This is a genomic window from Streptomyces sp. NPDC092370, from assembly GCF_044755265.1.
Taxonomy (GTDB): domain Bacteria; phylum Actinomycetota; class Actinomycetes; order Streptomycetales; family Streptomycetaceae; genus Streptomyces.
In genome coordinates this window covers 1-54,844 of record NZ_JBIVQO010000018.1, presented here as the reverse complement: position 1 = coordinate 54,844, position 54,844 = coordinate 1, and the positions used below count along the sequence as shown (strand labels likewise).

The window sequence follows — 54,844 nt, the reverse complement described above, 5'->3', positions numbered from 1 at the left end:
GCCGCGACGAGATCGTGCGCACCGTCCACGAGGAGCTCGCCGGATTCCCCGTGCACAGCGACCTCGTGGTCACCGAGGCGTCCTCCCCCGACCACGCGGAGGAACTCTCATGATCCGCATCGCAGCCGTCGGAGACATCCACATGGGGCCCGACAGCCAGGGCGTGCTCCGCCCCGCCTTCGAGACCCTGCCCGAGTGCGCCGACCTCCTGCTCCTGGCCGGGGACCTCACCCGGCACGGCACGCCCGAGGAAATGCGGGTGGTGGCCCAGGAGGTCGAGGGCCTCGCCGTTCCGGTCGTCGCCGTCCTGGGCAACCACGACCACCACGACGACCGCCCGGACGAGGTCTCGGCCATCCTCCGGGACGCGGGCGCCCATGTCCTGGAAGGGCAGGGCACGGTCGTCGAGAGCGGCGGGACCCGGATCGGCGTCGCCGGAACCAAGGGGTTCGGCGGTGGCTTCGTGGGCCGCTGCGCGGGGGAGTTCGGCGAGCCGGTCATGAAGGAGTTCGTCCGGCACTCGCGCCGGTGCGCCGACGGGCTGCGGACCGCCCTGGAGCAACTGGGCGAGGAGGACTGTGACGCGCGGATCGCGCTGACCCACTACTCCCCCGTCGCGGACACGCTGGCGGGGGAGCCGCTGGAGATTCACCCGTTCCTGGGCAGCTATCTGCTGGCCGAGGCGATCGACACCGCCGGTGCCGACCTCGCGGTGCACGGGCACGCGCACGCCGGCACGGAACACGGCATGACGAGCGGTGGCGTGCGCGTGCGCAACGTCGCCCAGCCCGTCATCGGACGGGCCTTCCACGTCTACCACCTTCCGGTCCGCGAGCGCGCCACGACCGGCGCCGCCGCACAACAGGCCCGCTGAGCCGCCCCTTCCCCTAGCGCCGCCGGCGAACGCCGGCGGCGCTTCGCGTTGTCCTCCCCCGGGGCGCGCCGAACCGCTCGTGTACCGCCTGTGGAGTGAACCCCCGCCCACACCCGGACTCCCCTTCTCCACGTCGACCGGACCGGCCCGATGGCGGCCACTGGCGTGGCCTTCGCCCCGAAGGGCGAACACCACACCGCAGGCGAGCGCGCGCAGCGCGTCAGAAGGACCTCCTCGGTCTCGACGTCGTCGGCGTGGGTGATCGAGGCACTCGTCCGGCAGGTGTCCGAGCCGCCGACGTCCACGTGGCGGTGGGTGCGCAGCCACTCCGCGGCCTGCATCCCGCTCAACCGAGCTTCCCCGGGCCCGCGAGGTGCTGCTCGCCGCGACCGAAACCCTCGCCTGCACCGCCACCGACGTCCTGCTGTCCGCAGAGCGGCGCGAGAAGGCGTGGGCGCGGCACCGGACGGGGTGAGTGGTTCGGCTCCGGCTGGGGAACCCGGCGAGCGCTGTACCCACCGACTCCCTGGAGAGGGCCATGAGTCTGTTGCGTGTGCTCGGCCGCCCCATGCTGGCCTCGATGTTCCTCGCGGGCGGCCTGAACTCCGTCCGCGACCCGAAACAGGTCGCCGACGCCGCCGAGCCTGTCGTCCAACCGATCACCGAGCGCGTCCCCGCGCTGCCGGACCGCACCGAGCAGATGGTGCGGCTGAGCGGCGCCGTGCAGGTCGCCGCGGGGCTGATGCTGGCCACGGGGCGCATGCCGCGTCCGGCCGCCCTGGCCATCGCGGCCACCCTGGTGCCCACCACGCTGGCGGGGCACCGCTTCTGGGAGGCGGAGGACCCCGAGGAGCGGGCACAGCAGCGCATCCACTTCCTGAAGAATCTGTCCATGCTGGGCGGACTGCTGATCGCCGCCGATGACACCGGCGCCCGCCCCTCCGTGGTGTGGCGCGGCACCCACGCCGCCCGCGGTCTGCGGCGGGACGCGGGTCTGGTGCGCCGCTCGGTGCGCGCCACCGCCCGCCCGGCCTCGGCGGTCGGGCGCGTCCGGGCCAAGCTGCCCGCCTGAGCCGCCGGCACGGCCGCGGCGGGACCGCACGTTATCCCCCTGAGGCCGGGGGGACCCGAGCTCTGGAGGTGAAGGACATGGGACACGGAGGAAACGTCATCGACGAGCTGGTGACCGATCACCGCGAGGTCGAGGAGATGTTCGGCAGGATCGAGGCGCTGCCGTCCGGTCACCAGGACCGCAAAGTGTACGCCGACCAGGTCACGATGGAGCTCGTGCGGCACTCGGTGGCCGAGGAGGCCTACCTCTACCCCGCCGTACGCGAGCACGTGGCGGGCGGGGACGCCCTCGCCGACCAGGAGCTGAAGGACCACGCCACGGCCGAGCAGATCATGAAGGATCTGGAGGGCTGTGACGCGGGCGACGCCGACTTCGACCGGCTGATGGGCATGCTGATGAGCGAGATCCGCTCGCACATCGCCGACGAGGAGGGCAACCTCTTCCCGCGGCTGCGACAGGCCTGTCCGATGGACACGCTCAACGAGCTGGGCGACAAGGTGCGCAAGGCGAAGAAGACCGCCCCGACCCGGCCGCACCCGGCCGCACCCGACAAGCCTCCGGCGAACAAGCTCCTGGCTCCGGGCGCCGGCATGGTGGACCGGCTGCGCGACGCGCTGAGCGGCCGCGGCAAGCGGGAGTAGGCACTCACCGCGCTGAGCGGGGCCCCTCGCCGAGGCGAGGGGCCCCGCTTTCCGTGTGCGTGTGATCAAACGCACTGTGGCCTCAAAGCCCTTGCGCGGCAGGGCGTTTGGAAGACGCGGGACGGCGGATCAGGGTGCGGTGGAACCGCTTCTCCGGTCCCCTCTGCCACGATGGTCGGCGCCGTACCCGTCGAGGGGGATCCACCGCGCAGCGCCGCCGGTGCGAGTCGCTCCCTCGTCCTCCTTCTGCTGGGTCCTCCGACTCGTCTCCGAGTACCGCACTGTGTCTTCTCCCTCACCCTCCCCTGCCCTGCCCGCCTCCCGCTCACCGTGGCGGTCGCTGCGGTACCGCAGCATGCGCTGGTGGTCCGTTGCGAACTTCGTGTCGAACGCCGGTACGTGGATGCAGCTCACGGTGCAGAACCTGCTGGTCCTGCAGATCACCGGGTCCGCCGCCGCGACGGGGCTGTCCATGTCCGTGCAGGCCGCTCCGGCGCTGCTGATCAGCGTGTTGGGCGGGGCTGCCGTCGACCGGTGGCCCCGCAAGCTCACGGCAGCCGTGAGCCAGGCGGCGCTCGGCGCGATCGCGTTCACCACGGCCGTCCTCGTGGCGCTGGACCGGATCGACATGACCTCGCTGTTGGTGCTGGCCGCCGTCACGGGCGTCGTCGCGACCGTCGACAACCCGGCGTGCGCCCTGCTGGGCAACGACCTCGTGCCGGCGCAGGACGTGCCCTCCGCCATCGGGGTCGGGGCGCTGGTGCACCAGGCGGGCCGGCTGGTGGGAGCCGCTCTGGCCGGTGTGGCGGTCGGATTCCTCGGCACGTCGGCGGCGTACTTCGGCAACGGACTGTCGTTCCTGTTCGTGGCCGGGGTCATCCCGTTCCTGCGCCCGGCGGCCGGAGCGGTGCGTCAGGACGCCCCGGCCCCGAAGGGCACCGGTCCGGACCTGACCGTGCGCGAGGGGCTGGCCTACTTCATGGGGCGGCCGCGCCTCGTCGCGCTGGCGGGTGTGACCGGGATCAGCTCCGTGTTCGGCCGCAACTACGGGCTCACCCTGGCCGTGCTCGTCACCGGGCCGCTCGCGGGAGGCGCCGGTTCCTTCGGCACGGTGTCGACGGTGCTGGCCGTCGGCGGCATCCTCGGCGCGGTGCTCGGCGCCCGGCTGCGCCGGCCGTCCGTTCGGCTCGTGGGCGCGCTGGCGGCCGCGGGGGCGCTGCTCCAGGTGGTGGCGGGGTTGTCGCCGTCGCTGGCGGTGCTGATCGCACTGGTGCTGCCGATGGCCGTGGTGGAGTCCGTCTCCGACACGGCCGGCACGGCCGTCCTGCAGACCGACCCGCCCGCGCATCTGCGGGGGCGGGTGCTGGGTGTGTGGGGCAGCATCGGCACGGTGTGGGGATTGGGCGGCCCGCCCGCGCTGGGCCTCCTCATGGAAGTGGCCGGACCCCGCGGCGCCCTCGTCACCGGCGGGCTGCTCATCGCCGGCGCGATCGGGGCGGGCGCCCTGCTGCGGCAGCGCCGGACCACGGCACCGGTGATGCTCCGCACGGAGGAGCACGACGTGCCGGGCCTGCCGGCGCTGAGCCCGGCGGCCTGAGCGGACTCCGTACGACGACAGGTCTCGACACCCGGTCCGCGCCGCCCCGGCTTCCATGCGGCCCGCTACGGCCGCAGCGCCTCCTCGGCCGCCTTGGCCGCCCTGCGGGCCAGCAGGGTCGTGGAGCGACCGTCGAGGTAGGGCAGGACCACGGCCTGGCCGCCCCAGGTGCGGAGCACCTCCGCCTCGGGCAGGTCCTGTACGGAGTAGTCGCCGCCCTTGACCCAGACGTCCGGCCGCAGCCGGGCCAGTACCGCCTCGGGGGTGTCCTCCTCGAAGACCACGACGGCGTCGACGCTGCCGAGCGCCGCCAGGACGCGGGCGCGGTCCGCCGCCGGGTTGAGCGGGCGGCCCGGACCCTTGCGGCGGGTGACGGACGCGTCGGAGTTCAGGCACACGATGAGGCAGTCGCCGATGCGCCGGGCGCTCTCCAGCAGGCCGACGTGACCGGCGTGCACCAGGTCGAAACAGCCACCCGTGGCGACGACGGTGCCACCGCGGGCCCGGACCCTCTCGGCGAGCCCGAACGCGTCGGTCGCGGGGTCGTCCTCGGGGCCGGGCACCGGCTCGGTCCGCCACAGGTCGGGGTTGCCCGCGCCGCCCGCCGCGACGAACGAGGCCGCCTCGGCGACCGCCCGCTGCAGCGCCTCCTCGGGGAGCAGTCCGTCGGCGAGGGCCGCCGCCGCCGTGGCGGCGAAGCAGTCACCCGCTCCGCAGGGATCCCCGACGGCCCGGTAGGGCACGGGCACGAGCATCGGGGTGCCGGAACCCGGCCGGGTCAGCAGCACCCCGCGCTCACCGAGGGTGACGGCGACACCGGCGGCCCGCCAGCGCTCGGCCAGTCGTGCCCCGCGTTCGGCGTAGGCGCCCAGGGTGGTGCCTCCTGAGCCGGGGTGCAGGGCCTGTGCCTCCGCCGCGTTGGGGGTGACGAGGCGGGCTCCGGGCACGGGCGGGTCGCCCTTGGGGTGCGGGTCCCACACCAGCGGGGTGCGGCGGGCGGCCTCCTCCAGGAGCGGCCGCAGGGCGCCCGCGGTGTGCCGGCCGTAGTCGGCGACCAGGACGGCGTGCGCGCCGGCCAGCGCTTCACGGACCGCGTCGCCGGGTTCGCCGGGGGTGCCGCCGCCCCGGTCGATGCGGACGACGGGCCGGCCGCCCGCGAGGACGCGCGTCTTGACCGGCAGGGTGCCGTTCAGCGGGAGCTCCAGCAGCCGGACCCGGTCGCGCAGATCGTGCCGTACCGCCTCGCTGGCGTCGTCGTCGCCGAGCGCGGTCACCAGGACGACGTCCCGGCCGCCCCGGGCGGCGAGGGCGGCGGCCAGGCCGGCACCGCCCGGGTGGCGGCGGTCGCCGGTGACGTCGACGACGGGGGCGGGGGCGTCCGGGGAGAGCCGGGTGGAGACGCCTTCGATGTCCTCGTCGAGGAGGACGTCCCCGACGACGGCCAGCGGGTGCGGCTCGGTCATGACGTGCTCCCGTGGGTGAGGACGGCGCGCCGGGCGAGGGGCGTGGCCACGGCCGTGTCGAAGCACTCGCAGAGCAGATGGACGGCGACCAGGTGCGTCTCCTGGACGTTCGCGGCGCTGCCGGCGTCGATGCACACGGCTTCGTGCGCGGCTTCCGCGAGGGGGTTGGGGCCGCGCCCGGTCAGGGCCCACACGCGCAGTCCCGTCTGCCGGGCGGTCACCGCGGCGGCGATGAGGTTGGGGCTGCGGCCGGAGGTGGAGAGCACCATCAGGATGTCGCCGGAACGGCCGTGGGCGGTGACCTGGCGGGCGTAGACGTGGTCGAAGCCGTAGTCGTTGCCGATGGCGGTCATGCTGGAGGTTTCGGCGTGCAGGGCGAGCGCGGAGTAGGCGCGGCGTTCCCGCCGGTAGCGGCCCACCAGTTCGGCGGTGAGGTGCTGTGCCTGGGCGGCGCTGCCGCCGTTGCCCGCGACGAGCAGCCGGCCGCCGCCGGTGAGGACGTCGGCGAGCCGGCCGCCCCAGTCCGCGACCCTGTCCAAGCCGTCGTCGCGGAACCGTGCGAGGGCTTCTTCCAAAGATCGGCAGTGCAGTCGCGCGGCTTCCAGGGCGTGGTGTGCGGAGGGTTCGCTCATGTCGGTCGGGCGTACCGCCGTGGGTGACGGCGGTGAACCCACACCTCCTTCGAACGTCGGACGTCGGCTGGCATCGGCTGTCGTCGGGGCGCGGGCGGGGCGGTCAGCCGGCGCCGGTCGCGGCGGTTTCGGTGTCGAGGACCTCGCAGTAGGCGGCCTCGGTCGCCGCGGCGATCCGGCCCCAGCCGTAGCGGCTCAGGACCCGGCGACGGCCGGCCGCCCCGCAGGCCGCGCGGGCCTCCGGATCGGCGAGCAGCCCGGCGACGGCGCCGGCCAGGGCCGCCGGATCGCGGGGCGGCACCAGCCGTCCGGTGCCGGGGTCGGCTACGGTGTCGAGCTGCCCGCCGACCGCGCTGGCCACCACGGGCACGCCGCAGGCCATGGCCTCCAGCGGGACGATGCCGAAGGGCTCGTAGTCGGCGGGGCACACCACCACGTCGGCGGAGCGCAGCAACGCCGGCACCTCCTCGCTGGGCAGGGCACCGGTGAAGCGGACCCGGTCGGCGACGCCGGCGTCCCGGGCGATGCCGCGCAGCCGCCGCACCTCCGAGTCGCCGTCGAGCCGGTCGGCGGGCGGCCCGCCGACCACGACCAGCTCCGTGCGGGGCAGCCGGGCCAGCGCGGCGATGGTCACCGCGGCGCCCTTGCGCGGTACCAGCCGGCCCAGCTGGAGGATCCGGTGCGGGTAGGGCCCGCGCGGAGCGGCCGGGCCCTTCGGCGTGAACCGGTCGGGGTCGACGCCGCACGGCACGATGCCCACCTGGTGCGGGGGGATGCCCATGCGGGCCAGTTCGTGGGCTTCGTCCCGGCAGGTGGCGATGACGCGGTCGCAGCCCAGCCCGACCTCGATCTCGCCCGGGATGCGTTCCGGCGGGCTGGTGTCGGCGAGCCGCTGGTGGCGCCGCTTCACCGTGCCGAGGGCGTGGTACGTGTGCAGCAGGGGCAGGCCGTGCTCGCGGGTGGCGCGCAGCGCGGCCAGGCCCGACATCCAGAAGTGGGAGTGCACGAGGTCGGGGGCCCGGGTGCGCCAGCTGCGGACGAGGTGGCGGCCGAACTCGTCCATGTGCGGCAGGAGCGCGTCCTTGGGGAGCGGTTCGGCCGGCCCGGCGGGCACGTGGTGGACCTCCACACCGTCGCGCAGCTCCACCCGGACGGGCAGGTCGGGCGCGTCGCGGCGGGTGTAGACGGTGACGCGGTGCCCCCGGTCGGCGAGTGCCCCTGCGAGGCAGGCGACATGGACGTTCTGTCCGCCGGCGTCGACTCCGCCGAGGGTGGCGAGGGGACTGGCGTGCTCGGAGACCAGCGCGATCGCGAGGACGCCGGGATCGCGCGGGTCGCCGCCGAAGGGTCCGGCGGGGAAGGGGCTGAGGGACGGCGTCATGAGCACACCTCCGTGATCAGGCGCTCCCAGTCGGTCAGGAAGCGCTTGAGCCCGTAGCGTTCGAGTGCCGCCTGGCGGGCGCGGGCTCCGTCGGCGGCCGCCGCCTCGGGTTCGTGGAGGTAGCGGCGGGCGGCGCGGGCCAGGACGTCGGGGCGGGTGGACAGGGCGCCCGCGCCGGGCGGGACGGCCTCCACCGCCTCGGTGGTGGCGAGCGCCAGGACGGGCATGCCCAGGTGCATGGCCTCCAGCAGCGACAGGCCGAGGGAGGTCCAGCGCACCGGGTGCAGGTACATGCGGCGTTCGGCCAGGGCGGTGTGCAGCTCGCTCTGCGGGAGGTCGGCGGTGCGGCACCGGCCGGGGGCCAGGCCGAGGTGCCCGGCCAGTCCCTCGGTTCCCATGCCGAAGACGTCGAGCGGGACATCCTGGGCGAGGGCGGGCAGCAGGTCCGTTCCGGTGTACCGGGCGCGCCGCACGGGTTCGTTGACCACGACGGCGGCGCGGGCGAGCCGGCCACTGTAGTGGTGGCCCGGGTCGACGATGCCGTGTTCGATCACCTCGGTGCGGGTGGTTCCGCTGTCCCAGAACAGCCGGTTGAAGTGCGTGACGTGCACGAGCGTCAGGTCGCCGCGGTCGGCGCACGGATGCCGGGTGTCGGGCACGTCCCGGTCGGGCGCGTTGTGCTCGAGGTACACCGCGGGCACGTCCCGGCCGGGGCGCCGCCCGCCGAGCCAGCGTTCGGCCAGCGCCGCCTCGTGCGGCCGCTGCAGAAGGACCAGGTCGACGGGCGTGTCGTGGAGTTCCTCGGGGGGGACCTCGCGTACCGACGCGGGCCAGGTGAAGGTGCGGGCCCGTCCCAGACCGTCCGGGCCGCGGTCGGGGGTGACGGGGACGAGGTAGGTGTGCGGGCCCTGGACGAAGGCGGTCGTCCAGGAGCCGTGCACGTGCCACAGCAGGATGTTCATACGGCCGCTCCTCGTTCGCTCTGTTCTCCCCGGTCCGCCGAGTGGTCCGTGAGGGCCGCCACGGCGTCGAGCACCTCGGCGTCGCCGACGCCGTCGAGGCAGGGGTGACCTGGCACCGGGCAGTGCCGTGCCCTGGTCCCCGCGCACGCGGCCCGCGGGTCGCCGAGCAGGACGTGCGGTACGCCGTAGGGGGCCCACCGCTCGGCCGGCACGACCGGCGCGAAGAGGCTGACGACGGGCGTTCCCACAGCGGCGGCGAGGTGCGCCGGGCCGGTGTTCCCGGCGATCAGGGCCCGGGCTCCGGCCAGGACCCCGGCCAGTTGGGGCAGGTCGGTGGCGCCGCCGAGGTCCAGGGCGTGCCGCCCGGCGACCCGTGCGGTCAGTTCGCGCTCGGCGCGCCCGCCCGTGACGACCACGCGGTGGCCCGCGGTGGACAGCGCGGCGACGGCCCGTGCCGCCCGCCCCGGGGTCCACGCCCGCGCGGGCACGGCCGCACCGGGGTGGAGGACGACGTAGGGCTCGGGGCCGGTGAGGTGGGTGGTGGCCGGCGGCGGCAGGACCCGCGGCCGGCCGTCGTCGCCGGGCGGCAGGGGGAAACCCGCCGCGGTCACCAGGTCGAGGGCGGCCAGTACCTCGTGCCGGTGCGGCATCCGGCGGTGCCTGAGGTCGAGGAGCGCGCCGGGGTAGTCCTCGCTGTCGGCCGCGGTCCATCCGATCCCGGCGAGCTTCAGCAGCAGGGCGATCGGCAGCGGGCTCTGGTGGTACGACACCAGCACCAGCGCCCGGTCGAAGCGGCCCGCGCTGAGCGTGCGCATCAGCTGCCGGGTGGCCGACCGCGTGACCGGCGGCGGATCCAGGCCGACCCACGGGGCGTCATGGATCAGCACGTCGTCGACGCCGGGCAGCATCCGCCCGGCCGCGGCGCCCTGGGGCCCGCAGAGCAGCGCGGTGTAGGAGGACCCGGCGGCCACGGCCCGTACGGCGGGCCCGGCCAGCAGGACGTCTCCGGAGCTGTCGAGGCGGACCACGAGGGTGCGGGGAGGGCGGGCACGGGACAACAGGGGGCTCATCGCGCCTCCCCCGTCGGCACGGCCGGGTCCAGGACGAGTCGTACGGCCTGCGGCAGGTCCGCCGCCGTGGCGTCGGCCGCCACGACCTCCTCGGCCCGGGTGACGTCCGTGGGCACCAACACCCCGCGGGCACCGGCCGCGCGCGCGGCTTCCATGTCCGCTCCGATGTCGCCGATCACCACGGTGCGGCCGGGCGGAACGGCGAGCCGGCGGCATGCCGCCAGGACCAGGCCGGGTGCCGGCTTGCGGCAGCCGCAGCCCTCCCCCGGGCCGTGCGGGCACACCGCCCAGACGGCGAACGGCCCGAGCAGTTCCTCCACGCGCAGCCGCACGTCCTCCACCTCACGGCGGGTCAGCAGGCCCCGGGCCACGCCCGACTGGTTGGTCACGACCCCGACGGGCACCCCGGCGGTGCGCACGGTGTCCACGGCCTCGCGGGCGCCCGGCATGAGCACGACGCGCGAGGGGTCGCCGTTGTAGGGCACGTCGGCGACGAGCGTGCCGTCGCGGTCGAAGAGGACGGCCGCGGGCAAGGGACTGTCCGGGGCGTGCGCGTGCTGCCGCACGTCCCCGGGGAGCAGCCAGGGGCCGAGGGGCGGCGTCATGACCGCAGCCGTTCCCGAACCGCCGGGCGGGGCGCGGTCGCCGGCTCGCCGTTGCCGGACGCGGTGAGCGGCCGGGCCCCCCGGTGCGCGAGCCGCCCGCGCAGCCAGTGCCAGGTCGCGGCGGGCGGGACGAGGGCGCTGGTCACCGTCATGGTGAGGATCTCGTCGCGAGTGCCCGGTCCGGGCAGGATCCGGGCGAGGGCGAACTCGGTGGTGCCGGCCAGCCATGCGGCGGCGCAGGCCGTGGCGGCCCGGGGCCGGCCCAGCAGAGCGCAGCCCAGCGCCGCCACACCCGCTCCGGTCACCGCCAGGTGCAGGGGCAGACGCCCGCGGGGTGCTTCCGCCCGGCGCCACCAGTGACGGCCGTGCAGCCGGGTCATCAGCACGTCGTCGGCGTTGCCCGCCTGGAGCCGGACGGAGACCCAGCGCCCGGCGGGCCGGACGGGGTGGGTGGTGGTGCGCCGGCCTCCGGAGAGCGTCCATCCGGCGTCGAGCATGCGCAGGGCGAGGTCGGCGTCCTCCCGGAAGGCCCGCCGGAACCGTTCGTCGAAGCCGCCCACGGCCGTCAGCGCGGCCCTGCGGTACGCCATGTCGGCGGTGATCCAGCGGGCGCCGGCGAGTCCGGCCGTGTTGCGCTCCCAGTCCGTGGGGCGCCAGCCTGCGGGCAGGGGCACCTCGATGCGGGCGGTGATCCCGGCGGTCCGCTCGGTCGCGGCGGCCAGGTCCAGGGTCAGGTCGTCGCCCCAGGTGGGCCCGGGGACGACGTCGTCGTCGAGGAAGACGATCCAGGGCACGTCACCGGCCGCCCGCCAGCCCAGGTTGCGTGCGGCGGCGGGCCCGCGCGCCCCGCCCGGCACGACCATGGTGCGCGCACGCAGGGACGGCGGGACGTGGGCGGTCAGCGGCACCCCGGCCGCGTCGGGCCGGTCGTCGACGAGGACCACGCGGACGGGTCCCGGCCCGGTCGCCTCGGCGAGGGCGTGCAGGCAGGCGCCCAGACTGGGCCGGCCGAGGGTGGGGATCACGACGGCGTACTCGGCGTCGCCCGCCGGGGCGTCGGGTGCGGTCATCGGGGGTCTCCGGCGTCGTCGCTGCGGGAGTCGGTACGGAAGAGGTCGCCTCGCCGGATCGCGTACGGGCCGATGGCCAGCAGGTCGACGGGCGAGGAGCCGAAACACTCCAGGGCGTCGCGCGGGTCGTCGACCATGGGACGCCCGGCGGTGTTGAGGCTGGTGTTGACCACCACGGGCACTCCGGTGAGCCGCTCGAACTCGCCGAGCATCCGGGCCACGAGCGGTTCGCGGGCCGGGTCGACGGTCTGGATGCGGGCGGTGCCGTCCACGTGCACGACGGCGGGGATGCGGTCCCGCCAGGCGGGGGCCACGTCGTGCACGAACAGCATGTACGGGCTGGGCAGCGGGCCGTCGAAGATGTCGGCCGCGCGGTCGGCGAGGACCATCGGGGCGACGGGCCGGAACTGCTCGCGGCCCTTGACGTCGTTGAGCCGTTCCAGGTTGCCGGCGTGCCCGGGGTGGGCCAGCAGGGAGCGGTGGCCGAGGGCCCGGGGACCGTACTCGGAGCGGCCCTGGAACCAGGCGACGATCCCGTTGTCCGCCAGGGCGCGGGCGACGGTGGCGGCGATGTCCGGGGGCCGCTCGAAGGGTACGGCCGCGGTCTTCAGCCAGGCCGCGAGTTCGGCGTCGGACCACTCCCGGCCGAGGTCGGCGCCGGCCATGGCCTCCGGCTCCTCGCCCGCCACGGCGGACAACAGCAGGGCGCCGCCCAGGGCGGTACCGGCGTCGCCCGCCGCGGGCTGCACCCAGACCCGGGAGAAGGGGCCCTCGCGGGCGATGCGGGAGTTGGCCACGCAGTTGAGGGCGACGCCGCCGGCGAGGGTGAGCACCCGGTCGTGGGTCCGGCCGTGCAGCCAGCGCACCAGGTCGAGCAGGGTCTCCTCCAGCACGGCCTGGGCGGCGGCGGCGACGTCGGCGTGGTCCTGCGTCCATGGCTCGTCCGGCCCGCGGGGCGGACACAGCTCGTGCCAGGGCACGCCGGTGGCGTGGAAGCCGCCGTCGCCGGTCGGATACACGTGGCGGCGCAGTTCGGTGAGCATGCGGGGCCTGCCGTGCGAGGCGAGGGCCATCACCTTGAACTCGTCGGAGGAGCGCAGGAAGCCGAGGTGCTCGGTGAGTTCCTCGTAGATCAGCCCGAGCGAGTGCGGCAGGTCCTGGGCGTGCAGCGCCTCCAGGCGGTCGCCGACGCGGCGGGCGGCCAGGTGGGAGGCGCGTTCGCCGCGGCCGTCGAGGACGAGGACGGAGGAGTTCTTGGCGTCCGGTGCGGCGAAGGCACTGGAGGCGGCGTGGGCCATGTGGTGCGGCACGAAGCGGACGACGGCCGGGTCGAGGCCCGGCAGGGCGGTCCCCAGGAAGCCGGGTGCCTCGCGGGCGTAGGTCAGCCGCAGGTGGTCCCAGGGGTCGTCCAGCCCCATCTCCTCGGCCGGCCGGGCGAGGGCCGGGTCGAAGGAGTAGGCGACCGCGTCGAGGTCCTGCGGGCGCAGCCCGGCCCGCTTCAGGCACCATGCGGCGGCCCGCTCGGGCAGTTCCCAGGCGGAGAACGGCAGGGGTCTCTTGCCGTGCTTGCGGCGGGAGAACCGCTCCTCCTCGGCGGCTGCGACGGTCCGTCCGTCGATCACCAGGGCGGCGGCGGGGTCGTGGAAGAGGGCGTTGATTCCGAGAATGCGCATGGGGAGGCGGGCCTTTCGGCGGTCGGGTGCCGGACGCGGCGGTGCGGGTGCCCGGGCGGGGTCACTCCTCGGTACTGGCCTCGCGGAACCAGGCGATCGTGCGCCGCAGGCCCTCCTCGGCACGCACCTGCGGGTCCCAGCCGAGCTTGTCGCGGGCCAGCGTGATGTCCGGGCAGCGCACGGCCGGGTCGTCCACGGGGCGTTCGATGTAGCGGATCTCCGAGGAGGACTCGGCGAGTTCGACGACCAGGCGCGCCAGGTCGAGCATGGTGATCTCGGTCGGGTTGCCGATGTTGACGGGTCCGCGCATGCCGTGGGCGGCGGCGGCGAGGACGCCGCGCACGGTGTCGTCGACGTAGCACAGCGAACGGGTCTGGCGGCCGTCGCCGGTCACGGTGAGGGGATCGCCGGCCAGGGCCTGCCGTACGAAGGTCGGCACCGCGCGTCCGTCGTGGCCGCGCATCCGGGGGCCGTAGGTGTTGAACAGCCGCACGATGCAGGTGTCGGTGCCGTGGGTGTCGGCGTGGGCGGTGGTCAGCGCCTCGCCGAAACGCTTGGCCTCGTCGTAGACGCTGCGCGGGCCGACGGGATTGACGTTGCCCCAGTAACGCTCGTCCTGCGGATTCTGCAGCGGGTCGCCGTAGACCTCGGAGGTCGAGGCGAGGACGAAGCGGGCGCGGGAGGAGTGGGCGAGCTCCAGAGCGTTGCGGGTACCGAGGCTGCCGGTCTCCATGGTGTGCAGTGGGAGGCGCAGGTAGTCGGCCGGGGACGCCGGGGAGGCGAAGTGCAGGACGAGGTCCGGCGGCCGTCTGATCCGCAGTCCTTCGGTGACGTTCGCCTGCACCAGCGTGAAGCCACGCTGTTCGAGCAGCGGCGATATGTTCTCGGGCCGGCCGGTGCTGAAGTCGTCCACGCAGGTGACGGCCGTGCCCGCCTTCAGCAGGGCGGCGCACAGATGGGAGCCGACGAACCCGGCGCCGCCGGTGACGACGGCGTGTTCCCAGTTGCGCGAGAGTGCGGTGGCCATGTCGGTCTCTCCTCCGTCGGCGGTGCAGCGCGGCACGACGGGGGCGCCCCGGACCGCCGAACGCGGACCGGGAGGCCGTCGAGCCCACGATCAGCGTCCGCCGACCGTGCGCGCGCGGCACGGTCGCTTACGTCAAACCGGTGAGTCACGGAGGGTGAAGACGGGCGGCCGAGGCGTCTCCGCGCAGGTCGGCACGGTGAGCCCCGAGGCGTCAGGCGATCAGCGTGCGGCCCGGGTTCAGACGGTCGAGGAGCTGGTCCTGGTGCAGATCGGCGACGGGGGCGAGCAGGTCGGGGTGGCGCAGAAGGGCGGCGGCCTTCCGGTCGCCGTCGTCGGGGGCGGTCAGCCGGCGGAACTCGGCTCGCGATCCGGTGCTGTGGCTGCCGTCGGCGAGCGCGGTCACGGCCCGGGCGGCCAGCTCCGGATCGGTGAGCAGACAGGCCGCCCAGCTGGCCACGACCTCGTCCACCCAGGTGCGCCAGGCGTGCGCGTCCGTGTCGTCGCCGAGGGCCGCGTCGGCGCCGGTGATCCAGTCGAGCCTCCCGGAGCCGCCCGGCCCCGCCATGCCGAGCAGGGCGGCGTCCATGGCCGTCGGGTACCTCAGCCAGGCCGCCACGGTCACGGCCTGCCGGGCCTGGACCTCGCACAGGGCGGAGGCCAGCGCGCCGCCGGAGGCGGGAAAGGCTCGGGTCAGCCACTGGGCGGTCGCCGCGATGACAGGGGAGAGATCTGCTTGCACTGCCGGGCCGTCCGAGGGAAGGGAGCGGGATCTGGTCGTAGACGGTAACCGGCGCTTCCTCCACCCGGACGTGATCGGGGCCTCGTCCGTGACGTGGCCTCGGCCACACCCGCCGACGCCCCGGAGCGGCGCGGGGGTCGCGGGAACCCGGCATGAGGGCCCTGGACCGGCCCCGCGGAGCGACGGCCGTCCTCCGTTTGGCCGCCACACGGGCCGGGCACCCGGCCCGCGTGTTGTCTCACGGACACGAATCCGCTGGTCCGGTCCGGTCCACAGGTACCCGGTCGCCGGTGCGCACGCTGCGCTTCGACGGCTGGATAGCGGGGATCGGCACGGCCTCCGGCGTCCGTGTCGTGCTCGGGCATTGGCCCCGGTCGCCGTTCGGCCCGTTCAGCGACGTGATGGTGGAGGAGGCCGACGGGCACCGGCTGCTGCTGGCGCCCACGCGCGAGACGGCGGACTTCGTCGCCGGCACGTACGTCTTCGACGAGGTCCGGGTCGTACCGGTCGAGGTGGCGATCACCGGCCGGCGGCACTGGAGCGTCACGGCCCCGCCGCTCGATCTGCGCTTCGGCACCGGCCGCCGGACCCTGCCGGGCCTCGCGCTGCGCGCGGTGCCGGGCCCGCTCGCCACCCACCCGGGCTGGATCGCGCTGTGGGACCGGCCCGCCCGTCTGCTGCTGGGAGCGCGCACCCACGGCAGTGCCCGCCCCGGACGGCACCAGTGGTACGGCGCCCGGGACCTGCACCCGGTCACCTCGGCCACCGTCACCCGCGGGGGCGAGAGCCTCGGCGCCCTCGCCCCGGTCGAGCCTCCCGTGCGCTTCGGGACCGGCTCGACGCCCCGCCCTCCCTGTCTCGTACGGATCACCACGAGGGTGGCCGTGGAGCAGGACCGGAGTACGACAGGAGTCGCGTCATGACGGAACAGCGAGCGGATTCCCCGGACGCCCGGCGTGCCCCGGCCACCGACATGTCCCTGCTGGGGATCTACCTCAACGACCATCTCGCCGGCGCCACCGCGGGGACCGCGCGCGTGCGCTACCTGCTGCGATCGTGCACCGGCTCGCCGCTCGCCGACGCGCTGGCCCCGGTAGCCGCCGAGATGGCCGACGACCGGACGAGCCTGCTCCGGATCATGCGGCGCCTCGACGTGCCGGTACGGCGCTACAAGGTCTACGCGGGCCGGGCGGCCGAGCAGGTGGGGCGGCTGAAGAGCAACGGCAGCCTGGTACGGCGCTCCCCGCTCAGCACCCTGTGGGAGCTGGAGGCGCTGGCGCTCGGGGTGGAAGGCAAACTGGCGGGCTGGGAGACCCTCCGCGATCTCGCCAGTACGGACGAGCGGCTCGACGCCGGACGGCTGGACGAGCTCGTCGAACGAGCCCGGCGGCAGCACGCCACGCTGGACGAGCTGCGTCACCGGCAGGTCGAGGTCGCCTTCCGCGGCGCCTGAGCGACCGGGCGGCTCACCAGAACCTGCTGCTGAGGGCGGGCTGATGGGTCAGTTGCACGGCGTCGCGCAGTCGCAACGCGACGCTGATGGTGGCACGCAGGGCGGACGGACGGACGGACTGGGCGGTCTCGGTGGCGAGGACGAGCAGGCAGGCCGCCGCCTGCTCGACGACCGAGACGGGCAGGATGAAGTCGTTGTCGGCGGCCGTGCGGAAGGCCTTCAGGGGGATCGCCGCGCCGTCGATGGCCCGGTGCGCGGCCTGCTCCAGGTGCTGTGCGGCCTGTTCGCACACGGGGGCGGGCAGGGCGATGGTGCGCTGGAACGGTGAACTCGTCATGACCCGACTGCTCCCCCGCCGGTGGCCGGTTCTGTCGGCCGGCGGCGGGATTTCACCGTCCCGCGTGACCGGCGCGTGGCGAATGTCCCGGCCTCGAAACAGGCCTCTTCCCCGTCGCGGCGGGACCCGCGGCCATCTGCTCGGCGGTGCGCTGGCGTCGATACTCGTCGGCCCGTACACCGGGGGGCAGTGGGGCAACGGCCGCCGGGGTCGAGAGCTCCGCTCCTGCGATCGGCTCACCGGGCAACGGACCGGGGAGCACACGGAAGTGACCACACGGGGGTATCGGATTGTTCCGCACCGCGTCCCGCCCGAACGCCGGTGTGTCTTCGCCGTCGGCTGTGTCGCCGCCCTCGGCATCGCCGCGGCCGCGGTTCCGGCCGCCGTCTCGGCCGTCGACGACCGCTGCACCGCGCAGGAGATCCACACCTTCCTGGAGGACTTCTACGGGGAGCAGGGCCCGGTGACTTCGCCCGCGCGTACGGCATCTCGCCGCACCCCAGGGAGAAGGTCGCCGACGATCCGGACGACGTCCTGCTCTGCGCGCAGAACATCCCGTCCTCCATCGACGTCGGCCCGGTCGCCACGGCCCAGTCCGCGCGGGTCGGCTGGGTGACCGCGAGCACCGACTGGAACGGCGGCTTTGACATGGCCGAATCAGCGCGTACGTCGACCTCGACGCCACGCGGCCGAGCCAGCTGCTCGACGTCGGCTGCGGGTCGGAAGGCTGAGCGGCGCGGCCGTACGCTGAGTGCCGATCGACGCGCCGAGAAGGAGTACGGATGACCGCCCGAGCGGATGTCGTGGCCCGGCTCACCGGCAGGGCGGTCAGGGACGAACGGCCCCTGACGGGAGCTCTTTCCGAGGCCACTCTGGACGACGGTCGGGTCGTGGTCGTCAAGCGGTCCGACGCGCCGGAGGCGGCACGGGCCGAGGCGGCGGGGCTGCGGTGGCTGGCTGCCGCCGGGAGCGTGCGGGTGCCGGAGGTGCACGGACATGAAGAGGGCTGGCTGGTCATCGACCGCGTGCCCGAAGGACGGGCGAACCGGCGGGCGGCGGTGCGCTTCGGCCGGGACCTGGCGGCGCTGCACGCCGCCGGGGCACCGGCGTTCGGCGCGCCGCCGCCGAACGGACCGGCGGACGCGTACATCGGGCTCGCGCCGATGCGCAACGAGCCCGCTGCCGACTGGCCGTGCTGGTACGCCGAGCAGCGAGTGCTGCCGTACCTGCGGCAGGCGGTCGATCAGGGCACCGTCCGGGCCGGCGAGACCACCGTCGTGGAGCGGCTGTGCGAGCGACTGCGGGATCTGGCGGGACCGGCCGAGCCGCCCGCACGGTTGCACGGCGACCTGTGGAGCGGGAACGTGCTGTGGGCGGGCGACGGGCAGGTCCGGCTGATCGACCCGGCCGCGCACGGCGGGCACCGGGAGACGGACCTGGCGATGCTGCGGCTGTTCGGCTGCCCTCACCTGGAGCAGGTTCTGGACGGCTACCAGGAGGTCGCGCCGCTCGCCGACGGCTGGGACGGCCGGGTCGGCGTGCACCAGCTGTTCCCTTTGCTGGTGCACGCCGTGCTGTTCGGCCGGGGCTACGCGGAACAGGCGCTCGCTGCGGCCCGTACGGCCCTGTCGGGGTGACCGGTCAGCGGGTCACGACGTGCCGTTCGTCGGGGACGCAGTGGGTCATGGTGAGGCCCTCGACGTCCCGCGGCTTGTTCTTGCCGAGGTTGGACAGGCGTTCGCGGTCGTCGTCCGTGAGGTCCTGGCTCGCCAGCGGCTCCAGACCGGCCACGTCCTCGGGGCCGATGCCCAGGCCCTCGCCGACCCGCAGACCGAGGTCGTTCTCGACCAGCAGGAAGTGCCAGACCATGCGCTCCTGGATGGCCCGGTCGCACTGGGACAGTTGACCGATGAAGTTCTTCACCAGGTCGTCGCGCTCCCAGTCCTCCAGCAGCAGATAGCGCTGACCGGCCTGGAGGTAGTCGTTGGTGCGCGGGATGCGCTTGCGGGTGAGCCGGCCGGTGATCTCCGGGCCCTGCTCGTCATGGGTCGGGTACTGCGCCTCGCGCAGGCCGCCGGTGATCGACGGCTCGTAGTTGACCTGCGGGTTCTCCCCGCCGCCGTCCTGGTGGTAGGCCATCTGGCCGTCGCGCTGGTTGGTCCGCACGTCGGCGTTCTTCGCCTGGTTGACGGGCAGCTGGAGGTAGTTCGGACCGACCCGGTAGCGCTGGGTGTCGCTGTAGGAGAAGGTCCGGCCGACGAGCATCTTGTCGTCGGAGAAGTCCAGGCCGTCGACCAGGACACCGGTACCGAAGGAGATCTGCTCGTTCTCGGCGAAGAAGTTCTCCGGCATGCGGTCGAGCACCATCCGGCCCACCGGCTTCGGCGGGAAATCCTGCTCGGGCCAGGTCTTGGTGTCGTCCAGCGGGTCGAAGTCGAGCTCCGGGTGGTCGTGGTCGTCCATCATCTGGACGAGCAGCTCCCATTCCGGGTGGTCGCCGCGGGCGACGGCCTCGTACAGGTCCTTGGTGGCGTGGCCGAGGGTCTCGGCCTGGACGTTGGCCGCGTCCTCCTCGGTCATGCTGCGCACGCCCTGCTTGGGCATCCAGTGGTACTTGACCAGCTTGGTCTCGCCGTCGGCGTTGACCCACTTGTAGGTGTTGACGCCGAAGCCCTGCATGTGGCGGTAGTCGGCGGGGATGCCGCGCGGGCTGAACAGGTTGACCAGCATGTGCATGGCCTCGGGCGTCTGCGACATGAAGTCGAAGATCCGGTTCGGCTGCTGCTCGAAGGTCACCGGGTCCGGCTTCAGGGCGTGGATGACGTCCGGGAACTTGATGGCGTCGCGGATGAAGAAGACGCCCAGGTTGTTGCCGACCAGGTCCCAGTTGCCGTCCTCGGTGTAGAACTTGACGGCGAAACCGCGCGGATCGCGGGCGGCCTCGGAGGAGTCCCGGCCGCCGATGACGGTGGAGAAGCGGACGGCCACATCGGTGCGCTTGCCGCGCTCCTGGAACAGCTTGGCCCGCGTGTAGCGGCTGATCGGCTCGTCCCCCCAGGTGCCGTAGGCCTCGAAGTGGCCGTAGGCGGTGACGCCGCGGGCGTGCACGACGCGCTCGGGGATGCGTTCCCGGTCGAAGTGGCTGATCTTCTCCAGGAACTGGTAGTTCTCCAGCGTGGCCGGACCGCGGGCGCCGACCGTGCGCTGGTTCTGGTTGTCGTGGACCGGATGGCCCTGGCGGTTGGTGAGTACCTTGCGGTCGTCGCCCGGTGCGGGGCCGGTGCCGGATACGTCCGTCATGTGTGGGGGCTCCTTCGGCTCGTGGCCGGCGGCCGGCCGGGTCGGCACCCTGAACGGCCGCCCGGCCGGTCCTGGCGGGACGGGCCGAGTACCCGGCGGGACGGGATCACTCACGCGTCGGGGGCCTCATCCGGGACGGCGCACTGCCACTACGCTCCGTCACCCGGGTCCGTGCAGAGGGACCGGATCTCCGAGAGAAGGGCGGGCCAGTCCTCGCCGTACGTGACGACGGCCGCGTACACCGCGTCCACGGCCGCCTGGAGCGGGTCGGGTTCGGCGGCTCCGGTCACGGCGGGGAGGGCCGTGTGGGGCTGCGAGAGGCGCACGGACGGATCCGGTGGGCCGATGACGACGAACATGCCGCACTCGCCGGGCTTTGAGGCCGGCGGCGGACTCGACGGCCGGTCGCCGGCGGGGTCCGAGTCCGGCGGCGAGCTCATCTCCCGTGCGACGGCCCTCGCGGGACCGGCCACCCACGTGGCCGCTTCTTCGGGCGACAGGGCGACGGCGCCCGTAGACCAGGGCGAGGGCTGGAAGGGCGGCCGCTCCGGCGGGACGGCCCGGCCGACGGTCCGGTCCGGGAAGTCCGGGTCGGAGCTGAGGGCATGCCACATGCGGGCGTCGTCGTCGAAGGGCGGGGGCAGCGGGCGGTCTTCGTCCAGGGCGGTGAGCGCGTCGGCGACCCAGCCGAGGGCGGTGAGACCCGCGGCCTCACAGGCGCGGTGGGCCGCGCACCGGGCCACCGCACGCTGAACGGCGGGGCCCGCGGCGTCGAGGTCGTGCAGGAGAGCGGGGTCGAACTCGAGCAGGCCGCTGACGTTCCCTCGCAGCTCGCGCAGTGTCGCGCTCGGCGACCGGCCACCCCACCGGTGGCGTTCGAAGGCGAGGAGGCGTTCCCGCTCGGCCGTCTCCTCGGCGAGACGGGCCCGCTGTTCGGCCTCCGCGCGTTCGGCCGGGGTCGGCGGGGGCGGCAGCTTCCGGGCGTAGTCGTGCCAGAAGGCGGCGTTGCGCGAGGTCTGCCTCAGCACGCGGTCGCGCTCCGGCGGGGCCGGCCAGAACTGCAGCAGGTAGCGGTCCAGTGGGGGTTCGCCGTCGAGCCGGGTGTCCTTCTCGGCTGCTCGGTCCATGCCCGAGGCGCAGTACCGCACCCGGTAGTCGGTCTCCTCCAGAGCGAGCAGCCAGGAGCCCTCCCCCGCCCACTGCACGAGCGCGCTGTCCGCCGAGACCGGGCGGAAGGACACCTCGACCACGTCCTCCCAGGAAGGGTCCAGTGTTGGGCTCGTGTCGTGCACCTCGACCGTGAAGCCGACGTCGCCGGTGTGCAGGCCGGTGTTCAGCCACAGCGCACCCGGTGTCGCTGCCCCGCACAGCCCCGCGCTCTGCCCGGCGAACGCCTCGGCGAGACCCGGCCCGAAGCTGTCCGGGTCGCTCTCGACGTAGATCTGCCCGTAGTGCACATGAACCTCTCCCTCGACCGGCCTGCGCACGATCACGTCCTCCTCGCGTGGGGATGGAAGGGTGAGCCGGGTGCATCGTGGCATGTGGCACTGACAATCAGCGGCGGCCACGGGAGAGGAGAGGTATGCGGCACGTCTACTGGATCGGCGGCGGGAGCGGCGCGGGCAAGTCGACGATCGCCCGCCGGCTCGCCGAGCGGCACGGCTGGTATGTCTACTCGGCCGACGACGTGATGGCGGATCACGCCCGCCGGACCGACGCAGGGCAAGCGCCGTTCCTGCACGCGTTCATGGCCATGGACATGGACCAACGATGGGTCGAACGGTCCCCCGAGACGATGCTGGAGACGTTCCACTGGTTCAGTGGTGAGGCATTAGGCCTGATCCTCCAGGATCTCGCGCTCGTGCCGCGTCGGACACCTGTGGTCGTCGAAGGGTTCCGGCTCTTGCCCCACCTGGTGAGGCCGTTGCTCACCGGACCCGGAGAGGCGGTCTGGCTGCTTCCCACGCCGGAATTTCGCCAGGTCGCCTTCAGCAGCCGTGCCGCACCGGAGGGACGCTTCACGCGCAAGACACGCGATCCGGAGCGGGCCGAACACAACATCGCCGTACGGGACGCCCTGTTCACGGAGCGGCTGCGCGAGGAGACCGGACGCCTGGGGCTGCCCGCCCTCACGGTGGACGGCACAATGACCGAGGAGGAACTCGCCGAGCGGGTCGCTGAAGTCTTCCGCCTCTGACACGGAAAAGGGCCCGGGCCCCGTTCGGGATCCGGGCCCTGGAAGGCCGGTGCGACTCAGCCTTCCTGAAGGCGTGCGCGCAGCAGCCTCTTGCCCAGTTCGGCGCCCTTGCGGCTGTCCGCCTGGGCCTTGCGGAACAGGTCCGCGACCTCGGTGTCCTTGGCGCGCTCCGCGTCCTGGATGTAGCTCTCCAGGCGCAGGGCATTGTTCAGGCACGCCTCGACATACCAGATGAGGTTGTAGTCCTTGTCCTGCGTACCGGTCACACCGCCGGTCTCCGATCCACTGCTCATGCGGGCCTCCTTCTCGCGGAGCGGACCAATTCAGGCGCCGGACGGGTACCCGCCCTCCGGTCGGGTACACAGCCGGTGTCCGTCACGTGGGGTGATCACCGCGTCACGCGAAGCCCGGACCGGCCGGGCAGAACTGTACGCACCACCGACTTCCCTCCCTGGTACGGCAATTCAGGCAGTCGGCACGGAAGCGGCCAGACGGCGATCACTTTCGGAACGAAGACGTGCTCCACCGTGCGAGACCGATCGATGACGGTGTGTACTGTGCTGCGGGTGGCTCGCCAGAGCACCTCGGACCCAGCCCTGCCCGACTCCCTCCTGGAATCGACTCGATGATCGAAGTACCGGACCTGGCCGTCGGCGCCCTCGCCCTCGGCACACTGTCCGCGATCGCCCTCGCCGGCGGGTTGCTGCGCTCACGGCGGCAACTGGCGGCACAGCGCGCGAAAACGGCCGCGTTGCGGGCACAACTCGACGGCACCTCACGGTCGTTCGCCTCCGAGGTGGAGCATCTGGCGACGCGACGGATGCCCGCCGCGGCCCGGCAGGTGGCGCATTCCCACGTCACCGTGCCCGGCCCGCTGAACCCGCAGCTGGCCGGGTCGCCCCTGGGGCTCGCCCTGGAGCAGGTGCTGCAGGGGCTGCACACCGAGCTGGCCGCGCAGCGCGTCCGCATCGACGCGGCCGCTCAGGCCGGGATGCGCGGGGCCACCCGGGAGATCCAGGCGGCGCTGTACCGGCTCCAGGACGCCCTGCGCGGACTGCAACAGCGCTACGACGAACCCGAGTTGGCGCAGACCCTGTTCGAACTGGACCACGAGAACGAGCAGTCGCTGCGGCGCGCCCAGATCGCCGCCGTGGTGTGCGGGGCCTGGGTGGGGCTCGCCCGGGAGGACTCGCATCTGGTGGACGCGGTGACGGGCGGCCAGGCCCGGCTCGCGGGCTACCGGCGCGTCCGGGTCGGCAACCATCTGGCGCCCGGTACGGCCCTGGTGTCACACGCCGTCGAGCCGGTCGCCATCATCGTCGCCGAGCTCCTCGACAACGCGCTGAGGCACTCCGCGCCCGACACCGACGTCGTGGTCAACCTGGAGTCGGTCCACCACGGCGTCTGCGTGACGGTCGACGACGCCGGACTGGGCATGACGCAGGACGAACGGGCACGGGCCCAGCGGATGGTCGCCGGTAGCGATCCGATTCTGCTCACCGAGCTCGGCGACCCGCCGCGCATGGGGCTCGCGGCCATCGGCCAGCTGACCCGGCAGTTCGATCTGAGCGTGGACCTGTCCTCACCCTCCCCCTACGGCGGTGTGCGGGCGGTCCTGCGGATCGACAGCCACCTGCTGACGAGGATCGACCCCGAGGAACTGCCTCCGGCCGCCGGCGCCCCGCGCTCGACCCGCAGGACGGAGGCGCGGGGAGCGGGGAGCGCAGCGGGCGCTTCCCGCGGTCCGGGACCGGGCGGGGCCGGCACGCCCAGCGGCGCGTCCCGTGCCCGGGAGCAGGGTGAGCCCGCCCCGTCCAGCGGAACGGTGCCCGGCGCGTCCGTCCCGCCCCTGCCTTCGGAGCCTGCCCGGTCCGGTCCGGTCCGCACATCCCGACCCGCCCCGGACGGCCCCCGGCACCAGCCCGAACCCGCCCCGGCCGCCGGGTCCGGCGACCGCGTCGCGACCACCGGGCCCGGGGGACCCGAACCGCTCCACAGCACCGCAGACCCCGACCACGGTTACGGCACCGAGCAGGACGCCGACGTCTGCGCCCCGGCCCCCGGCCATCGTGGGCCCCGCGACGGCGGCGGCCTCCCCCAGCGGCGTCGCCGCAACCGTGCCGCGACCCCGGCCGGCCAGACCGAACCCGCACCGGCACTCCGTCCCCGCCGCCCCGAGGACGCCGCCGCCGCCCTCGGCGCCCTCCAGGCCGGCACCGCGGCAGCGCGCGGCGCCGCCGGGTCGAACGCCGGCGCCGTCCCGTCCGTACCTGAGGGTGCCCCGGCCGCGAACACGGCCGACGGGGCCCGCGACGACACCGACAGCAACGACCACGAAGGGGGAACGGCTCGATGACCAGCCGCGCAGCGGGGGACACGGCATGGGTGCTCGAACCGGTCCTGGAGGTGCCGCACGTCGTGGCGGCCGTCCTGCTCACCCGGGACGGACTCGTCACGGGCTACACCGACGCGCTGTCACGGCCGTCGGCCGAGCGGGTCGCGGCCATCACCAGCACCGTGCAGGGCGCCTGCCGCACCGCCGCGGCGGCGTTCGCCGACACCGACCGGGCCGACATCCGGCAGGTGGTCATCGAGTCGGACCACGGCTACGTGCTCATCGTGCCGACGGACCACGGCACGTGCGTCGCCGCGTACGGCGATCCCGAGGTGCGGCTGGACCTGCTGGCCCACCGGGTGCACTCGCAGGTGGCGCGCCTCGGCGAGAAGGCGATGGCCGCCGGGCCCCGGAGTGCCGACGGCCACACGTCGGCATGACCGGCCGCCGAGGCGGCCGTCCCCTGGTTCCCGCGTACCTGTCGACCGGCGGGGTGGCGCGGCCCAGCCGTGCGCATCTGGAGCGGCTGTCCGTCCTCACCGGCAGCGGTGAGCCGGCCCCCGCCGAACTGCCGGCCGCCCAGACGGCCCTGCTGGAGGAACTGGAGCACGGGTCGCTGACGGTGCTGGAGGCCTCGGCCCTGCTGCGCCTTCCGGTCTCCGCGGTGCTGGTGCTGGCCGCCGACCTCCTCGACCGCCACCTGGTACTGGCCCGCCCGCCGATCCCGCCCGCCCGGCGCTTCGACCCCGACCTGCTGAAGAGAGTGGCCGATGGCCTCCGCGACCTCAAGCACCGTTGACGCCGAGCCGGGGAGTGCGGACCTCCACCTCCCCGACACTGCCCGGGACTTGGTGAAGATCCTGATCACGGGCCCCTTCGGGGTGGGCAAGACCACCCTGATCCGCTCGGTGTCCGAGATCCGCCCGCTGCACACGGAGGAGCAGCTCTCCGAGGCGTCCGCACAGGTGGACGACCTCGTCGGCGTGCGGGACAAGTCGACCACCACGGTCGCCATCGACTTCGGCCGGATCAGCCTGCCGGGCGGTGTCGTGCTGTACCTGTTCGGCACGCCCGGCCAGGAGCGGTTCCGGGCACTGTGGGACGACATCGCCTACGGGGCGCTCGGCGCCCTCGTCCTGGTCGACGCCCGCCGGATCGACGCCTCGTTCGACGTGCTGGGACTGGTGGAGGAGAGCGGACTTCCCTACGCCGTCGCCTTCAACACCTTCCCGGACGCGCCCCGCCACCACACGCCCGAGCAGCTGCGCGCCGCCCTCGACCTGGAGCCCACGACCCCGATGGTGACCTGCGACGCGCGGGAGGCGAACTCCTCGGTCGACGCCCTGCTCGCGCTGGTGCAGCACCTGATCGACCACCACCCTCCGGAGCCCCGGTGACCCGACCGTCCCCCGCCGAACAGGCCTTCTCCCTCACGGCGCCCGTCCGTCTGTGGGAGGACGGCTTCGCCCGCGACCCACACCCCTACTATGCCGCCCTGCGCGCGCACGGCCCGGTCGGCTGGGCGGAACTCGCCCCCGGTGTCCCGGCGTACGTCGTCACCGACCGGCGGGCGGCGCTGGACCTGCTGCACGACACCGAGACGTTCTCGCACGATCCCCGGCCGTGGGAGGCGACCGTCCCCGACGACTCGCCGGTGCTGGGCATGATGCGCTGGCGTCCCAACACGCTTTTCGCCGACGGCGGCGCCCATCTGCGGTACCGCACCTCGTTGCTCGACGCCTTCGACCTGGTGGAGCCGCACGATCTACGGGCCAGGGTGCACCGGGCGGTGCACCGGCTGGTGAGCCGGATCGGGCCGCGCGGAGAGGCCGATCTGGTGGGCGAGTTCACCCGGCCGCTGATGGCGCTGGTGTTCAACAGCCTGTTCGGACTGCCGGACAGCGCGAGCGAGCGTCTCGACTCCGCCCTGGGCAAGTTGATCGAAGGCGGAGCCCAGGCGGCCGCGGGCGAGGCCGAGTTCGGCGGGTACGTGCTGGAGCTGATCGCCGCCAAGAGGGAGCGGCGCGGCGACGACCTGCCGAGCTGGCTGCTGGACCATCCTGCGGGACTGACGCCCGAGGAGGTCACCTGGCAGGTGTTCCTCACCCTCGGCGCGGGCCACGAGCCGACGGCCAACCTGGTGTCCAATGCGCTGTCCAGGATCCTCGGCAACCCGGCCTACTACTCGACGCTGACCAGCGGCGCCCGTCCCGTGACGGACGCGGTGCTGGAGGTGCTGCACCACGAGACGCCCCTCGCCAACTACGGCATCCACTACGCCCGTACGCCGGTCACCCTCCACGGGGTGTGGATCAGGGCCGCGGTGCCGGTGGTGATCTCGTACGGGGCGCTCGCCCAGGCCGCCGAGAGGGAGCGCGGCGAGGACCGCCACCCGTCCGACGCCTCCCACCTGTCCTGGTCGGCGGGCCCGCACGCCTGTCCGGTCAAGCAGCACACCCTGCTGATCGCCACCGAGGCGATCGAACGGCTCACCCAGTGGCTGCCCGACCTCGAACCCGTACTGCCCCGCGAGCGACTCACCTGGCGGCCCGGTCCCTTCCACCGCTCGCTGACAGCCCTGCCCGTCCGATTCAGCCCCCGCTCTCCCGACCAGCCAGGAGGACGACCGTGACCATCACCGACCGCATCGCTCTCGACCCGTTAGGCGCCGACATCGCCGCCGAGAGCGCCCGGCTGCGTGCCCTCGGCCCGATCGTGCCCGTGGAGCTGCCCGGCTCCCTCCCCGCCTGGGCGCCCACCCGCTACGACACACTGAAGCAACTCATCCTCGACCCGCGGGTCAGCAAGGACCCGCGGCTGCACTGGCGGCTGTGGCCCGAGATCGCCGAGAACCCGTCCTGGGCCTGGATCCTGGGATGGGTCGGCGTGGTCAACATGCTCTCCGCGTACGGCCCGGACCACACCCGGCTGCGCAAGCTGGTCGCGCCCAGCTTCACGCACCGGCGCACCGAGGCGATGCGGCCCCGGGTGGAGGCGATCACGGCGGAACTCCTGGACGCGCTGGAGGCCGCCGACACCGAGGTCGTGGACGTCAAGGAGGGGCTCGCCCATCCGCTGCCGATGCGGATGATCTGCGAACTGATGGGTGTGCCGGACGAGTTGCGGGAGGACACCGGCCGGCTCATCGCGGCCATCATGGACACCTCCGACCCGAGTCCGGAACACGCGGCGTCCGTGCAGCGGCAGATCGGCACGGTGCTGCCCGCACTGATCGCGCACCGGGCCGCGCGTCCCGGGGACGACATGACCACCGAGCTGATCCGCGTCCGCGACGAGGACGGCGACCGGCTGAGCGACGAGGAACTGCTGTACACGCTGCTGCTGGTGATCGGGGCCGGTTTCGAGACCACCGTGAACCTGATAGGCAACGCGGTCGTCGCCCTGCTCCGCCGTCCCGAACAACTGGCGGCGGTACGGTCCGGGGAGATCCGCTGGGACGCCGTCGTCGACGAGACGCTGCGCGCGCACCCGTCGATCGCGTCCCTGCCGCTACGGTTCGCCGTCACCGACCTGACGGTCGGTGACGTCACGATCCCGGCCGGGGACGCCATCATCACCACGTACGCCGCCGCCGGGCTCGATCCCGAGCACTACGGCCCGGACGCCGACCGTTTCGACGCGACGCGCGCCGCCGACGACCATCTGGCGTTCGGGATCGGCGTCCACCGCTGCATCGGGGCGCCGCTGGCCCGCTTGGAAGCCCTGACGGCGCTGCCGGCCCTGTTCGACCGGTTCCCCGGCCTGCGCCTGGCCGCCGGCGACGAGGGACTGCGGCAGGTGCCGTCCTTCATCGCGTTCGGCTGGCGGGAGATCCCGGTGCGGCTGCGGGGCTGACGCCACGCCACCCCAGGCACGCGCCACCCCAGGCACGCGCCGCACGGGGCAGCGCGCGGGAGCGCGACCGGTCCCCCGTTCCGGTCGGGCCCCCGCGGTGAGTTGAACCTACGTCCAGGGCCGATGCCTTGTGAACCGTGCCGATGCCCGCTGCCCGCCCGGCAGGACTCACCCGTGCACAGCTGCGTCCGGATGGCCCGGGTTCGTCCCGCGCCGGCCCGGCGAACCGGTTGCCCCTGAGGCAAAAGAGCTCACGCGGGACGTGGCAGAGCCGGCAGGTCGAGGTCGCCGACGGCCAGGTGCGCCAGCACGACCTCGTACAGGTCGGTTCCCCCGGCGAGCAGTTGGCGTTCCAGGACGGGTTCGGCACTGCGGACGTGCTCGCGCACGGTCTGGGCGTGCACACCGAGGGTCTGCGCGGCACGTTCGGCGTTGCCCCCGGCGGCGATCCAGGTGCGCAGCGTCCGGCGCGGGTTCCTGGCGTCGGCATCCAGCCGGCCCAGCAGGTCCCGCGCCCAGGTGCGTACGGCGGGGCCGGACAGCAGGTCGCCGAGCCGCAGCCCGGGATCACCGGGGCCGTCGGCGAGCCGGGTGTCGGGCAGGCCGATCTGGGTGTTGAGCGCCAGGTGGACGACTGCCCGGACCGTGAGGTCGGCGAAGTCGGTGCCGAGCAGGGTCTCGACGCGTTCCATGCGGGCGCGGACGGTGTTGCGGCTGACGCCGAGGACCTTGGCGGCGTTGACCGCGGTGAACTCCAGGCCGAGACGGCTGGTGGCCAGGAGTTCGGCGCGGGTGTGGTGCGACAGGGTGTCGAGCGGGCGCAGCACCCGGGACGTCCAGCCGCGCAGAGCCACCGGGTCCATCAGGCGTTCGGGGTGGGTGCGCTCCGCGTAGACGGCCGTCTTGTCGGGGCGGAAGTGCGCGACGGCGAGGGCACTGACGGCCTGTCCGTAGGCGGTGGCGGTCCGGGCGAGGCTCTGCCGGACGCTACCGCCGAGGAAGAGGTCCGCGTGCCGTCCGACCAGGGACCGCAAGGCGTCGCCCATGGTGTCGCGGGGGCTGACGACGATCACATGACCGTCCATGGCAGGGCAGCGCACGACCAGGGCGTCCTCCCCGGTGCGCTCCAGGCACTCCTCGGCGATGCGGTCGCGGACGGCGGGGTCGGACTCGACAACGTACACGCATGCCGTGTCGGCGTCGAGCAGGCCGGGCCAGAGCCCGGCCGCGACACGGCGGGCGGCGACGGTGTCCTCGACCATCAGCAGTTGCAGGATCGCCAGTCGCAGGTCGGCGGTGACCCGCCGCAGCCGGTGCCCGGCCGCGGCCGACTCGTTCGCCGTCAGCAGCAGCCCGAGCACCTGGGCGGTGTGCGTGACGACGTCGGAGGCCCGCCGGTCGAAAGGGGCCTGCCGGGAGACGGCCAGCACGCACGCGTGGGAGGGGTGCTCCACCCTCACCAGACGCAGGTGGCTGCCCTGGCCCTCCCAGGCGGCGGAGGCGATCCGGCCGGCGGCGATGCCCGTGACCAGGTCCGCGTCCAGGGGAAGCCGATCACCGGCGACGAGGTCCCCGGCGGCGTCCAGCAGGGCGACGGTCGCGCCCACCGTGCCGGAGAGCCAGGCGACGACTCTGCGGACGTCCCGCCCGGCCGGGCGCAGATGCTCGAGCAGTTGCTCCGCCCATGCCGGTGCCGTGCCGGTCTGTGCTTCCTGCTGCCGGTTCCCGTGCGCTCGGCCAGCCACCCCGAATCTTCCCCTCGCTCCTCGTGCCGCCTCCGGCACACCGGTCGGGGACGTTACCTCACGTCCGCCGGGTGCTCGTCCCCGCCCGACCGCCGGACGACGGGCCTCGTCCCCGGCCGGTACCCCTCCCTGCGCCGCCGACCCGTACCGGCGGCATAAGCTCGGCGGATGGCGAAGTACTACGACGTGCACCCCGACAACCCCCAGCCCCGCACCATCGGCCAGATCGCCGACAGCATCCGCGCCGACGCTCTCGTCGCCTATCCCACGGACTCCTGCTACGCGCTGGGGTGCCGCCTGGGCAGCCGTGACGGCATCGACCGGATCCGTACGATCCGCAAGCTGGACGACCGGCACCACTTCACCCTCGTGTGCCAGGATTTCGCCCAGCTCGGGCAGTTCGTGCGGATCGACAACGACGTGTTCCGCGCGATCAAGGCGTCGACACCCGGCAGTTACACATTCATCCTGCCCGCGACGAAGGAGGTGCCTCGGATGCTGCAGCACCCCAAGAAGAAGACGGTCGGCGTGCGCATCCCCGACCACGTCGTCACGCAGGCCCTGCTCGCCGAGCTCGGTGAGCCGCTGCTGTCCAGCACCCTGCTGCTGCCCGGCGAGGACGAGCCCATGACGCAGGGCTGGGAGATCAAGGACCTGCTCGACCACGTGCTGGACGGCGTGGTCGACTCCGGGGACTGCGGGACCGAACCGACGACGGTCATCGACTTCTCCGGCGGGGAGGCGGAGATCGTGCGGCATGGCGCGGGCGACGCCTCTCGGTTCGAGTAGGCGGCAAAGCGACACCCAAGGGCCGTTCACGGTTCAACCGTGTGTCGGGGGTGGACGAGATGCCCCGGGAACGGGCGTGTCACGATGCCCGTGATCCGCCCGGTCCCGCGGACGGGTTGCCGGCCCCACCCCCGCAGAGAGGCAGCCCAGCCATGACCGCCGTACAGGGAACCGCCGTCGACATCCCGACCGAGGACGGCACCGCCGACGCGTATCTGGCCCACCCCGCGCACGGGGCCGCCCGCCCGGCGGTCCTGGTCTTCATGGATGCCTTCGGTCTGCGTCCGCAGCTGCGGTCCATGGCCGACCGGCTGGCCGCGGAGGGCTACACCGTGCTGGTTCCGAACGTGTTCCACCGGCACGGCCGTGCCCCGCTGTTCGACCTGCCCGAGTTCATCGACCCCGGGGCGCGTCCGGAGATCTTCGAGCGGATCGGCCCGGTCATGCACGCCCTGACGCCCGACCTGGCGATGCGGGACGCCGGTGCGTATCTGAGCTGGCTGGACGGATCCCCGGCCGTGGCCGACGGCCCGGTGGCGCTGACCGGCTACTGCATGGGCGCCCGCCTCGCGCTGCTCACCGCCGGCACCTTCCCGGAGCGGGTCGCGGCCGCGGCCGGCTTCCACGGCGGACGGCTCGCCACGGACACCCCGGACAGCCCCCACCTGGTGGCCGGCAAGGTCACCGCCGAGCTCTACTTCGGTCACGCCGACCAGGATCCCTCGTTGCCCGAGGAGCAGATCGAGCGTCTGGAGGAGGCCCTGACGGCGGCGGGCGTGCGGCACCGGTGCGAGGTGTACACGGGCGCGCCCCACGGTTTCACGCAGGCCGACACCGCCTCGTACCACCAGGAGGGCGACGCGCGGCACTGGGCAGCGCTGCTCGACCTGCTGAAGCGCACATTCTGACCCCAATCGGTTCCTGATCAAGGCGAGTTGCCGGCCTACCGACGGTAAGGGCTTGCTCTCGTGCGATCCCTGCGCGTAGACCTTGCTCACACCAGCCATGACTCGGGGGGAGTTGACTCATGGACGGCACGGTCGACGGGTTTCGCTACGGTGCGGTGACTCCGGTGGCTGCCTATCTGATGGCCTGTCTGGGAGGGGCGCTCGGGCTGCGGTGCATCGTGCGCTCGCTGCTGGACACGCGTTCGCGGAGTGCGGGTTGGCTGGCGTTAGGCGCGGCCTCCATCGGCTGCGGCATCTGGACGATGCACTTCATCGCCATGATCGGCTTCCATGTGGAGGAGACCCGGGTCCGGTACGACGCGGCCACGACCGTGCTCAGTCTCGTCGTGGCCGTCGCCGTGGTGGGCGTCGGCGTGTTCCTCGTCGGCCACCGTGGCACGAGCGGCGCCACGCTGGCGATCGCGGGTACGGTCACCGGCCTGGGCGTGGCGGGCATGCACTACCTGGGCATGGCCGCGCTGCGGCTGGACGGCGACGTCGGCTACGACCCGGTCGGTGTCGCGGTGTCCGTGCTGATCGCCATCGGCGCCGCGACCGCCGCGTTGTGGTCGGCCGTCACCGTCCGCGGCTTCCTGGCGAGCCTCGGAGCGAGTCTGGTGATGGGCGTGGCGGTGTCCGGGATGCACTACACGGGCATGGCCGCCGTCAGCGTCCACGTGCACGACACGACCGGTGGGACGTGGGCGGGCGAGTCGCCCCTGTCCCTGCTGCTGCCGATGCTGGCGGGACCGGTCGTCTTCCTGCTGCTGGCCGGGGTCGTGGTGATGTTCGATCCCCTGCTGGTGCTGGGCGAACGCTCCTGCGCCCCGCGGCCGGGCCGGGCCGCCGACTCCGTCGCGCCGCGCCGCCCTTCGGAGCGCGAACCGGTCGCGCCCACGCGCGGGCGGTGAGGAAACCCGCCTGCGGGCGTGACCCGGCTCGATTGTTACCGTGCACCGGTGTCTGACTCCTCACGCGATACCGCCGAAGGCGCCGGCTGGGGTTCCACCGAACGGGGCGCGTACCAGCGGTTGATGCCGCCGAAGACCGAGAAGATCTCCTGGCTTGACCCCAGGATGCTGTGGGCCGCCCGCAACGGCGTGCTGGCCTCCTGGTTCGGGGACCCCGTCGGCCGGACGCGCAGCCGGTGGGTGGCGCAGCGGGCGGCCGCCGGCGCACCGGCCGACAAGGTGATCCGGCGCGACGACCCGGACCGGTTCTCGTTCCTGGTCGTCGGCGACACCGGCGAGGGCGACGACCCCCAGTACGCGGTCGTGCCGGGCCTGCTGAAGACCGGTCAGGACACCCGCTTCGCCGTGCTGGCCAGTGACGTGATCTACCCCGTCGGCAGCGCGGACGACTACGCCACCAAGTTCTTCCGCCCCTACCGGGACTATCAGGCACCGATCTACGCGATACCGGGCAACCACGACTGGTACGAGGACCTCGGCGGCTTCATGCGCGTCTTCTGCGACGACGCCTCGCCCCTGCCGCCCGAGCCCCGGCCGCGGCCCCTGACCCGGGCCTGGCTGCGGTCGCTGCTGTGGCACCGGCCGCGCCCGGACGACGGCCGTCACCTGACCGAGGCACGCACCCTGCGCTCCGCCGCCGCGCAGCAGGCCGTCCAGCCGGGCCCGTACTGGGCGATCGACGCCGGCCCGGTGCGCATCATCGGCATCGACACGGGCCTGCTCGGCACCCTCGACGCGGAGCAGGGCGCCTGGCTGCGCGAGGTCTCCCGGGGGCCGCGCCCGAAGATCCTGGTCACCGGCTCACCTCTGTACGTGGACGGCCGGCACGACCCGTGCGCCATCGAGGGGGGCGGCAGCGTCGACGCCATCGTCCGCGACCCGGCGCACCACTACGTGGCGGCGATCGGTGGCGACATCCACAACTACCAGCGCTACCCGGTCCGGCTGGACGACGGACGCACGCTCCACTACGTCGTCGCGGGCGGGGGCGGAGCGTTCATGCACGCCACCCACACGATCCCCCGCGTCAACGTCGCGGGCGTCACCGAGCGGGACTTCCGCTGCTATCCGCTGCGCGGCGACTCCCTCGCCTTCTACAGCCGGCTCTACGGCCACCGCTTGCGGATGCGCCGGTTCTTCACGCTCACCGAAGCCGAGGCGACGGCCGTGATCGCCGAGCGCCTCGACATCCGGCCCACCCGCATCCCGGACGCCTCGACCCGGGTCACCCGGCGCGTCCGCCTGGTCGCCGCTCTGCTCGGCACCGGCCGTCGACCCGACCGGGCCAAGCGGTTCCGGCTGCCCGTACGGAAGATCTACACGTCCTTGTTCTCGCCCGGCTCCGCGACGTACAGCCCGCCGTTCTTCAAGTGCTTCCTGCGCTTGGACGTCTCCCCGGAGTCGGTCCGGCTGCGGTGCTACGCGGCCACCGGCAAGCGGGCCCAGGAGATCGACCCGCCGGTCGAGGACGAGGTGACGATCCCGCTGCGCTGACCGGGCGGAACGCGACGCCGGCCTCCCCGGCGTTTCCCGGCGCCATCCTCCACTCCACGATCGCCGCGATGGCGTGGCTGCGCGGGCTCGCCCGCGGCCGAGAGCTGGACGAACAGGTCGGCCGTCACCGGGAGTCGCCCCCCATCCCTCTTGGTGGTGCGAACGCTGCTGAACGGCGGCGAAGAAGCGGACACGGCCGTCGCCCTGGCCCGGGAGTTCGACATCGACCATGCGCAAGCCCTCCAGGACGCGCGGACGCTCGTCCGACAGCCGCGCAGCTCGGGGCTCGCCTCATGACGACGCCCACGCGCTGGAGCGATCCACCGGTGCGACCCTGCCACGGCGCCTGGCCGCCCGCCTCGTCCCGCTTCCGGCGTCGCCCTCGCCCTGCTGCCGCCCCGCCACATCCGCACCGTTCTCGGCATCCTGCCGCGCGCACCGCGCCGCACCTCACGGCCACCGGCGGACATCACGAGGAACTGCTGGTCAGCGGGGCGGTCTCACGAGCCGGCCGCGAGCCAGATGCTCAGGGCGGGGAGCCCGGGAGTAGGGGCCCCGGACCGGGATTCATGCCCTTCGGGCGCCCCCACCGGTGCAGGCGCGCTCGCAGCCCGGTCCTGCCCGGGGTCACCAGCGCCCGGGCGCGGTCCCGGTGATCGGTTCCGACGGCCTGCCGTCCACCCCGACGGGCACCTCCCCGGCGAGCATCACGCGGTGCATGATCCGGGGGTGGTCGAGGTGGGCGGTGTCGCCGGGGGCCAGATGCATGGTGGCCCGGTTGTCCCAGAAGGCCACGCTGCCCGGCTCCCAGCGGAAGCGGACCGTGTACTCGGGCCGGACCGCCTGTTCCAGCAGCATCTCCAGGACGGCGCCGCTCTCGGGCCGGGAGAGGCCGGCGATCTGCTCGACGTAGTAGCCGTTGACGTACAGGATCCGCTCGCCCGTCTCGGGGTGGACCCGCACCAGCGGGTGCTCGGACGCGACCTGACGGTCGAGCAGATGACGGACGTACGCGTCGTCGCCGGGCCTGGGCTGATAGCCGACCCCGAGCCGGTGCTCGGCGCGCAACCCGTCGACGAACTGCCGCAGCGGCGCGGAGAGTCCGGCGTACGCCGCCGCGAGGTTCGCCCAGGTGGTGTCGCCCCCAAAGGGCGGTACCGTCTCGGCGCGCAGGATCGTGGCCGCGGGCGGGTCGACGCGGGCCCCGTGATCACAGTGCCAGCCGCGCAGCAGCGTGTGACGGCGGCGCCTCAGCCACTCGTCGTGCTCCATCCCGAACCGCCCGCCCAGCTCCAGCCGGTCGGCGGTCGTCTCGATCTCGGGGAAGCCGGCGGGCGAGGCCTTGCCCCGCCGGGGCAGCACCACGATCTCGCCGAACCGCCGGGCGAACTCCACATGCCGGGCGTGGTCCAGCCGCTGCCCCCGGAAGAACACCACCTTCCACCGCAGCACCGCCGCCCTGATCGCGGCGACCACGGTGTCATCGAGATCCCCGGCCAGATCGACCCCGTTGATCTCGGCCCCGATGTACCCCGCGACGGGTTTCACCTCCACCCCGGCCCTCCGCGCCGCCTCGTCCGTCATCCCGCTGTCCGTCGTCATGAGCGCTCCGCTGGTCGTGGGCGTGGTCCGGCCTTCCCGAAGATCGTGGCAGTGATCGCCGTCGAGGGCGACCACGCCGCGACGAGCCGGTCAGGGCTGCCGGAAACCCGTCGAGGCGGGCGGAGCTGCGTCGGTAGCGTCGAACCCCCATGACCTTGACGGACCTGCCGACGGACTTCCGCGACGAGGAGCCGCGCGGCCACGTGCGCCGTGTGATCCACGACCGGCTCGCCGACGACCGCGACCAGCGGAAGTGCCGTTACCTCATGCAACTCTGATGGCAACTGGGCATGCCCTGCCAAGAGGTGACGCTAAATCAGCTCAGGGCGATCCTCCGCGAGGACACACTGCGGCTCGTCGAGGAACTGAGCGACGCCGTGCGCACCTCCCCCGAGGTGATCGACGGCTGGGCCGACGCGGTGGAGGATGCGCGGCCCGTCGTCCGTGACCGCGGTTTCGAGGAGGCCGAGGCGCGGCCGGGCGGTGCCGCCCGTCCTGCGCCTTGAACCCCCGGATCACGGCGTTCCGCAACACCGCCCGGTGTCTCCTTCGCCGCAGCGCGCGGCGGCCGTCTCGCAGACGCACAGGCACTTTGCGCGCCCGGACGCCCACAAGGGGGACGGCCGACGGGCTGCGCCTGCAACAAGGGTTGCGGACCGTTCGAAGACGTCCACGCGGGTGGCAGCGGAACCGTCCTGTTCCGCACGGCGACGAACGTACTGCTGATGGGCCGGGCCGTACACGAACACTGCCCCACCACCAAGGCCCGCGGCGCGGCACCCTCACCGGCACCGGCATCGAGGGAGGAGGCCCCCTTGCCAAGGGCCTCCGACCACGCTCACGCCTGCCGGGTAACGCGAAGCCCCGGGACACCACCGTGTCCCGGGGCCGTCAGCCTCGCGCTACATGGTCAGGGGCACATCGTCTGAGGCACCCGGGTCCCTGTCCTCGCGCGGCACGTCGAGCGCCGAGCGGTCGGCAGGGGGAGCGGCAGCCGGCGCGTCTTCGGGGAGATCGTCCCCGAGGTGGCCGGTCCGCGACCGACGGTTGACGACGGCGGCGGTCGTGATGGTCGTGCCGCCGATCGTGGCGACGGCGCCGGCCGTCTCGGCCTCGACGACGCCCCCTACGGCGCATCCGCCGAGGGCGACGCCAACAGCCCCGATAGCGAAGGAAGTGATCCAAGTCGATCGCTTCCGAGAATCCTTGCGACGCTTAGTGAGCGGAGTCACTGTGCGTTCCCCGTGTCCGGGACTACGGTTGGGCATGGGTAATCGGCCCTTTCGAGGACTGACGCATCTACCCGGCGGCCCCCTGTTCGCGCAGGGGGCCGCAGCTTTGCCGAGGCATCGCTGCGGCCAATGGCCCGTGGGAGCGCCCCGGTTGGGCGCTAAATCCATTGAGGGCCATGGAGCCCTTCCATTCAAGGAACGTGTGCTGCGCCACAGTTGTCAGAGCGGGTCACCGAACTCCTTTGCCTAGCCACCCCGTTGGCTTCGAGTCGGACAAAAGGCACGCCTGTTCACCCACTGTTAACGTGCAGCGACGCGCAAGGTGCCCGAAATGCGGCGTCTCATATCATGAACTCGATGATTGGCCAACCCCCCTATTCTGCTGGTACCCGCCCGTGTGAGGCAGTTCACAGCACTCGCCCCTTTTCACCTCACTCCTGGTCAGCATGCGCTTAGGAATGGTCGCGACCGATGAAATTGCGTGATCTGCATCACTCATGCAATTGCACGCGATGTGGCGCTAGTCACGAATTCACCCGCTTGAGAGCGCTCTTTACGGAGCTATAGAGACATTCGCGAAGAATGCCCGTCTCGCTATTTGAGATGGAGCGGTGTGGGGTAGGCGTTGAAGATCTCCGGTCATGGGCTACCCTGCCCGCCCGCTACTCCGAGGCAGTCGGGTGATTGTGCCGCGGACCGCTGATGAGAGGCATCGATAACGCGCTGGCCATGGGCCGGCTCCTCCCAGTGACCCGCGAGATTCCGTGCGACGGCAGGGTGAGGCCGTGCCCGCCGGGATCCACGCCCTCGCGGCCGACGCCCTCGACCTCGGGTCCAGCACCTCCGGGCAGTCCGCCGAGGGCGGCGATGGGGCCACGCCCCGGCCGAGGGCACGCACTCACCGATCGGTCGTTGTAGGCGGGACCCGTTCTCGGGCGGGGTGCCGCCCAGCCCGATCACGACCGTACGGCTGCGAAACAGCCCTTGAACGCGAAGGACGGGCGGCCTCTGCTCGGCGCTGCCGATGTCGGCCGCCGTCCTCGTCCCCGCCTGTCCGGTTGATCATCGCTCCCGGTGTCCGTGACGCTGGAGGGACGACACGGCCAACGGGAAGGTCCGACGGTGATCAGCATCCCGACACACACGCTCAACGACGGTACGACGCTCCCCGCGCTGGGGCTGGGCACCTGGCCGCTCGGCGACCACGAGGCGCAGCAGGCGGTGCTCACGGCCCTGGAGGCGGGCTACCGTCTGATCGACACGGCGACCAACTACCGCAAGGAGACGGGGGGGGCCGGGGTGTGGCCTCCGGGTTGGTGTCGCGCGAGGAGATCGTCGTGACGACGAAACTCCCGGGCCGCCATCACGGCTACGAGGAGACCCTCGCCTCCTTCGAGGAGTCCCGGGCCCGCCTCGGCCTGGAGTACGTCGACCTGTACCTGATCCACTGGCCGCTGCCGCGTGGACCGGTACGTCGACTCCTGGAAGGCCATGATCAAGCTGCGCGAGGAGGGGCTCGCCCGGTCGATCGGCGTCTCGAACTTCACGGCGGGGCGCATCGAGCGGCTGGACAAGGAAACCGGGGTGCTGCCCTGCGTCAACCAGATCGAGCTGCACCCCTTCCTGCCGCAGGACGACCTGCGCGCCTTCCACGCGGACAAGGGCATCGTCACCGAGAGCTGGAGCCCGCTGGGCCGGGGCACGCCCCTGCTGGACGATCCCGCCGTGGCGCGGATCGCCGAGGCGCACGGGGTGACGGCCGGGCAGGTCGTGCTGCGCTGGCACACCCAGCTCGGGGCGGTGCCCATCCCGAAGTCGCCAACCCCGAGCGGCAGCGCGCCAACCTCGACGTCTTCGGCTTCGAGCTGGGCGAGGACGAGATGCGGGCGGTTGCGGACCGGGCGCACCGGCGGGTGGGCGGGGACCCCGAGGTGCACGAGGAGTTCTGACGGGTACCCGGGGCTCGCGAGGCAGGAAGGAGCCGCAGGTGGCTGAGCGGGACCGGCTGCGGGACCACCGCGGCAAACGCGACGTCGACCGGACCGGCGAGCCCCGGGGACGCGGTGCGGCGGCCGGTGACGAGCCCCGGTTCGTGGTGCAGATCCATGACGCGAGCACGATGCACTTCGACTTCCGGTTGCAGGTGGGCGACGTGCTGAAGTCCTGGTCGATTCCCAAAGGCCCTTCGGCGGACCCCAAGGACAAGCGGCTGGCCGTGCCCACGGAGGACCATCCGCTGGAGTACGAGGAGTTCGAGGGCGTGATCCCCCGCGGTGAGTACGGCGGCGGCACGGTGATCGTCTGGGACCACGGCACGTACGAGCCGCTGAGCCACGACCGCGAGGGCCGGTCCGTCGACTTCGCGCAGTCCCTGGAGCGCGGGCACGCCACGTTCCGGCTGAGCGGTTCCAAGCTGCACGGCGAGTACGCCCTGACCCGGTTCCGCAGCGGTCGCAGCGGCGACGGCGAGGAGGCGTGGCTGCTCGTGAAACGGGCCGGTGACACGAGCCGCCGGGCCGGGGCTCCCGATCCGCGCCGGGCCCGCTCGGTCACGTCCGGCCGTACCCTCGCCCAGGTCGCGTCGGAGGCGGCTGGGAAGTGAGCCGGCCGCTCAGAACAGCGGCGTGAGGGACTGCTCGCACCAGATGGTCTTGCCCCTGGTGGTCTGCCTGCTGCCCCAGCGCTGGGTGAGCTGGGCGACCAGCAGCAGGCCACGACCGCCCTCGTCGTCCTGGTGCGCCCGCCGCAGGTGCGGGGAGGTGGAACTGCCGTCCGACACCTCGCAGATGAGGGTCTGGTCGCGGATCAGCCGGAGCTGGATGGGCGGAGCGCCGTACCGGATGGCGTTGGTGACCAGTTCGCTGACGACGAGTTCGGTGACGAAGGCCGTCTCGTCCAGACCCCATGCGGTGAGCTGGTCGGTCGCGGCCTGCCGGGTGGTGGCCACCTCCGCGGGGTCCGGGGTGACGTCCCAGGTGGCGACCTGATCGGCGCCGAGCGCCCGGGTGCGCGCCAGCAACAGTGCCACGTCGTCACCGGGTTCCTCCGGCAAAACGGCCTTCAGCACCGAGTCGCACAGGGCGTCCAGCGAGTCCGCCGGCACGGTCAGGGCCCGGCACAGCTCCTCGGTGGCGTGGTCGACGTCGCGATCACGGTCCTCGACGAGTCCGTCGGTGTAGAGGGCGACGACGGAGTCCTCGGGCAGCTGGAGCTCCGTCGCCTCGAACGGCAGCCCTCCCACTCCGAGCGGCGGCCCCGCGCTCATGGGAATGAGCCGGGCCGAGCCGTCGGGCAGCACCAGCGCGGGGGCGGGATGCCCGGCGGCGGCCACGTTCAGGCGGCGTGTGACGGGGTCGTAGACGGCGTAGAGGCAGGTCGCGCCGAGCTCGGCGACCTCCTCCTCGTCGTCCGACGCCAGGTGGGTGACCAGGTCGTCGAGGTGGGTGAGGAGCTCGTCCGGCGGGAGGTCCACGTCGGCGAGGGTGCGGACGGCCGTGACCAGCCGGCCCATGGTCGCCGTGGAGGGGATGCCGTGCCCCACGACGTCCCCGACGACCAGCGCGACGCGGCTGCCCGGCAGCGGGATCACGTCGAACCAGTCGCCGCCGATGCCGGCCGCCGAGCCGGAGGGCAGGTAGCGGTGGGCGACCTGGACGGCGGCCTGGCCGGGCAGCCCCCGCGGCAGCAGGCTGTGCTGGAGGGCGAGGGCGGTGGTGCGTTCCCGGGCGAAGCGGCGGGCGTTGTCGACGCAGACCGCGGCACGGCTGGCGAGTTCCTCGGCGAACACGGCGTCGTCGGCGCCGTAGTCGTCGGCCTGGGCCACTCGGACGGCCACGGCGACACCCAGTGTGGTGCCGCGGGCCCGCAGCGGTACGGCCAGCATCGAATGGGCGCCCGTGCGGTAAGGGCGTCCCTGCGGGGCGCGGGAATTGCGCTCGGCGACCCAGCGCACGAAGGCGGGCTCTCCTGCCTGGCTAAGGACGGCTCCGCCTTCCCGCAGAGCCCGGGCGATCGGCGAGAACGCCGTGTAGACGTCGACTTCTCCCAGACGCACGGCCGCTTCTGGGGTGCCCTCGGTGACGGAGCCGTGCGCGACCCGCCTGAGGGTGATCTGTTCGGTGGGCACCGCGGGCTGCTCGTCCGCGCCGAGCACCCAGTCGAACAGGTCCACGCTCGCGAAGTCCGCGAACCGGGGCACCACGACCTCGATCAGCTCCTCGGCCGTGCGGACCACGTCCAGTGTGGTGCCGATGGCGGCCGCGGCTTCGTTGAGCAGGGCCAGCCGCTGGCGGGCCCAGTACTGCTCGGTGCTGTCGAACGCGGCCAGGGCTGTCCCCACGAGTGCGCCGGCGGCGTCCCGGACCGGCCACATCTCGGTGACCCAGGCGTGCTCCCGGTTCAGGGCCGGCGCGCCGGTGTAGCTCTCGTAGCGCACCGGCCGGCCCGTCTCCACGACGTGCCGGAGATGCCAGTTGAAGCCGCGCACGTGCTCGGCCTCCTCCACGGTCTCCGGGAAGTGCCGGCCGAGCAGGGTCTCCTCGGACACGCCCATCACGTGGCAGGCGGCTTCGTTGAGCCGCAGATAGCGCTGGCCGGTGTCGAAGACGGACATCGACATGGACGCCTGCTGGAAGGCGCGGCCCGCGAGGGACGTCTCCTCGCGGCCGGGTGGCGCGGCGGTGATCACATAGACGTCCGTTTCCCCGTCCGCGCCCGACACCGCGCAGGCACTGACGCGGACCCCGACGAGGTAGCCGTCGCGGTGCCGCACCATGACGGTGCCCGAGAGTGCGGACACCGCCTCGGGCGGCACGTCCTCGGCGAGTAGTTCCCGTGCGGCCCGGCCCACGACTTCCTCGGCCGGATAGCCGGTCAGCTGCCGGGCACCCCGGCTCCACCCCGTCAGAATGCCTCGGGCGTCGATGATCGCAGCAGCGGAGGCGTCCTCCATATCGTCCAGGATTATCCCTCCGCAGCCCGCTATCAACCGCGACGCAGCATTCGTGACAGTGTCAGGCTCCGTGGGCGCGCAGCGCGGCGAGCGCCCGGTCGGCGTGCGCGTTCATGAGCAGTTCGCTGCGTACGACGTCGAGGACGGTGCGGTCCTGCGCTATGACGAACGTGGTGCGCTTGGTGGGCGCCAGGGAGAAGCCCCGCTTCACTCCGAACCGTTCACGGACCGCGCCGTCGGCGTCGGACAGCAGCGGCATGCCGAGGCCGTGCCGTCCGGCGAACTCCTGCTGCCGCTCGACGGCGTCACCGCTGATACCGACGGGGCGTGCCCCGACGGCGGCGAACTCGGTGGCAAGGTCGCGGAAGTGACAGGCCTGGGCCGTGCAGCCGCGGGTCAGGGCGGCCGGGTAGAAGAACAGCACGACCGGGCCCTCGGCGAGCAGCCCGGAAAGACTGCGGACGGTGCCGGTCTCGTCGGGCAGGGCGAAGTCCTCGACCGTGTCGCCGGTCTCCACGCGCGCGGTCACGACCTGGCCTCCGCGTTCCGTGCGACACCGCGGGCCCAGAGCACGAGGGGCACCTGCAGGGGCAGGCGCCCGAAGGCGGCGGCCTTCTGCGGGGCGGGGCGGTGGCGCCAGTCGGCGGCCATCTTGACGTTGGCGGGGAACACCCCGACGAAGAAGGCGGCCGCGGCCAGCGCGGCCGTCCTGCGGGTGCGCGGCAGGGCCAGACCGGCGGCCAGCGCGAGCTCGGCGGCGCCGCTCGCGTAGGTCCAGGCTCTGGGGGTGCCGGGCAGGCCACGCGGGATGGTCGCGTCGAACGGGCGTGGGGCGGCGAAGTGGGCGACACCCGCGGTGGCCAGCAGGCCGGCGAGCAGCAGGGGCGAGCGTTCGGACCGGGACACGGTTCCTCCTCTGAAGGCCTGCCGGGCATTATTACCAGTCGGTAGACGGGTCGGTTCACCCGGGCCCCGGGAGCGCCGGTGGTGGCTGCCCGGCGGATAGCCGAAGGAGCGCCGGAAGACGTCGATCCGGGCCTCACCGTGAGCGTCGGCGGTCTGGCGGCACCCGCCCTCGGGGCCCTGGCCGACGCGATGACCCTCCGCTCGGCTCTGTTCTCTCTCATCGCGCTGCCCGCGCTGGGCCGCCTCCTGCTGTGCGGACTGCGCGAGCCCGCGCCGCCGGGAACGGCGGCCGGCCGACGGACGCACCCGCGGAACGTGTCCGCTCGGTGACGGTTCAGGCCTCGCCGGCCGGAGCCGGCCGTGGTTCGCCCTCCTCGTCGAGGGCGTGGGCGAGGAAGTCGTCGACCATGCGGTGGAAGAGCGTCGCGAGGTGCCGCAGGTCCCCGGGGGACCAGTCCGAGAGGGCCGCCCGCATGGCGCGGATCCCGGCATCGCGGATCTTGGCGATGGCCTCGCCGCCCGCCTCGGTGAGCTGGATGCGCTGGGCGCGACGGTCGTCCGGATCGGGGACGCGGGTGACGTGTCCGGACGTCTGCAACTGCTGCACCGTGCGCGTGACGTGCGACGCCTCCACGCCCAGCCGGGCGGCGAGTTCCCCCGGCCGCAGTGGCTCGGAGTCGGCGACCTGCCGCAGCAGCGCGACGGCGGCCCGGTCGAGCGGCACGCCCGCCAGGGCCATCAGCCGGTCGTGCCGGCGGGCCCGCGTGCTCAGGTACGTGATGCGGGTGAGCGCGCGCTCGATCTCGATCACGTCCACGGAAGGAGCATCGGGCAGCGGTGGTGTGGACATGAACGCACGCTAGCATTCAGTTGCGTAAGTCAAGCAAATCCACCGGGGAGCAGCCGTTCAGGGGAACCAGGCCCAAAACGCGCGTGAGCGCCCACCGGTTCGTCGACACCTCACCCGTGGACCTGCCGCTGATCCCGCCCATGCTCGCCACGTCCGGCACCCTGCCGCCCGCCGCACAGGACACACGCTGGGCCTACGAGACCAAACAGGACGGGCAGCGCGTGGTGGTCTATCTGCCCGGGGACGGCAGCGTGCTGCTGCGCGCCCGCTCCGGGGACGACATCACGGCCGCCTACCCCGAATTGCGGCCGCTGGGCACCGCCCTCGGCGCCGCACCCGCCGTCCTGGACGGTGAGATCATGGCCCTGGACGAACAGGGCCGCGCCAGCTTCCAGTTGCTCCAGTCACGCATGGGGCTGGCGCACGCGCCCGCCAGGGCCGCGCGACGGGCAGCGGAGGTCCCGGTCCATCTGGTGCTGTTCGACCTGATGCACCTGGAAGACCGCTCCCTCCTCCGGCTCCCCTACATGCGACGCCGCGCGGCGCTGGAGGACCTCGGCCTCGCCGGATCCTCCTGGTCGACGCCCCGCGCACTCGTGGGCCACGGCGCCGAGGCCCTGCGCGCCACCCAGGAGCACGGCTTGGAGGGACTGGTCTGCAAGCGGCTGGACTCGCCGTACGAGCCGGGGGTGCGCTCGCGGGCCTGGATCAAGATCCGCAACATGCGCACCGAGGACGTCCTGGTCGGCGGCTGGCAGCCCGGCAGGGGGCGGCTCACCGGCCTGCCCGGCGCGGTGCTGGTCGGACAGCGTGCCGCGGGGCGGCTGCGCTACGTCGGGAGCGTCGGCACCGGCTGGAGCGAGGCCGAACGCACCGAACTCGCCGGACTGTTGCGGGCGGCCGCGACCGATGTCTGCCCCTTCGACCCCGCCCCGCGCGCTCCGGGCGCGCACTGGGTCGTGCCCCGCCTGGTGGGCGAGGTGCGCTACAGCACCCGCACCCGGGAGGGGATGCTGCGCCAGCCGTCCTGGCTGCGGCTGCGGCCGGATCTCGCGCCCGAGGAGGCGGCGGCCGACATCCCGGACGACCTGGTCTGAAACGACGTCTGCCCCCGGCTGTTCGGCCGTGATTCACCCCTGGGATCCTCCGCCCCTCTTGGCATGGACGCGCTCAACCTGGAAGCTGAACCTCCCTTTCTCCCACAGCCGTTGGGCTGCGCCCGGACCGAGGAGGACGCAGTGTCGTCACGCCCGCTCGCCCACCGCAGGACATGGTTCACCGGAGCGGCCGGTGCCGCCGCCCTCGTCCTGGCGGTTCCCGCCACGGCCTTCGCGGCACCGCCGTCGGCGCTGCCCGCCAACGCGGACGCGCTGGAGCAGACGTACCAGCCCGCCTACGACTACGACACCGACGGGTGCTACTCCACGCCCGCGATCGGCCCCGACGGCACGGTGAACGGCGGACTGAAACCGACCGGTGCACTGAACGGCAACTGCCGGGACGCCTCGGACCTCGACAACACCAACGGCTACGCGCGCTCCAAGTGCAACAACGGCTGGTGCGCGATCCTCTACGCCCTCTACTTCGAGAAGGACCAAGCCGTGGCCGGCAGCGGCATCGGCGGCCACCGGCACGACTTCGAGCACGTCGCGGTGTTCGTGCAGGACAACCGGGTCAAGTACGTCTCGACGTCCAACCACGGTTCGTTCACCGTGCGCGCGGCGTCCGCCATCCGCTTCGAAGGCACCCACGCGAAGATCGTGTACCACAAGGACGGCATCAGAACCCACTGCTTCCGCGCCGCGAACGCGAACGACGAGCCGCCGGAGAACCACGAGCGCACCTGGCAGTACCCGGCGCTGGTCGGCTGGAACGGCTACCCGGCGGGAGTGCGCGACAAGCTCACGTCCTACGACTTCGGCAGCGCCAACTTCGGCCTGAAGGACGCCAAGTTCGCCCACCACCTGGCATCTGCCAAGCCCTCCGGCATCGCCTTCGACCCGTACGCCTGACGGCACCGGCCCCCGACTCGGCCCGGACCCTCGCGCCAGGCGAACCGGTCCGGGCCGTACCGGGGAGCTCGTCCCGAACTGACGCCCGAAGCAGGGCCGTCGGTGGAGTTACGGCACGAACGCTCCCTCGGGAGGGTCTATCGTGTCCGCATGTCCGTCCCCGAACTGATCCGCATCGTCTCCCGCGACTCCCCCATGGCCCTGGCCCAGGTGGAGCGCGTCCGGGCCGAGTTGGCCGCCGCCCACCCCGGAGTGCGCACCGAGGTCGTGCCGGTGAAGACCACCGGCGACAAGTGGATGGGTGATCTGTCCCAGGTCGAGGGCAAGGGCGCGTTCACCAAGGAGGTCGACGCGGCGCTGCTGGCCGGCGAGGCCGACCTCGCCGTGCACTGTGTGAAGGACGTGCCCGCCGACCGGCCGCTCCCCGCGGGCACGGTGTTCGCCGCGTTCCTCAGGCGGGACGACATCCGCGACGCCCTGATCCACCCGGGCGGGCTCACCCTGGACGAGCTGCCGGCCGGCACACGGATCGGCACCTCCTCGGTGCGCCGGGTCGCCCAACTGGCCGCCACGCACCCCCACCTGGAGTGCGTGCCCTTCCGCGGCAACGCCAACCGGCGTCTGGCGAAGCTGGCCGCCGGGGAGGCGGACGCCCTGCTGCTCGCGGTCTCCGGCCTCGAGCGCATCGGCCGCGAGGACGTGATCAGCGAGATCCTCTCGACCGAGACGATGATGCCGCCCATCGGCGCGGGCGTGCTGGCCCTCCAGTGTCGCGAGGACGACGCCGCGCTGATCGACGCGGTGAGCGGTCTCGGCGACCCGGACACCCACCGGGAGACCACCGCCGAGCGCATGTTCCTGCATGTGCTGCAGGGGCACTGCAACAGCCCCATCGCCGGGTTCGCGCGGGTGGACCGCAGTGGTGAACTGTCCCTGCGGGCCTGTGTGTTCACCCCGGACGGCAAGACCCGGCTCAACGCGCACGAGTGGGCGGGCCGGCTCGACCCGGCGACGCTCGGCACCTCGGTCGCCGTGGCCCTGCTCCGTCAGGGCGCCCGCGAGATCATCGACGGCATCCCGCACTGACCTCCGCGACACCCTGACACGGAATCAGGCGGTGCCTTCCTCCGCCTGGTCCCGCAGGAAGACGCTCACCTGGTGCGCCAGACTGTCCCGCACCGCGCCCTGCGGGGCCCCGGCAGGGCCCTCGTGCGCCCCGATGCCGCCCGCCCAGAGCCGGCGGTCGGTCCACTCCTCCTCCACGCGCAACTGCACCTGGACGTCCACGAGACCCAGGGACGCCTCGGTCCCGGCCGCGTACAGCACTGCGGTGGCCCGGCGCAGCGGGTAGACGTCGAAGCCCTCGATGAACTGCGAGTTGCGCCAGTCGATGAAGGCGCTCTCCCCGTCCGGGCCGAGCCGGACGTCGATCTGGCCGTCCTCGAGGTGGATGCCGAGATGGCGGCTGCCGCGGTTCTCGACCGTCACGCGGAGGCGGAAGTAGGCCAGCCCTTCGGCGGCGTCGTCCCGGCCGCGGGGCGGCTCGGCCAGTTCCAGGCGGTGGACGCGGACACGCAGACCGGCATGCTCGTCGTACTCCTGCCAGTCCCCGACCACGTTCGGCTCGTACACGCTGCACCTCTCGACCTCTGGAAGCTGCTTCCTATCTGTGCTCCGAGCGCACTGTCAAATGAGCAGAATGGGCTGTGGCCTGGCAGTTCATCCGTTTTGATCGGTGATCAAGCCGTGCCCAGCGGTTATCCGGAAACAGTCGGAGAAAGCGCTTGCCCGGGCGTGCCGCACATCACTTCCACGAGTGAAGATCATCGGGTCGGCCGGCCCGGGCGGGACCGAGGCCGCCGCGATGCCGAGCGCCGTGGGCTGTGGTGCGGACGGCTGGGGTCGCTCAGCCATGCCCGCCTCGCCGAACGCGCGGTGGCGATCCGCCCACCGCCGGACCGTAGGGGGCGAGGCCGGAAGCGTTCAGCGGCCCGCCGCAGCGGCCGGCCGCCCTCGACGGCACAGCGGGCCGGGCCGCAGACGAGCAGCGCCCTCCGGCCGCGCCTCGTCCAGGCGCGACGCCTGGCTGCGTACGAGTTCGGCGCGGCGACGGCGCCACTCGTTTCCGTCGAGCCCCGGCTGCGGGGATGGGCAGCAGCCGGGCGTCCCGCCGGTCGGCGGAGTGGCTCTCGCGAACCAGGTGTCCCGCCCACGCGAACCGGTCGACCAGCGTGGACACCGACTTGCAGGCCAGAGGCGAGGCCCTTGGCCGGGTCGAGAGGCCGGGGAGGCCTTTCCCGAAGAGCTGGCCGGCGCGCTCGTGGGCTCCCAGCGCTGATCCGGGCGCCGGCTCGTCGCGCCTGCCGGGTAGCGGGGCCGGGTGCGCACTCGTCTGCTCCCGCTGCTCATCGTGCGAGCGGTACGGCCACCGTCAGGCGCCTGCGGTGGCGGATGCCCGACCCGCGGCTGCCCGGTGCCGAGGTCGAACTGCCGCGTCTGGCGCCGGCGCGGCCTCGGGCTCCACGCGGCGAGATGGGCTCTGCGGCAGAGGCAGTCAGAGCGAGGCGTGGTCGAGAGAGGTCGAGGGATGCACCGGCAACGGCAGGTGACCTGGAAGCGCCCAGGGCCACCGAGTGCCGTATTGTCGTAATTGTTTCGCTATGCCCCTGTCCGGGAATGGGCAGGGAAGTGCTTCGGACAGGAGGCACGTGCATGGGAGCCGGCAGCCCCGGGCCCCCGGCGCTCTCCTGAGGCCCGAGTCCGCGCTCCCACGGTGTGTGTCCATACAGCACCTGCTCAGGGAGGTGCGCACCATGCGTATCACCGCAAGCACCCGAACGCACCCCCACGACGACGCCCCCGACACCGCCGAGGCGTTCGCGCGTCTCGTGCGGCTGCCCGAGGGGCCCGAGCGCAAGGCCCTGCGGGACGAACTGGTCGAGGCCTGGCTCCCCATGGCGGAGCGGATCGCCGTCCGCTTCCGGGGCCGCGGCGAGGCCCTGGAGGACCTGTACCAGGTGGCGGCTCTCGGCCTCGTGAAGGCCGTCGACCACTACGATCCGGCTCGCGGCAACGCCTTCGAGGCGTACGCGGTGCCGACGGTCACCGGCGAGATCAAGCGCCACTTCCGTGACCACATGTGGACCCTGCACGTGCCCCGCCGGGTACAGGACCTGCGCAACCGCGTGCGGCACGCCGCCAAGGAGCTGTCGCAGACCACCCCGGGCCACTCCCCCACGGTCGCCGAGATCGCTGAGTACGCCCAGCTCACCGAGGGTGAGGTCCGCACCGGTATGGAGGCCTTGGAGTGCTTCTCCGCGCTCTCGCTGGAGGCGGAGATGCCCGGGACCGACGGTTACGCCCTCGGGGACGCGATCGGCGGGCCCGACCCGGCCTTCGACATCGTCGTCAACCGCGTGGCCGTCAGGCCCTGTCTGGAGGCACTGCCGGAGCGTGAGCGGGTCATTCTCTACCTGCGGTTCTTCAAGGGCATGACCCAGAGCCGCATCGCGGAGCAGCTCGGCATCTCGCAGATGCACGTCTCCCGGTTGCTCAGCAGCTGCTTCGCCCATCTGCGTGAGGAGCTGCTGACCGAGACGCCATGAAGCCGGGTGCGCGCCGCCGGGGTCACGCCTCCGGCGGCGAGCCGGGGATCCGCGTCCGTCCGGCGCGGTCGAGGGCGTGCTCCAGGGCGGCCCGGATCTCCTCGGGGATCACGCCGGTGCGCCCCCGGACGAGGATCAGTTCCGCGACGTTGCGCAGCTTGATGTTGGTGTGCTGGGAGACCTCCTTCAGCACGGTCCACCCCTGGTCGGGGGAGATCCGGCCGAGCACGACGACCACTCCGATCGCCTGGTCCACGACAGCGTGGGAGACGACCGCCTCCTTCAGCTGCTGGACCTCTTCCTGCAACGCGAAGATCCGGTCCGAGCCCCCGTCCGTGGGCATGGTCACCTCCGGGTCCGGTGCGCCGCTGTCCCCGAGGCCGCCTCGGGTGCTTGAGTACCTTGACGCAGTGTCCGACCCCTCCATCGTCGTCACTCGGACCGCCCGGTGCCACCGGGGCGGACCAGGCCGGATGCCGTTTCGGTGCCGCCGCCGGGGTACTCGGCAGGCGCCCACACCGGTTCCGGTTGGACACTGGTGTCAATCCTCCGGTGGCTGCCAGGCCGACGAGATCAGGACGCGACTGCCATGAACCACAACACGCCCACCCCCTCCGGCACGAAGGACGTCGTCTCATCACACTCGGTGTTCGGTGCTCCCTGCTGGGTGAGCCTGACGAGCCGGGACGTCAAGGCGACCGAGGAGTTCTACGGTGCCGTGCTGGGTTGGCAGTGGCGGCCGGCCAAGCTCGGCGACCGGTTCCGGATCGCGCTGGTGGACGGCTCGCCCGTGGCCGGCATCGCGGGGGTGGCGACCATGTGGCAGATGGCGGTGGCGTGGACTCCGTACTTCGCGGTGCGCAGCGCGGACGAGGCGGTGGCGCGGGTGCAGGAACGTATGGGCACCGTCGCCGTCGGGCCGATCTCACTGCCCCCGGGGCGGGCGGCGCTGCTGGCCGACCGGGACGGGGCGACGTTCGGAATCTGGGAGGGCGACCTCTTCACCGACTGGGAGACCTGGCGCAACGCACAGCCGGCCTTCATCACGCTCCACACCCGTGACGCCTTCGACGCGGCGATCTTCTACGGCGAGGTCCTCGACTGGGCGTCCCCGCACCCGGGCTGCTGCGAGGTCCACTACGAGGGCGGCGAGGTCGTGCTGCGCAGCCGCGGGGACGTGGTGGCCCGGATCGATTCGGGCGCCCTGGAGGCGGCCCCCGACCCCGCGATCCGGCCCCACTGGCAGATCCACTTCTCCGTCGACGATGTCGAGGCCTGCGCCCGGGCGGCCGAACTGCACGGCGGCAGCGTCCTGTCCGCGGGCGGCGACGAGGCGGTGCTGCGGGACCATGACGGCGCGCAGTTCACGGTGACCCGCCGCCGCGACCGCTGACCCGGCTCATTCCTTTCCGCGCGAGGCCCGCGACGGCCGGGACAGCAGGACCAGGCTGCGGGCCCCGACGGTGAGACGCGTACCCGGTTTGTGCTCCGACTCGTCTGGCGTGCCCTCCGGGTCGGCCGTGTCGATGAGGGCCGTCCACCGATCGCCGTAGGAGGCGTCCGGAAGGCGGAAGTCGACCGGCTCCCAGTGGCTGTTGAACAGCACCAGGAAGGAGTCGTCGACCACCGGGCGGCCGCGCGGGTCGGGTTCGGCGATGGCGTCGCCGTTGAGGAAGACACCGACGGAGTGCGCGTCGCCGCGCTGCCAGTCGTCGTCGGTCATCTCGCGGGTGTCCGGAGCCAGCCACATCAGGTCGGGCAGCGGCTGGTCCGCCCGGGTCAGGGTCTCGCCGTGGAAGAAGCGGCGCCGCCGCAGCACGGGGTGTTCCGTGCGCAGCCTGATGAGGTACCGGGTGAACTCCAGCAGGTCGCGCTGCTCCGCGGTGAGCCGCCAGTCGATCCACGAGATCTCGTTGTCCTGACAGTAGGCGTTGTTGTTGCCGCCCTGGGTGCGCCCGAGCTCGTCGCCGTGGGAGAGCATCGGGATGCCCTGGGACAGCAGCAGCGTGGCGAGGAAGTTGCGCTGCTGACGTGTGCGCAGCTCCAGCACGGAGGCGTCGCGGGTCGGGCCCTCGGTTCCGCAGTTCCAGGAGCGGTTGGTGCTCTCGCCGTCCTGGTTGTCCTCGCCGTTGTCCTCGTTGTGCTTGTCGTTGTACGAGACGAGGTCGCGCAGGGTGAAGCCGTCGTGCGCGGTGACGAAGTTGACGCTGGCGCGCGGGCGGCGCCTGCTGTGCTGGTAGAGGTCGGAGGAGCCCGTGAGCCGGGAGGCGAACTCGCCGAGCGTGTGGTCCTCACCGCGCCAGAAGTCCCGCACCGCGTCGCGGTACATGCCGTTCCACTCCGACCACAGCGGCGGGAAGTTGCCCACCTGGTAGCCGCCCTCGCCGACGTCCCACGGCTCGGCGATCAGCTTGACGCGGCTGATCACCGGGTCCTGCTGGATGAGGTCGAAGAACGCCGACAGCCGGTCCACCTCGTGGAACTGCCGGGCGAGGGTTGCCGCGAGGTCGAAGCGGAAGCCGTCGACGTGCATCTCGGTGACCCAGTACCGCAGCGAGTCCATGATCAGCTGGAGTACGTAGGGGTGCCGCATCAGAAGGCTGTTGCCGGTGCCGGTGGTGTCGTAATAGTGCTCCCAGTCACCGTCGACCAGGCGGTAGTACGAGGAGTTGTCGATCCCGCGGAAGGACAGGGTGGGGCCCATCTCGTTGCCCTCGGCGGTGTGGTTGTAGACCACGTCGAGGATCACTTCGAGCCCGGCCGCGTGCAGGGTCTTCACCATCTGCTTGAACTCGGCGACCTGCCCCCCGCGCGAGCCGTGGGCGGCGTAACCGTTGTGGGGCGCGAAGAAGCCGATGGTGTTGTAGCCCCAGTAGTTGACCAGGCCGCGGTCGTGCAGCACCCCGTCGTGGACGAACTGGTGGACGGGCATCAGCTCTACGGCCGTGACGCCCAGGGAGGTCAGGTGTTCGACGACCGCGGGGTGGGCCAGCCCGGCGTAGGTGCCCCTGAGTTCCTCGGGCACCTCGGGATGGGTGCGGGTCATGCCCTTGACGTGTGTCTCGTAGATCACCGTGTCGGCGTAGGGCCGGCCGGGCCGGGCGTCGTCGCCCCAGTCGAAGGCCGGGTCGGTCACCACGCCGAGCATGGTGTGCCCGGCGCTGTCGGCCGGGTCGGGGCCGTCCGGGTTGCGCTCGTAGAGCGAGGGGTGATTGTCGATCTGCCCGTCCACCGCGCGGGCGTATGGGTCGAGCAGCAGTTTCGCCGGGTTGCAGCGGTGGCCGGCGGCGGGGGCCCACGGCCCGTGCACCCGGTAGCCGTAGCGCTGGCCGGGGCCGACACCGGGCACGTAGCCGTGCCACACGAAGCCGTCGACCTCGTTCAGCGGTACCTGGGTGTGCGTGCCGTCGTCGTCGACGAGGATCAGCTCGACGCGTTCGGCGACCTCGCTGAAGAGCGCGAAGTTGGTGCCCTCACCGTCGTAGTCCGCCCCCAGCGGGTAAGGGCGCCCGCCCCAGGCGGACGCCCCTTTCCTTGACTGCCGGCGGGTCACCGGGCTTCCCCCAGGAGGTCGCCCGGGGTGCTGGCCGGACCGGCCAGCTGCGCGACCCGCTCCTCGCGGGGCACATCGAGGCCCTCGCTCTCCCGCGGGGCGGGAGCGGTCGGCACCAGCGGGACGCGTTCCCCGGCGCGGGCGCGCTGCGAGAACCAGATGACCTTGCTGCCGGTCTCGGTGGCGCAGCACCCCCAGCCGTCGCTCATCGCGGCGAGGTGCTCGAGGCAGCCCCGCAGTTCCTGGTCCGGGCGCAGGGCGCGGTCGTTGTCCCCGATGGCGGTGATCAGGTGCTGCCGGTTCCACCACATCTCGATCGACGTGTTCTTGTCCGTGGCGTGTTCGGCGATGGCCTTGAGCAGCATCTCGGCACCGCCGCAGACGGGCTGGACCAGGTTGTCCAGGTCCCAGAACTTCAGGTGAGCGGCCAGAATGCGGCTGACCTGTCCCACCCGTTCCGGGCTGACTTCCACGTCGAGGTGGTAGTAGCAGGGCACTGCGGTCTTCATCGGTCGGCTCCTCACCGCGAAGCTCAGCTCCTCCTCGCTCCCGCGGTCCTGCGGGACGAGCCCCGAACACGGAACGTGAGCGCCTATCGCTTCTGAGTCACCCTCAGCCTGGGGGTGCTAGCCCGTTCGTGCAACACGAGCGCACGCCTGAGGTGGCAGTGGTCGCAAGTGAGCGGCCGCGATGGCCTGAACGGCTTAAGCGAACCATGACTGGTTGAAGGCCCAACAAGACGCTGTGTCGTCACCCGTGCACCATGTGTGAAGAACTCGATCGCCGTTACGGGTCCGTGCCGCTGTGCGCACGGCCGCCGTCCGACCGTCGGGAGACCGTGCCCCTCGAGCCCCGAAAGGTGATCGGTGCCATGCTGCTACCCGCCAGAGCCGAAGTCGCCCGGCAGTTGCGGCGTTACCGGGCCTGGGAACGCGTGATGCTCGCGGCACCGAACGACCGCACGGTGCGGACCACGTTCGAGGACTCCGGCTACACGCTCTGTGTGCTGATGGGCAAGCGCTGCGCACGGGAGGCGGCGGACGCGGCCGAGCGGTATCTGCGCACGAACCAGCTCGCCTACCTCGAGGAACAGCAGATCACGTGCCTGCAGGAGCAGCACGTCACCTGTCTGCAGGAACCGGACGAACGGCCCCGTCCGGCCACGGCGGTCAGACGAAGAACGCCGGCGGCGGAGCGGATATCCCCGGCCGCCGAGCGGAGATCCAGGGCGGGAAGGTAGCTGCCTTCCCGCACAGCTGTCCCCTGAACCGGGCCCGACAACCCGGCTTTCGAGCACGGTGGAGGTGAGGACCATGAGTAGGACCCGGGCCATCGGTCGCATCCCGGTACGGGACGTCCGCCCGGCCGTGGAGAACGGCAACCGGCCGGCGAAGGCTGTCGTGGGTGAGACGTTCGAGGTCACCGCCACCGTGTTCCGGGAGGGGCACGACGCGGTGGCCGCCAATGTCGTCCTGAAGGACCCCGAGGGCCGCCCCGGCCCGTGGACGCCGATGCGTGAGCTCGCCCCCGGCAGCGACCGCTGGGGCGCCGAGGTCACCGCGAACGCCGTCGGCCGCTGGTCGTACCGGGTGGAGGCCTGGAGCGATCCGGTGGCCACCTGGCGCCACGCGGCGGGCATAAAGATCCCAGCGGGCATCGACCCGGGACTGGTCCTCGAAGAGGGCGCGGAGCTCCACGAGCGGGCGGCGGCCGGCGTACCGAAGGAAGCCGGCCGCGCCGTGCTGCTCGCCGCGGCGAAGACCCTGCGCGACGACGCGCTGCCCACGGCGGCCCGCTTCGCGGCGGCGTTGACGCCGGAGGTGGACGAGGTCCTGGCCCGGCATCCGCTGCGGGAGCTCGTCACCAGCAGCGAGCCGTTGCCGCTGCTGGTGGAGCGGGAGCGG

The 54,844-nt window shown here is 72.9% G+C and carries 55 protein-coding genes and 2 pseudogenes (1 of these 57 cut by a window edge); 32 read left to right on the top strand and 25 right to left on the bottom strand.

Annotated features, from left to right (window positions below; all coding sequences use genetic code 11):
• From ACIQHQ_RS35330 to ACIQHQ_RS35310, 5 genes are all read left to right on the top strand, one after another.
• A protein-coding gene (locus tag ACIQHQ_RS35330) for a BON domain-containing protein (RefSeq protein WP_402620264.1) crosses the window boundary here: on the top strand, nt 1-113 show its 3' end. It extends 175 nt beyond the left edge of the window; the window shows 113 of its 288 coding nt (coding positions 176-288); its start codon lies off the left edge, out of view; it ends in the stop codon at nt 111-113.
• Entirely contained in the window at nt 110-874 is a 765-nt protein-coding gene (locus ACIQHQ_RS35325) for a metallophosphoesterase (protein WP_402620262.1), read from the top strand. The genes ACIQHQ_RS35330 and ACIQHQ_RS35325 overlap by 4 nt, the downstream gene beginning before the upstream one ends.
• A gap of 538 nt (nt 875-1,412) precedes the next feature.
• Nucleotides 1,413-1,946 (top strand): DoxX family protein, encoded by a 534-nt coding sequence (locus ACIQHQ_RS35320; RefSeq protein ID WP_402620259.1) that lies wholly within the window; start codon nt 1,413-1,415, stop codon nt 1,944-1,946.
• Between the two features lie 77 nt (nt 1,947-2,023).
• Nucleotides 2,024-2,587, top strand: coding sequence for a hemerythrin domain-containing protein (locus ACIQHQ_RS35315; RefSeq protein ID WP_402620256.1), 564 nt, complete (start codon nt 2,024-2,026; stop codon nt 2,585-2,587).
• A 355-nt stretch (nt 2,588-2,942) separates the two neighbouring features.
• Complete coding sequence (locus ACIQHQ_RS35310) at nt 2,943-4,184, top strand: MFS transporter (RefSeq protein ID WP_402620253.1); 1,242 nt, start codon at nt 2,943-2,945, stop codon at nt 4,182-4,184.
• Nucleotides 4,185-4,249: 65 nt separating this feature from the next.
• On the opposite strand, the gene rfaE2 is transcribed toward ACIQHQ_RS35310, so the two are convergent.
• From rfaE2 to ACIQHQ_RS35260, 10 genes are all read right to left on the bottom strand, one after another.
• Nucleotides 4,250-5,647 carry a D-glycero-beta-D-manno-heptose 1-phosphate adenylyltransferase gene (gene rfaE2 / locus ACIQHQ_RS35305; RefSeq protein WP_402620250.1) on the bottom strand — a complete coding sequence of 466 codons (1,398 nt, stop codon included), beginning with the start codon at nt 5,645-5,647 and terminating at the stop codon, nt 4,250-4,252.
• Nucleotides 5,644-6,279 (bottom strand): SIS domain-containing protein, encoded by a 636-nt coding sequence (locus tag ACIQHQ_RS35300; RefSeq protein ID WP_402620247.1) that lies wholly within the window; start codon nt 6,277-6,279, stop codon nt 5,644-5,646. Before ACIQHQ_RS35300 ends, rfaE2 begins: the two co-directional genes overlap by 4 nt.
• A 103-nt stretch (nt 6,280-6,382) precedes the next feature.
• Nucleotides 6,383-7,660 carry a glycosyltransferase gene (locus ACIQHQ_RS35295; protein WP_402620244.1) on the bottom strand — a complete coding sequence of 426 codons (1,278 nt, stop codon included), beginning with the start codon at nt 7,658-7,660 and terminating at the stop codon, nt 6,383-6,385.
• The gene (locus ACIQHQ_RS35290) at nt 7,657-8,622 is read right to left on the bottom strand and encodes a glycosyltransferase (RefSeq protein ID WP_402620241.1); all 966 of its coding nucleotides are present in this window, start codon (nt 8,620-8,622) and stop codon (nt 7,657-7,659) included. Before ACIQHQ_RS35290 ends, ACIQHQ_RS35295 begins: the two co-directional genes overlap by 4 nt.
• Complete coding sequence (locus tag ACIQHQ_RS35285) at nt 8,619-9,692, bottom strand: glycosyltransferase family 9 protein (RefSeq protein ID WP_402620238.1); 1,074 nt, start codon at nt 9,690-9,692, stop codon at nt 8,619-8,621. Before ACIQHQ_RS35285 ends, ACIQHQ_RS35290 begins: the two co-directional genes overlap by 4 nt.
• Nucleotides 9,689-10,297: a D-glycero-alpha-D-manno-heptose-1,7-bisphosphate 7-phosphatase gene (locus ACIQHQ_RS35280; protein ID WP_402620235.1), complete on the bottom strand. Its 609-nt coding sequence runs from the start codon at nt 10,295-10,297 to the stop codon at nt 9,689-9,691. The genes ACIQHQ_RS35285 and ACIQHQ_RS35280 overlap by 4 nt, the downstream gene beginning before the upstream one ends.
• Nucleotides 10,294-11,367, bottom strand: coding sequence for a glycosyltransferase family 2 protein (locus ACIQHQ_RS35275; RefSeq protein WP_402620232.1), 1,074 nt, complete (start codon nt 11,365-11,367; stop codon nt 10,294-10,296). Before ACIQHQ_RS35275 ends, ACIQHQ_RS35280 begins: the two co-directional genes overlap by 4 nt.
• Nucleotides 11,364-13,040 (bottom strand): carbamoyltransferase, encoded by a 1,677-nt coding sequence (locus tag ACIQHQ_RS35270; protein ID WP_402620229.1) that lies wholly within the window; start codon nt 13,038-13,040, stop codon nt 11,364-11,366. The genes ACIQHQ_RS35275 and ACIQHQ_RS35270 overlap by 4 nt, the downstream gene beginning before the upstream one ends.
• A gap of 61 nt (nt 13,041-13,101) precedes the next feature.
• Nucleotides 13,102-14,067: an NAD-dependent epimerase/dehydratase family protein gene (locus tag ACIQHQ_RS35265; protein WP_402620226.1), complete on the bottom strand. Its 966-nt coding sequence runs from the start codon at nt 14,065-14,067 to the stop codon at nt 13,102-13,104.
• Between the two features lie 211 nt (nt 14,068-14,278).
• A complete protein-coding gene (locus ACIQHQ_RS35260; protein WP_402620223.1) occupies nt 14,279-14,806 on the bottom strand; it encodes a hypothetical protein in 528 nt (175 codons plus the stop codon).
• 290 nt (nt 14,807-15,096) lie between these two features.
• On the opposite strand from ACIQHQ_RS35260, the gene ACIQHQ_RS35255 reads away from it, so the two are divergent.
• Nucleotides 15,097-15,729, top strand: a complete 633-nt coding sequence (locus ACIQHQ_RS35255) for a hypothetical protein (protein ID WP_402620220.1) — start codon at nt 15,097-15,099, stop codon at nt 15,727-15,729.
• The gene (locus ACIQHQ_RS35250; RefSeq protein WP_402620217.1) at nt 15,726-16,259 is read left to right on the top strand and encodes a hypothetical protein; all 534 of its coding nucleotides are present in this window, start codon (nt 15,726-15,728) and stop codon (nt 16,257-16,259) included. The genes ACIQHQ_RS35255 and ACIQHQ_RS35250 overlap by 4 nt, the downstream gene beginning before the upstream one ends.
• Nucleotides 16,260-16,272: 13 nt before the next feature.
• On the opposite strand, the gene ACIQHQ_RS35245 is transcribed toward ACIQHQ_RS35250, so the two are convergent.
• Entirely contained in the window at nt 16,273-16,596 is a 324-nt protein-coding gene (locus ACIQHQ_RS35245; RefSeq protein WP_402620214.1) for a hypothetical protein, read from the bottom strand.
• 782 nt (nt 16,597-17,378) lie between these two features.
• On the opposite strand from ACIQHQ_RS35245, the gene ACIQHQ_RS35240 reads away from it, so the two are divergent.
• Nucleotides 17,379-18,233: a fructosamine kinase family protein gene (locus ACIQHQ_RS35240; RefSeq protein ID WP_402620211.1), complete on the top strand. Its 855-nt coding sequence runs from the start codon at nt 17,379-17,381 to the stop codon at nt 18,231-18,233.
• Between the two features lie 4 nt (nt 18,234-18,237).
• On the opposite strand, the gene ACIQHQ_RS35235 is transcribed toward ACIQHQ_RS35240, so the two are convergent.
• Entirely contained in the window at nt 18,238-19,896 is a 1,659-nt protein-coding gene (locus ACIQHQ_RS35235; RefSeq protein ID WP_402620208.1) for a catalase, read from the bottom strand.
• A gap of 149 nt (nt 19,897-20,045) precedes the next feature.
• Nucleotides 20,046-21,383: a hypothetical protein gene (locus ACIQHQ_RS35230; RefSeq protein WP_402620206.1), complete on the bottom strand. Its 1,338-nt coding sequence runs from the start codon at nt 21,381-21,383 to the stop codon at nt 20,046-20,048.
• Between the two features lie 95 nt (nt 21,384-21,478).
• On the opposite strand from ACIQHQ_RS35230, the gene ACIQHQ_RS35225 reads away from it, so the two are divergent.
• Nucleotides 21,479-22,093, top strand: a complete 615-nt coding sequence (locus tag ACIQHQ_RS35225) for a hypothetical protein (protein WP_402620203.1) — start codon at nt 21,479-21,481, stop codon at nt 22,091-22,093.
• Nucleotides 22,094-22,149: 56 nt separating this feature from the next.
• On the opposite strand, the gene ACIQHQ_RS35220 is transcribed toward ACIQHQ_RS35225, so the two are convergent.
• Nucleotides 22,150-22,386 carry a hypothetical protein gene (locus ACIQHQ_RS35220; protein ID WP_390988466.1) on the bottom strand — a complete coding sequence of 79 codons (237 nt, stop codon included), beginning with the start codon at nt 22,384-22,386 and terminating at the stop codon, nt 22,150-22,152.
• Between the two features lie 332 nt (nt 22,387-22,718).
• Here ACIQHQ_RS35220 and ACIQHQ_RS35215 point away from each other — a divergent pair, with 332 nt between their 5' ends.
• Genes ACIQHQ_RS35215 through ACIQHQ_RS35190 form a run of 6 tightly spaced genes read left to right on the top strand, consistent with a single transcriptional unit; the run spans nt 22,719 to nt 28,283 of the window.
• Entirely contained in the window at nt 22,719-24,449 is a 1,731-nt protein-coding gene (locus tag ACIQHQ_RS35215; protein WP_402620200.1) for an ATP-binding protein, read from the top strand.
• Entirely contained in the window at nt 24,446-24,868 is a 423-nt protein-coding gene (locus ACIQHQ_RS35210; protein ID WP_402620197.1) for a roadblock/LC7 domain-containing protein, read from the top strand. Before ACIQHQ_RS35215 ends, ACIQHQ_RS35210 begins: the two co-directional genes overlap by 4 nt.
• Nucleotides 24,865-25,227, top strand: coding sequence for a DUF742 domain-containing protein (locus tag ACIQHQ_RS35205; RefSeq protein WP_402620195.1), 363 nt, complete (start codon nt 24,865-24,867; stop codon nt 25,225-25,227). The genes ACIQHQ_RS35210 and ACIQHQ_RS35205 overlap by 4 nt, the downstream gene beginning before the upstream one ends.
• Complete coding sequence (locus ACIQHQ_RS35200; RefSeq protein ID WP_402620193.1) at nt 25,199-25,825, top strand: GTP-binding protein; 627 nt, start codon at nt 25,199-25,201, stop codon at nt 25,823-25,825. The genes ACIQHQ_RS35205 and ACIQHQ_RS35200 overlap by 29 nt, the downstream gene beginning before the upstream one ends.
• Nucleotides 25,822-27,060 (top strand): cytochrome P450, encoded by a 1,239-nt coding sequence (locus ACIQHQ_RS35195; RefSeq protein WP_402620190.1) that lies wholly within the window; start codon nt 25,822-25,824, stop codon nt 27,058-27,060. Before ACIQHQ_RS35200 ends, ACIQHQ_RS35195 begins: the two co-directional genes overlap by 4 nt.
• Nucleotides 27,057-28,283 carry a cytochrome P450 gene (locus ACIQHQ_RS35190; protein ID WP_402620187.1) on the top strand — a complete coding sequence of 409 codons (1,227 nt, stop codon included), beginning with the start codon at nt 27,057-27,059 and terminating at the stop codon, nt 28,281-28,283. The genes ACIQHQ_RS35195 and ACIQHQ_RS35190 overlap by 4 nt, the downstream gene beginning before the upstream one ends.
• 251 nt (nt 28,284-28,534) lie before the next feature.
• Here ACIQHQ_RS35190 and ACIQHQ_RS35185 read toward each other — a convergent pair whose 3' ends face one another.
• A complete protein-coding gene (locus ACIQHQ_RS35185; protein ID WP_402620184.1) occupies nt 28,535-30,028 on the bottom strand; it encodes a helix-turn-helix domain-containing protein in 1,494 nt (497 codons plus the stop codon).
• 168 nt (nt 30,029-30,196) lie between these two features.
• On the opposite strand from ACIQHQ_RS35185, the gene ACIQHQ_RS35180 reads away from it, so the two are divergent.
• From ACIQHQ_RS35180 to ACIQHQ_RS35160, 5 genes are all read left to right on the top strand, one after another.
• Entirely contained in the window at nt 30,197-30,817 is a 621-nt protein-coding gene (locus tag ACIQHQ_RS35180; RefSeq protein WP_402620182.1) for an L-threonylcarbamoyladenylate synthase, read from the top strand.
• A 152-nt stretch (nt 30,818-30,969) separates the two neighbouring features.
• Nucleotides 30,970-31,725, top strand: coding sequence for a dienelactone hydrolase family protein (locus tag ACIQHQ_RS35175; protein ID WP_402620179.1), 756 nt, complete (start codon nt 30,970-30,972; stop codon nt 31,723-31,725).
• 119 nt (nt 31,726-31,844) lie between these two features.
• Nucleotides 31,845-32,675: an MHYT domain-containing protein gene (locus tag ACIQHQ_RS35170; RefSeq protein ID WP_402620176.1), complete on the top strand. Its 831-nt coding sequence runs from the start codon at nt 31,845-31,847 to the stop codon at nt 32,673-32,675.
• A 48-nt stretch (nt 32,676-32,723) separates the two neighbouring features.
• A complete protein-coding gene (locus ACIQHQ_RS35165; RefSeq protein WP_402620174.1) occupies nt 32,724-34,229 on the top strand; it encodes a metallophosphoesterase family protein in 1,506 nt (501 codons plus the stop codon).
• A 156-nt stretch (nt 34,230-34,385) separates the two neighbouring features.
• Nucleotides 34,386-34,526, top strand: a complete 141-nt coding sequence (locus ACIQHQ_RS35160; RefSeq protein ID WP_402620171.1) for a hypothetical protein — start codon at nt 34,386-34,388, stop codon at nt 34,524-34,526.
• Between the two features lie 330 nt (nt 34,527-34,856).
• Here ACIQHQ_RS35160 and ACIQHQ_RS35155 read toward each other — a convergent pair whose 3' ends face one another.
• The gene (locus ACIQHQ_RS35155; protein ID WP_402620168.1) at nt 34,857-35,831 is read right to left on the bottom strand and encodes a TauD/TfdA dioxygenase family protein; all 975 of its coding nucleotides are present in this window, start codon (nt 35,829-35,831) and stop codon (nt 34,857-34,859) included.
• Nucleotides 35,832-35,980: 149 nt separating this feature from the next.
• On the opposite strand from ACIQHQ_RS35155, the gene ACIQHQ_RS35150 reads away from it, so the two are divergent.
• The 4 genes and pseudogenes from ACIQHQ_RS35150 to ACIQHQ_RS35135 all read left to right on the top strand — a co-directional run bounded on the left by ACIQHQ_RS35150 (nt 35,981) and on the right by ACIQHQ_RS35135 (nt 39,665).
• Nucleotides 35,981-36,109, top strand: a complete 129-nt coding sequence (locus ACIQHQ_RS35150; protein WP_402620166.1) for a hypothetical protein — start codon at nt 35,981-35,983, stop codon at nt 36,107-36,109.
• Nucleotides 36,110-36,136: 27 nt separating this feature from the next.
• Complete coding sequence (locus tag ACIQHQ_RS35145) at nt 36,137-36,337, top strand: hypothetical protein (protein ID WP_402620163.1); 201 nt, start codon at nt 36,137-36,139, stop codon at nt 36,335-36,337.
• Nucleotides 36,338-38,185: 1,848 nt separating this feature from the next.
• Nucleotides 38,186-39,012 (top strand): annotated as a pseudogene (locus ACIQHQ_RS35140) (aldo/keto reductase).
• 38 nt (nt 39,013-39,050) lie between these two features.
• Nucleotides 39,051-39,665 (top strand): DNA polymerase ligase N-terminal domain-containing protein, encoded by a 615-nt coding sequence (locus ACIQHQ_RS35135; RefSeq protein WP_402620161.1) that lies wholly within the window; start codon nt 39,051-39,053, stop codon nt 39,663-39,665.
• A 9-nt stretch (nt 39,666-39,674) separates the two neighbouring features.
• Here ACIQHQ_RS35135 and ACIQHQ_RS35130 read toward each other — a convergent pair whose 3' ends face one another.
• The 3 genes from ACIQHQ_RS35130 to ACIQHQ_RS35120 form a co-directional block, all read right to left on the bottom strand.
• Complete coding sequence (locus ACIQHQ_RS35130; RefSeq protein WP_402620158.1) at nt 39,675-42,014, bottom strand: SpoIIE family protein phosphatase; 2,340 nt, start codon at nt 42,012-42,014, stop codon at nt 39,675-39,677.
• Between the two features lie 61 nt (nt 42,015-42,075).
• On the bottom strand, nt 42,076-42,543 hold the full coding sequence (locus ACIQHQ_RS35125) for a peroxiredoxin (protein ID WP_402620155.1): 468 nt from the start codon (nt 42,541-42,543) through the stop codon (nt 42,076-42,078).
• On the bottom strand, nt 42,540-42,920 hold the full coding sequence (locus ACIQHQ_RS35120; protein ID WP_402620152.1) for a DoxX family protein: 381 nt from the start codon (nt 42,918-42,920) through the stop codon (nt 42,540-42,542). Before ACIQHQ_RS35120 ends, ACIQHQ_RS35125 begins: the two co-directional genes overlap by 4 nt.
• A gap of 81 nt (nt 42,921-43,001) precedes the next feature.
• Here ACIQHQ_RS35120 and ACIQHQ_RS35115 point away from each other — a divergent pair, with 81 nt between their 5' ends.
• Nucleotides 43,002-43,250 carry a hypothetical protein gene (locus ACIQHQ_RS35115; protein WP_402620149.1) on the top strand — a complete coding sequence of 83 codons (249 nt, stop codon included), beginning with the start codon at nt 43,002-43,004 and terminating at the stop codon, nt 43,248-43,250.
• A gap of 4 nt (nt 43,251-43,254) precedes the next feature.
• On the opposite strand, the gene ACIQHQ_RS35110 is transcribed toward ACIQHQ_RS35115, so the two are convergent.
• On the bottom strand, nt 43,255-43,770 hold the full coding sequence (locus tag ACIQHQ_RS35110) for a MarR family winged helix-turn-helix transcriptional regulator (RefSeq protein ID WP_402620147.1): 516 nt from the start codon (nt 43,768-43,770) through the stop codon (nt 43,255-43,257).
• 116 nt (nt 43,771-43,886) lie between these two features.
• Between ACIQHQ_RS35110 and ligD the strand changes: the two genes are divergently transcribed.
• The 3 genes from ligD to hemC all read left to right on the top strand — a co-directional run bounded on the left by ligD (nt 43,887) and on the right by hemC (nt 46,868).
• The gene (ligD, locus tag ACIQHQ_RS35105) at nt 43,887-44,867 is read left to right on the top strand and encodes a non-homologous end-joining DNA ligase (RefSeq protein ID WP_402620390.1); all 981 of its coding nucleotides are present in this window, start codon (nt 43,887-43,889) and stop codon (nt 44,865-44,867) included.
• 141 nt (nt 44,868-45,008) lie between these two features.
• On the top strand, nt 45,009-45,782 hold the full coding sequence (locus ACIQHQ_RS35100; protein WP_402620144.1) for an NPP1 family protein: 774 nt from the start codon (nt 45,009-45,011) through the stop codon (nt 45,780-45,782).
• A gap of 150 nt (nt 45,783-45,932) precedes the next feature.
• Nucleotides 45,933-46,868: a hydroxymethylbilane synthase gene (gene hemC, locus ACIQHQ_RS35095; RefSeq protein ID WP_402620141.1), complete on the top strand. Its 936-nt coding sequence runs from the start codon at nt 45,933-45,935 to the stop codon at nt 46,866-46,868.
• A gap of 24 nt (nt 46,869-46,892) precedes the next feature.
• Here the strand turns inward: hemC and ACIQHQ_RS35090 are convergent, their stop codons facing one another.
• Nucleotides 46,893-47,414 carry a hypothetical protein gene (locus ACIQHQ_RS35090; RefSeq protein ID WP_402620138.1) on the bottom strand — a complete coding sequence of 174 codons (522 nt, stop codon included), beginning with the start codon at nt 47,412-47,414 and terminating at the stop codon, nt 46,893-46,895.
• A 218-nt stretch (nt 47,415-47,632) separates the two neighbouring features.
• Nucleotides 47,633-47,830: pseudogene (locus ACIQHQ_RS35085) on the bottom strand (helix-turn-helix domain-containing protein); the annotation flags it as partial.
• A 765-nt stretch (nt 47,831-48,595) separates the two neighbouring features.
• On the opposite strand from ACIQHQ_RS35085, the gene ACIQHQ_RS35080 reads away from it, so the two are divergent.
• Complete coding sequence (locus ACIQHQ_RS35080) at nt 48,596-49,387, top strand: RNA polymerase sigma factor SigF (protein WP_402620136.1); 792 nt, start codon at nt 48,596-48,598, stop codon at nt 49,385-49,387.
• A gap of 22 nt (nt 49,388-49,409) precedes the next feature.
• Here the strand turns inward: ACIQHQ_RS35080 and ACIQHQ_RS35075 are convergent, their stop codons facing one another.
• A complete protein-coding gene (locus tag ACIQHQ_RS35075; protein WP_402620133.1) occupies nt 49,410-49,730 on the bottom strand; it encodes an ANTAR domain-containing protein in 321 nt (106 codons plus the stop codon).
• A 246-nt stretch (nt 49,731-49,976) separates the two neighbouring features.
• Between ACIQHQ_RS35075 and ACIQHQ_RS35070 the strand changes: the two genes are divergently transcribed.
• Nucleotides 49,977-50,780 (top strand): VOC family protein, encoded by an 804-nt coding sequence (locus tag ACIQHQ_RS35070; RefSeq protein ID WP_402620130.1) that lies wholly within the window; start codon nt 49,977-49,979, stop codon nt 50,778-50,780.
• A gap of 6 nt (nt 50,781-50,786) precedes the next feature.
• Here the strand turns inward: ACIQHQ_RS35070 and glgX are convergent, their stop codons facing one another.
• Both glgX and ACIQHQ_RS35060 read right to left on the bottom strand, forming a co-directional pair.
• Nucleotides 50,787-52,940 (bottom strand): glycogen debranching protein GlgX, encoded by a 2,154-nt coding sequence (gene glgX / locus ACIQHQ_RS35065; protein WP_402620127.1) that lies wholly within the window; start codon nt 52,938-52,940, stop codon nt 50,787-50,789.
• On the bottom strand, nt 52,937-53,449 hold the full coding sequence (locus ACIQHQ_RS35060) for a pep a2 (RefSeq protein WP_402620124.1): 513 nt from the start codon (nt 53,447-53,449) through the stop codon (nt 52,937-52,939). The genes glgX and ACIQHQ_RS35060 overlap by 4 nt, the downstream gene beginning before the upstream one ends.
• Before the next feature lie 362 nt (nt 53,450-53,811).
• On the opposite strand from ACIQHQ_RS35060, the gene ACIQHQ_RS35055 reads away from it, so the two are divergent.
• A complete protein-coding gene (locus ACIQHQ_RS35055; RefSeq protein ID WP_402620122.1) occupies nt 53,812-54,180 on the top strand; it encodes a DUF5133 domain-containing protein in 369 nt (122 codons plus the stop codon).
• 73 nt (nt 54,181-54,253) lie between these two features.
• On the top strand, nt 54,254-54,844 hold a 591-nt coding region (locus tag ACIQHQ_RS35050; RefSeq protein ID WP_402620119.1), incomplete at its 3' end, for a maltotransferase domain-containing protein.

What these genes read in the sequence shown, in the direction of transcription:
- ACIQHQ_RS35325 (WP_402620262.1), top strand. Translation starts at nt 110, where the DNA reads ATGATCCGCATCGCAGCCGTCGGAGACATCCACATGGGGCCCGACAGC.
- ACIQHQ_RS35320 (WP_402620259.1), top strand. Translation starts at nt 1,413, where the DNA reads ATGAGTCTGTTGCGTGTGCTCGGCCGCCCCATGCTGGCCTCGATGTTC.
- ACIQHQ_RS35315 (WP_402620256.1), top strand. Translation starts at nt 2,024, where the DNA reads ATGGGACACGGAGGAAACGTCATCGACGAGCTGGTGACCGATCACCGC.
- ACIQHQ_RS35310 (WP_402620253.1), top strand. Translation starts at nt 2,943, where the DNA reads ATGCGCTGGTGGTCCGTTGCGAACTTCGTGTCGAACGCCGGTACGTGG.
- rfaE2 (WP_402620250.1), bottom strand. Translation starts at nt 5,647, where the DNA reads ATGACCGAGCCGCACCCGCTGGCCGTCGTCGGGGACGTCCTCCTCGAC.
- ACIQHQ_RS35300 (WP_402620247.1), bottom strand. Translation starts at nt 6,279, where the DNA reads ATGAGCGAACCCTCCGCACACCACGCCCTGGAAGCCGCGCGACTGCAC.
- ACIQHQ_RS35295 (WP_402620244.1), bottom strand. Translation starts at nt 7,660, where the DNA reads ATGACGCCGTCCCTCAGCCCCTTCCCCGCCGGACCCTTCGGCGGCGAC.
- ACIQHQ_RS35290 (WP_402620241.1), bottom strand. Translation starts at nt 8,622, where the DNA reads ATGAACATCCTGCTGTGGCACGTGCACGGCTCCTGGACGACCGCCTTC.
- ACIQHQ_RS35285 (WP_402620238.1), bottom strand. Translation starts at nt 9,692, where the DNA reads ATGAGCCCCCTGTTGTCCCGTGCCCGCCCTCCCCGCACCCTCGTGGTC.
- ACIQHQ_RS35280 (WP_402620235.1), bottom strand. Translation starts at nt 10,297, where the DNA reads ATGACGCCGCCCCTCGGCCCCTGGCTGCTCCCCGGGGACGTGCGGCAG.
- ACIQHQ_RS35275 (WP_402620232.1), bottom strand. Translation starts at nt 11,367, where the DNA reads ATGACCGCACCCGACGCCCCGGCGGGCGACGCCGAGTACGCCGTCGTG.
- ACIQHQ_RS35270 (WP_402620229.1), bottom strand. Translation starts at nt 13,040, where the DNA reads ATGCGCATTCTCGGAATCAACGCCCTCTTCCACGACCCCGCCGCCGCC.
- ACIQHQ_RS35265 (WP_402620226.1), bottom strand. Translation starts at nt 14,067, where the DNA reads ATGGCCACCGCACTCTCGCGCAACTGGGAACACGCCGTCGTCACCGGC.
- ACIQHQ_RS35250 (WP_402620217.1), top strand. Translation starts at nt 15,726, where the DNA reads ATGACGGAACAGCGAGCGGATTCCCCGGACGCCCGGCGTGCCCCGGCC.
- ACIQHQ_RS35245 (WP_402620214.1), bottom strand. Translation starts at nt 16,596, where the DNA reads ATGACGAGTTCACCGTTCCAGCGCACCATCGCCCTGCCCGCCCCCGTG.
- ACIQHQ_RS35240 (WP_402620211.1), top strand. Translation starts at nt 17,379, where the DNA reads ATGACCGCCCGAGCGGATGTCGTGGCCCGGCTCACCGGCAGGGCGGTC.
- ACIQHQ_RS35235 (WP_402620208.1), bottom strand. Translation starts at nt 19,896, where the DNA reads ATGACGGACGTATCCGGCACCGGCCCCGCACCGGGCGACGACCGCAAG.
- ACIQHQ_RS35225 (WP_402620203.1), top strand. Translation starts at nt 21,479, where the DNA reads ATGCGGCACGTCTACTGGATCGGCGGCGGGAGCGGCGCGGGCAAGTCG.
- ACIQHQ_RS35220 (WP_390988466.1), bottom strand. Translation starts at nt 22,386, where the DNA reads ATGAGCAGTGGATCGGAGACCGGCGGTGTGACCGGTACGCAGGACAAG.
- ACIQHQ_RS35215 (WP_402620200.1), top strand. Translation starts at nt 22,719, where the DNA reads ATGATCGAAGTACCGGACCTGGCCGTCGGCGCCCTCGCCCTCGGCACA.
- ACIQHQ_RS35210 (WP_402620197.1), top strand. Translation starts at nt 24,446, where the DNA reads ATGACCAGCCGCGCAGCGGGGGACACGGCATGGGTGCTCGAACCGGTC.
- ACIQHQ_RS35205 (WP_402620195.1), top strand. Translation starts at nt 24,865, where the DNA reads ATGACCGGCCGCCGAGGCGGCCGTCCCCTGGTTCCCGCGTACCTGTCG.
- ACIQHQ_RS35200 (WP_402620193.1), top strand. Translation starts at nt 25,199, where the DNA reads ATGGCCTCCGCGACCTCAAGCACCGTTGACGCCGAGCCGGGGAGTGCG.
- ACIQHQ_RS35180 (WP_402620182.1), top strand. Translation starts at nt 30,197, where the DNA reads ATGGCGAAGTACTACGACGTGCACCCCGACAACCCCCAGCCCCGCACC.
- ACIQHQ_RS35175 (WP_402620179.1), top strand. Translation starts at nt 30,970, where the DNA reads ATGACCGCCGTACAGGGAACCGCCGTCGACATCCCGACCGAGGACGGC.
- ACIQHQ_RS35170 (WP_402620176.1), top strand. Translation starts at nt 31,845, where the DNA reads ATGGACGGCACGGTCGACGGGTTTCGCTACGGTGCGGTGACTCCGGTG.
- ACIQHQ_RS35155 (WP_402620168.1), bottom strand. Translation starts at nt 35,831, where the DNA reads ATGACGACGGACAGCGGGATGACGGACGAGGCGGCGCGGAGGGCCGGG.
- ACIQHQ_RS35150 (WP_402620166.1), top strand. Translation starts at nt 35,981, where the DNA reads ATGACCTTGACGGACCTGCCGACGGACTTCCGCGACGAGGAGCCGCGC.
- ACIQHQ_RS35130 (WP_402620158.1), bottom strand. Translation starts at nt 42,014, where the DNA reads ATGGAGGACGCCTCCGCTGCTGCGATCATCGACGCCCGAGGCATTCTG.
- ACIQHQ_RS35110 (WP_402620147.1), bottom strand. Translation starts at nt 43,770, where the DNA reads ATGTCCACACCACCGCTGCCCGATGCTCCTTCCGTGGACGTGATCGAG.
- hemC (WP_402620141.1), top strand. Translation starts at nt 45,933, where the DNA reads ATGTCCGTCCCCGAACTGATCCGCATCGTCTCCCGCGACTCCCCCATG.
- ACIQHQ_RS35080 (WP_402620136.1), top strand. Translation starts at nt 48,596, where the DNA reads ATGCGTATCACCGCAAGCACCCGAACGCACCCCCACGACGACGCCCCC.
- ACIQHQ_RS35075 (WP_402620133.1), bottom strand. Translation starts at nt 49,730, where the DNA reads ATGCCCACGGACGGGGGCTCGGACCGGATCTTCGCGTTGCAGGAAGAG.
- ACIQHQ_RS35070 (WP_402620130.1), top strand. Translation starts at nt 49,977, where the DNA reads ATGAACCACAACACGCCCACCCCCTCCGGCACGAAGGACGTCGTCTCA.
- ACIQHQ_RS35060 (WP_402620124.1), bottom strand. Translation starts at nt 53,449, where the DNA reads ATGAAGACCGCAGTGCCCTGCTACTACCACCTCGACGTGGAAGTCAGC.
- ACIQHQ_RS35055 (WP_402620122.1), top strand. Translation starts at nt 53,812, where the DNA reads ATGCTGCTACCCGCCAGAGCCGAAGTCGCCCGGCAGTTGCGGCGTTAC.